We start from the raw sequence: 54,794 nt of genomic DNA, 5'->3' as shown, positions 1-54,794 counted from the left end.
GGTAAAACCGGCGGTTTCGCCTTGCCGATTCTGGAGCGCTTGTTCCCCAACGGTCACCCGGACAAATCCCAGCGTCACGGCCCGCGCCAACCACGCGTCCTGGTCCTGACCCCGACTCGCGAACTGGCCGCCCAGGTGCACGAGAGTTTCAAGGTCTACGCCCGTGACCTGAAATTCGTCAGTGCCTGCATTTTCGGCGGCGTTGGCATGAACCCACAGGTTCAGGCGATGTCCCGCGGTGTCGACGTGCTGGTGGCTTGCCCGGGCCGTTTGCTCGACCTGGCCGGCCAAGGCAGCGTCGATCTGTCCCACGTGGAAATCCTGGTACTGGACGAAGCGGACCGGATGCTCGACATGGGCTTCGTCCATGACGTGAAGAAAGTCCTCGCCCGCCTGCCGGCCAAACGTCAGAACCTGCTGTTCTCGGCAACCTTCTCCAAGGACATCACTGACCTTGCCGGCAAGTTGCTGCACAACCCGGAACGCATCGAAGTCACGCCACCGAACACCACGGTCGAGCGCATCGAGCAACGGGTGTTCCGTCTGGCCGCCAGCCACAAGCGCTCGCTGCTGGCGCACCTGATTACTGCCGGCGCCTGGGAACAGGTTCTGGTGTTCACCCGTACCAAGCACGGCGCCAACCGCCTGGCCGAGTACCTGGACAAACACGGTCTGAGCGCCGTCGCGATCCACGGCAACAAGAGCCAGAACGCCCGCACCAAAGCCCTGGCCGACTTCAAGGCCGGCGAAGTGCGTATCCTGGTGGCCACCGATATCGCTGCCCGCGGCCTGGATATCGACCAACTGCCACACGTGGTCAACTTCGAGCTGCCAAACGTCGACGAAGACTATGTGCACCGTATCGGCCGTACCGGCCGTGCCGGTCGTTCGGGCGAGGCGATCTCGCTGGTTGCTCCGGACGAAGAAAAACTGCTGAAAAGCATCGAGCGCATGACCAAGCAGAAAATCGCCGATGGCGACCTGATGGGCTTTGATTCCAGCGCTGTAGAAGCCGAGAAACCAGAAGTTCGCGAGCGTCCGGACGTGCGTAACCCGCGCAATCCACGCGGCCCACGCGGCGACGGTCCAAACGGCAGCGGCGGTGGCGGCGGTCGTAAAGACAAGGGCAAGGACAAGGGCGGCAAGGAAAAACCGGCTGCCGGCCGTGGCGAACGCCCGGCTCAAAAGCCACGTGAAGGCACCCCGGCCCGCGAACAGCAGCGTCCGGCACCCCGCGCCGCTGCTGACCGCGCACCGGACGAGTTCCTCGACGACGATATCGATAACTTCGGTAACCGCGTCGACTACGTTCCGCAACAGAAGGCCCCTCAAGGCCGTGGCCGCCGTCCGGGTGCTCCGGCACAAGGCGCTGCTGGTGCAGGTGCTCCACGCACCGGCCAGCCACAAGGTCGCCAGAACGGTCCGCGTAATAGCAGCGGCGCCAGCACTGGCACCCCACCTGCCAAGCGCAGTGGTCCACGCAGCGGTGCTCCACGTGACGGCCAGGCCCGTCGCGAGGAGTCGCGCAACCGCCGCCCGGCCCGTGACGACCAGCCGCGTCAGGAACCCGCAGTGCAGAACCCGCGCGGTACCCAGCCGAAGATCATGCACAAGGAGTCCAAGGCTGATCGCTTCCCGACACCTGAGCAGCTCGATCAACTGCCAAGCCGCCCACGCGGCGAGAAACCGGCGTTGCTGACCCGCAACCGCTGATTTCTCCTGCTAACAAAAACGCCCCTGATCTCGCGATCAGGGGCGTTTTTGTGTCAGCAGCGAAAATTATTTCGCTTGAACACCTTCAAACGTGATGTCCAGGTCCAGGGTCTGGGAAGTAGGACCTGGGCCTTTGATGCCGAACTCGCTCAACTGCAGGGTAGTCGTGCCGTTGAAGCCGGCACGGTAGCCACCCCATGGGTCCTTGCCTTCGCCGTTGAAGGTTGCCTTGATCACAACTGGCTTGGTCACGCCGTGCAGGGTCAGGTCGCCGGTCACGTCAGCGGTTTTTTCGCCAGTGGATTTGACACTGGTGGAAACGAACTTGGCTTCAGGGTATTTCGCTGCGTCCAGGAAGTCCGGGGTACGGATGTGCTTGTCACGTTCAGCGTGATTGGTATCAACGCTGGCGGTTTTCAGCACAACGTCGATTTTACTGGCTTCTGGAGCCTTGGCGTCGAAGCTGAACTTACCGTCCCAGTCCTTGAAAGTACCGTGGATGAAGCTGTAGCCCAGGTGGCTGATCTTGAAGTCGACGAAAGCGTGATTGCCTTCCTTGTCGATCTTGTATTCCGCGGCCATCGCTTGCCCTGCCGACAACAGAGCAGTACCGATTGCCAGAGCGGCGAGAGTCTTTTTCAACATGCTTTCTATTCCTTGGAGTCGAGGTTGAACATCAGGCTTTGCGTCCCAGCATTCGCGTCAGGGTCGCATCACGGTCGATAAAGTGGTGCTTCAGTGCTGCCAACGCATGGAGACCGGAAAAAATCACCAGCGTCCACGCCAGATACAGATGAATCGCACCGGCGGTGTCTGCCTGGTCCGGTAGACCGGAAATCAGCGCAGGAATTTCAAACAGACCAAACACCGGAATCCCGACACCGTCTGCGGTGGAAATCAGGTAACCGGCAATCATCACCGCGAACAGGCTGAGATAGAGGAAGGAGTGACCGAGCTTGGCGCCGAGGCGCGTCATGCGGCTATAGCTTTGCAGCGTCGGCGGCGGTGGGCTGATAAAACGCCACAACACCCGCAACGACAAGAACGCGAACAGCGTCAAGCCGATGCTTTTGTGCAAGTCCGGCGCTTCTTTGCGCCAGTTGCTGTAGTAGTCCAGACCGACCATCCACAAGCCCAGAGCAAACAGACCGAAGACCGCCAGCGCCACGCCCCAGTGCAGAAAGATGCTGACCCCGCCATAGCGGGAGGAAGAGTTACGTAGCTGCATTGCCCAAATCCTGTAAGAACTGCGACCAAGACTATCGAGTTATCTATCGATTTAAAGCCGAAAATTTCGCTTTGAAATATCGAGAAATACGATCAAGAGTCTGAAAGGGGTGGGTTAAGGAAAGATTAACCCCCAACGTGCGACCCAAACATCAGACGCTCTAGCGTGCCCTGTCAGCGTATGTGCACGTCAATACAACCACGTAACACACCTGCGTTTCCATGCGCAAACGCCACAATAGGTTGTCCGCTCGCCCGGCATTGCATAGGCTTGCGCGATTGTATGTCCGCGCATCTCACGGACCGCCTCGAGGAGAGTGAAAATGGGCTTGAATAATCAGTGGATGCAGCGCGATCTCGCGGTTCTGTGGCATCCCTGCACCCAGATGAAAGACCACGAACAGCTGCCGCTGATCCCGATCAAGCGCGGCGAAGGCGTATGGCTCGAAGACTTCGAAGGCAAACGCTACCTCGACGCGGTCAGCTCCTGGTGGGTCAACGTGTTCGGCCACGCCAACCCGCGGATCAACCAACGGATCAAGGACCAGGTCGATCAACTGGAACACGTGATCCTCGCCGGCTTCAGCCATCAACCGGTGATCGAGTTGTCCGAACGCCTGGTGAAGATGACGCCGGAAGGCCTGACGCGGTGTTTCTACGCCGATAACGGGTCGTCCTGCATCGAAGTGGCGCTGAAAATGAGCTTTCACTACTGGCTCAACCGCGGTCAGTCGGACAAGAAACGCTTCGTCACGCTGACCAATAGCTACCACGGCGAAACCATGGCCGCGATGTCGGTCGGCGACGTGCCGCTGTTCACTGAGACCTATAAAGCGCTGCTGCTGGACACCATCAAGGTGCCAAGCCCGGACTGCTACCTGCGTCCTGAAGGCATGAGCTGGGAAGAACACTCGCGCAACATGTTCGCGGCGATGGAACAGACCCTCGCCGAAAACCACGAAACCGTTGCTGCAGTGATCGTCGAGCCGCTGATCCAAGGTGCTGGCGGGATGCGTATGTATCACCCGGTGTACCTGAAACTGCTGCGCGAAGCCTGTGACCGTTACGGCGTGCACCTGATCCACGATGAAATCGCCGTCGGCTTCGGCCGCACCGGAACGATGTTCGCCTGCGAACAGGCCGGCATCCGCCCGGACTTCCTGTGCCTGTCCAAAGCCCTGACCGGCGGTTATCTGCCGCTGGCAGCGTGCGTCACCACGGATGAGGTCTACAGCGCTTTCTACGACGACTATCCGACACTGCGCGCCTTCCTGCATTCCCACAGCTACACCGGCAATCCGCTGGCCTGTGCAGCGGCGTTGGCGACGCTGGATATCTTCGAAGAAGACAACGTCATCGAGAATAACAAGGCCCTCGCCCAACGCATGGCCAGCTCGACCGCGCACCTGACTGACCACCCGCATGTTTCGGAAGTACGCCAGACCGGCATGGTGCTGGCCATCGAAATGGTTCAGGACAAGGCGAGCAAAACTGCTTATCCCTGGCAGGAACGCCGTGGGCTGAAAGTGTTCCAGCACGCACTGGAACGTGGCGCGCTGTTGCGGCCGTTGGGCAGCGTGGTGTATTTCCTGCCGCCCTACGTGATCACCCCCGAGCAGATCGACTTCCTTGCCACGGTTGCCAGCGAAGGGATCGATATCGCCACCAGCAACAAGGTCAGCGTGGCGGTGCCGAAGGACTTCCATCCGGGCTTCCGCGATCCGGGCTAGGGTTTACCGAAGATCGATTGTGGCGAGGGAGCTTGCTCCCTCGCCACAGATCATCACCAAGCCGCACATTCAAATTTTACAGAGACCCAGAATGAGACTGTCCCGCTTCTTCATCGACGCCCCCTTGAGCCTCGGCGAGCATGAATTGCCAGAGGCTCAGGCGCACTACATCAGTCGCGTACTGCGCATGGCCGAGGGCGATGCGTTGCAAGTGTTCGACGGTTCAGGCCAGGAATTTCGCGGCACGCTGGCGGAAGTCGGCAAAAAGCGCGTGCGCGTGGCGTTGACGGAAAGCTTCGCCGGGCAAATCGAGTCGCCGTTGCAGATTCATCTGGGCCAGGGCTTGTCTCGCGGCGAGCGGATGGACTGGGCGATTCAGAAAGCTACCGAACTGGGCGTGACTGAAATCACCCCGATCTTCAGTGACCGCTGCGAAGTCCGGCTCAAGGATGAACGCGCCGATAAACGCTTGCAGCACTGGCGTCAGGTCGCTATCAGCGCGTGCGAACAATGCGGTCGTTCGCGAGTGCCGGTGATCCACCCGCCCCTGTTGCTGGCCGACTGGCTCAAACAATCCGAGGCCGAACTGAAGCTGGTGCTGCACCCGGTGGCCGAGCCGCTGGTCAGCCATGCAAAACCTTCGACACTGGCGTTCCTGATCGGCCCGGAAGGCGGGTTGTCGGACGTGGAAGTCGATCAGGCTCAAAGCGCCGGCTTCCATTCCGCCCGCCTCGGCCCACGAGTGCTGCGCACCGAAACCGCGCCGGTGGTGGCATTGGCCGTGGCCCAGCAGTTGTGGGGGGATTTCTAACCGCACTTTTTTTGATTTGCGGTGATTGGAAAAGATCGCAGCCTGCGCCAGCTCCTACGGATGAACGCGATCCCCGTAGGAGCTGGCGCAGCCTGCGATCTTTTTGCCGTTTATTCCACCGGATCACTTACCGGTTTGGCGATAATGGCTTTCAGCTCGCTGGTCATCGGAAACTCCAGGTTCAGCCCTTTAGGCGGGATCGGCTGTTCGAACCAGCGTTGGTAGATGCCGTTGATTTCACCCGAGCTGTACAGGTCCGCCAGGGCTCCGTTGACCAGCGCGAGGAATTGCGGATCATCCTTGCGCACCATGCAGCTGTAGATTTCCCGCGACTGCTCTTCTCCAACTACCACCCACTTGTGCGGATCACGGGCCTTGGCGCGCTCGCCGTAAAGCAGTGCATCGTCCATGTAAAACGCCGCTGCCCGGCCCGATTGCAACATCTGGAAGGCTTCGCCGTGATCCTTGGCACTGATCACGAACATGTCGATCTTGTGGTCGGCGTTGTAGCTTTTGAGAAAGCGCTCGTTAGTGGTGCCGGCGGTGGTCACCACGCTCTTGCCGCGCAGGTCGGCGAAGCTCTTGATGCCGCTGTCGCTGGCCGTGAGTAACTGGCCTTTGACGTAAATAAACCCGTAGGAAAACGCCACCTGTTTTTGCCGCTCGGCGGTCACCCCGGTAGAACCGCATTCAAGGTCTACGGTGCCGTTCTGCACCAGCGGGATCCGCGTCTGCGAGGTCACGAGGTTGTACTTCACCTTGAGCTGCGGCAACGCGAGTTTCTGCTGGATACGCTCGACGATCTTGTTCGCCAGGTCCACCGAGTAACCCATGGGCTGGCCCGACTGATCACCCACATAAGAGAACGGTACCGACGCATCGCGATAGCTCAGCGTGATGCTGTTGGCGCTGGCAATTTTGCTCAAGGTGCCGGTCAGCGGCGCCTCGGCCGCCTGGACTTGAGTCCCGAGCAGCAGGCCCAGGGTGCAGCCGATCAACGTGATTTTTTGCATTGTTATTCTCCGTTGTGGATGGTGTTTATTTAGCGGCGAGCAGCGATAACGGTGATTTCCACCAGCACCTGCGGGCGTGCGAGTTCAGCCTGCAAGGTGGTGCGACTCGGTGCGTGTCCCGGCGACAGCCAGGCCGACCAGACGTCATTCATCGCCGCAAAATCCTGCCCGATGTCCTTCAGGTAAATGGTCGCGCTCAGCAGATGGTCCTTGTCGCTGCCCGCCTCGGCCAGCAACGCGTCGATCTTCTCCAGCACCTCGCGGGTCTGCCCTGAGACATCGGTGCTGTCGCCCGGCACCTGACCGGAGAGAAACACCAACTCGCCAAAGGTCACGGCGCCGGATAAACGACTGTTGCTGTTGATACGAGTGATGGTCATGAGACGTTCCTTTGCATGGATGAGAGGTCAGGCAGCACGATGCGTAAAACCCTGCAGGTCGATGGAAGGGTTGCGTTGGCCGATCAGTTCGCTGAGCACCCGGGCACTGCCGCACGCCAGGGTGAAACCCAACGCGCCATGGCCGAGGTTGAGCCACAGGTTGCGGTAAGCCGTCGCCCCCAACAGCGGCACGCCGCTGGGAGTGGCCGGGCGCATACCAGCCCATTCGACAGCCGCGTCGTAGGTGCCGGCATTCGGAAACGTGTCGCAAGCCTGGCGCTTGATCAGTGCCAGGCGCTTGGGATCCGGCGCCGGATCGAAGCCAACGATGTCGACCATCGCCGCCACCCGCAATTGCTCGCCGATCCGCGCATAGACGATCTTGCGGTCGTAGTCGGTGATGCTCAGGTCCGGGGCACGATGCTCTGCACCAATCGGTACCGTCAGGCTATAACCTTTGAGCGGATACAGCGGCAGGTGCACACCGGGCAGTGCCAGCAACGGGCTACGGTGGCCGGCGGCGATGACCAGTTGTTCGACCGGCAACACCTCATCAGCCAATTCAATGGCGCTTACCGCACCGTCGACATGACGAATCCCGGTCACCGCCCGCCCCAGCCGAAACTCGCATCGGCCCGAGGCTTTCAGCCGCTTCATCAGTTGCTGGCAGAAGGCGTGGCAGTCGCCCACCTCTTCGTCCGGGGTATAAATCGCCCCGACAAACGCAGCATCAGCCAGCGCTGGCTCAAGACGCGCGCTTTCAGCTGGCGACAACACTTGCTGTTGCTGTGGATCGACGAGGCTGTTGCGGGCATGCTCGAAGCTCGCAGCCTGGCGAAAGGTCACCAGTTTGCCGTTGCGCCGCCAATTGAAGCCGTCCAGCGAGTCCTCTTCGCGCCAGCCTTGCAGGGTGGTCTGGCTCAATAGCGCCAGACGTAGCAAATGGGCCGCATTCTGGCGATTCACCGAGGTCCGGCAAGCACCAAGGAAGGACGCCATCCAGCGCCACTGCGCCGGGTCGAAACGCATGCGCAGCTTCAGCGGCGAATCCCCTCGCAGCATCCAGCCGATGGCCTGTAACGGCACGCCGGCATCGGCCAGCGGCGCAACGTAGCGATAGGATAATTGGCCGCCGTTGGCAAAACTGGTTTCGCTGCCCAGCGAGTCACGGGCCTCGACCACCGTCACCTCAAAGCCATCGCGAACCAGCGCGTAAGCCGTTGTCAGGCCAATCACCCCACCGCCGATGATGCAAACTCGCTGAGCCATGTCAGTCCTTAGCCATTGTTGAGACGAGCCTGAGGTTAGAGCCGGGTGACAGGCGCCGAACAATGAATAAAGATGCCTGACCCATAAGCAAAGGTTATGGAATCGCCATGCGCCTTCGACACATCGAGATTTTCCAGGCCATCCGCCAGACCGGTTCGGTCAGCGGCGCCGCGCAATTACTGCACGTCTCGCAGCCTGCGGTGACCAAGGTGTTGCAGCACGCCGAGCAACAACTGGGCTTCCCGCTGTTTTTGCGGGTGCGTGGTAAATTGCAGGCTACGCCTGAAGCACTGGAACTGGAGCGCGAGGTCGACAAGGTCACTGAAAGCCTGCAAGGAGTGCGACGCCTGGCCCAGAGCCTGCGCCGCGAGCCGGGCCACAGCCTGCGGATCGGCGCGACACCGGCGCTGGCCCTGTCGCTACTGCCGCCGGCGGTCAACGAGTGGACCCGGCGTTACCCGGACATCGTCTGCGAACTGTCCAGCGCCCACAGCCGCGAATTGATGCAGAACCTGCTGATGCGTGAAATCGATGTCGCGCTGACCCTGCAACAACCCGACCACCCAGGGCTCAAGGCCCAGGCGTTGGCCTGTGGGGTGCTGGTAGCGTTGGCGCCGAGCGGTTACTGGCCTGAGGCAGACCAAGGCAAGCCACTGCCATTGATGGCCTTGGCCGATGCGCCTTTGATTGGTCTGTCCAGCGCCGATCCGTTGTCCGCCAGGCTCGACAGTTACCTGAAAGCCGTCGAGCCACCGCCACGGGTCAGCATCTCCGTGCAGACCTATTCATTGGCGCGGGCCATGGTCGAATCCGGTGCCGGGCTGGCGGTCATCGACCCGTTCACAGCCCTCGGTGCCTCACCGAGGACTACGACCATCCGGCCATTGGCGCCGCCGTTGCCGATCACTTTGTACGCCGTGACCCGCGTTGACGAGCCACCGCCGCACACCCTGAGCGATTTGCTGACGATCTTCAGCACGCGCGCACAGGAGCAACTGGATCGGTTGGTGGATCGTTGATGAGCACCAGCTAAAAGATCGCAGCCTGCGACAGCTCCTACAGAGCAACGCGTTCGGCGTAGGAGCTGCCGAAGGCTGCGATCTTTTGCTTCACAAGACGTAAAACAGGATCGCCACGAAGTGCAGCAAACTGCCGGCGATGACGAACAGGTGCCAGATGCCGTGGGCGTGGCGCAGTCGGCTGTCTAGGGCGAAGAAGATGATGCCGACGGTATAGAACACCCCGCCCGCCGCCAGCCAGGCAAAACCGACAGTGCCCAACGCCGCCAGCAGCGGCTTGACCGCCACCAGCACGATCCAGCCCATCACCGCGTAGATCACGATCGACAGAATCCGCGCCTCGGAGCGCGGCTTGATCTCTTGCAGCATGCCGATCACCGCCAGCCCCCAGACAATCCCGAACAAGGTCCAGCCCCACGGTCCGCGCAAAGTCACCAGACAAAATGGCGTGTAACTGCCAGCGATCAGCAGGTAGATCGACAGGTGATCGACCTTCTGCATGATCACCTTCGCCCGCCCGCGCACGCTGTGATAAACCGTCGAAACGCTGTACAGCACCAGCAAGGTAAAGCCGTAAATCGCCACGCTGACAATCTTCCAGGGGCTGCCGTCCAAACTGGCAATCACCAACAACCAGACCGCCCCGACACACGCCGCAACCGCCCCGAACAAATGGCTCCAGGCGTTGAATTTTTCTCCGTGATACATGCGTCTCCAACCTCAAAAAATCACTGCTACATCGCACAAGCCTCAGGCTTGTAGCCTGGGTGTGCAATGTTTCAAATCAAATGTCATGGACTAAAGCGGTCCCTTTGTGGGACTTATCGTTCCCCAGAAGGGACCGATCAACTCACTGCGCAACCAACCCCGCCCCCACCAACAACTCTTCCAGCGCCAGCAGGTCCGGGACTTTCGCCACGTGTTCGGCGACCTGGACCGCGGCGTGTTCCAGCGAGCACAGCGGCACGTCGACATAGCTCAACTGGCTGTCGAGCTTGTAGGAGCGTGGAATCCCTTGCACCAGCAAGGCGATGAATTTGAGGTGCGGGCGCCCGCCGAGAGCGTTGAGGACGACGATACGCGCACGGTCGCCGATCACGGTTTTGTTGCCGCAGGCCGATTCGAAACTCAACAGCGGGATTTGCCGCTCGCGCCAGGTCACCAGGCCCAGGTACCAGGGCGGTGAATCGAGGTCAAAGGCGCCGGGCTGATAGTCGATCAACTCGGCGACGGCGACATTGGGCAGGATCAGGTTGCGATCGGCCAAGGGCAGCAGCAGCCCGGTGAGGTTGCTGGTGCGGTGTTCAAGCATGGGTTTTGCTCCATAAAGCGATGCTTTCGAGCAATACCGATTCCTGGTACGGCTTGCCGAGGTAGTCGTTGACGCCGATAGCCATCGCCCGGTCGCGGTGTTTCTGGCCGGTGCGCGAGGTGATCATGATGATCGGCAGGTGCTGCAACCGTGGATCGTTGCGTACCTGCATGGCCACTTCAAAACCATCCATGCGCGGCATTTCAATGTCCAGCAGCATCAGGTCGGGCATGTGCTCTTCGAGCAACAGCATGGCGTCGACGCCGTCCTTGGCGGTTAGCACGTTCATGCCGTGGCGTTCGAGCAGGCGGCTGGTGACCTTGCGCACGGTGACCGAGTCGTCGACCACCAGGACCAGCATCGAACGCTGCGGCTCGGCCTCCGTGGCCGTCTCCTGAATGACCCGCTGCGGTGACACCTGCGTCTGCATGGCGCGGATATGCGTCAGCAGGTCGAGAATCAGCACCACCCGGCCATCGCCAAGAATGGTCGCGCCAGACAACCCCTGCACCGCCGCGAACTGCGGGCCGAGACTTTTCACCACGATTTCCCGGGTACCGGTCGTCGCATCGACCTGCACCGCGATGCGCCGCTCGTTGCACTGCACCAGCAACACCGGCAACGGCAGGCTCTGGCCCAGCAGTTTCGGGCGGACGCTGGTCTTCAGCAGCTCGCCGAGGTAGCACAGTTCATAGCGTTGCCCGGCGTATTCATATAGCGGTGGATCGAGCTGGTAATAGCCCTCCAGCTCAAAGGGCAGCACGCACACGATGCCCTCGATGGTGTTCAGCGGGATCGCGTATTGATCCTCGGCACACTGCACCATCAGCGCACGGTTGACCGACACGGTGAACGGCAGACGAATGCGGAAGTGCACGCCGTGCCCAGGCACAGAGTCGATGACCATCGAGCCACCGAGTTGCCGCACTTCTTCGTGAACCACATCCATACCGACGCCACGCCCGGAGATCTGGGTGATTTTCTCGGCAGTGGAAAACCCTGGCTGCAGAATGAACTGCAACACGTCGCGATCGCTCATGTCACTACCGGGATCGAGCAACCCGCGCTTGATCGCCTTGCGCCGCACGGCATCCAGCGGCACGCCGGCACCGTCGTCGCGGATGTCGAAAATGATGTCGCCGCCCTCACGAGACAAATCCAGGGTGATGCGGCCTTGCTCGGGTTTACCGGCCGCACGGCGGACTTCGGCGGACTCCAGACCGTGGTCGACAGCATTGCGCAGCATGTGCTCAAGCGGCGCCGCCATGCGTTCCAGCACATTGCGGTCCATCTCGCCTTCGGCGTTCCCGACAATGAACTCGACGTCTTTGCCCAACTCGCTGGAAACCTGACGAACGATGCGCTTCAAGCGCGGCAGCATCCGTTCGAACGGTACCATGCGCGAACGCATCAAGCCTTCCTGCAGTTCGGTATTGATCCGACCTTGTTGTTGCAGCAGGTTCTCGGCGTCGTGGTTGCAGCGCTCGAGGGTTTCCTTAAGGTCGAGCAAGTCGGACGCCGACTCGAACAATGCCCGCGACAACTGCTGCAACTGCGAGTGACGGTCCATTTCCAGTGGATCGAACTCTTCGTAGCCCAGGCGCTCGGCCTCAACCTGCTGCCGGCTGAGGATCCGGCCCTGAGTTTCGGTGTCGAGCCGGCGCAACTGATCGCGCATGCGCTCGATGGTGGTTTCCATCTCGCTCAGGGCGACTTGCGCATCGTTGACTTGCTGCTCGATGCGACCGCGAAAGATCGAGGTTTCCCCGGCCAGGTTGACCAGATCGTCCAGCAGTTCGGCCGACACCTTGACCATATCGGCGCCAGCGTCCGGTTGCAGCGCCGCGGCCTCTGGCTTGGCCACCGGTGCCACTTCAACCACCGGAGCCGGTGTCGGGGCCTTGTCAGCTGTCGGGTGAGTGAAGGCCTTGATCGCGTCGATCAGGCTGTCCGCCGGCAGCACCGGCTGGCCGGCGCGGGTCGCATCGAGCATCTGCGCCAACCGGTCATGGCTGCGTTGCAACAGATCGAACAACGCCGGTATGGCGTGCAGCAAGCCGGTCGACAACCCTTCGTAAAGAAATTCCAGCTCATGGGCCAGGTCGCCAATCGGGGCGATTTCGACCATTCGCGCGCCGCCCTTGAGGGTGTGCAGGTCGCGCAGCAGGGTTTCCATTTCCTGACGATTTTGCGGGTCCGCCTGCCAGCGCGACAGCGCCGCACCCGAACTGTCGATGATGTCGAAACCTTCCTCGAGGAAGATCTCCAACAGTTCCGGATCGTGGCTCGCCGCATCATTCGCAGCCGCCGCCTCGACCACTTCAGCCGTACTGCCAGTGCTTTGCCGAAATTGCTGGATCGCCTCGATCAACGTACCCGGATCGCTCAGTGGCTGATGGTTTTGCAACTGTTCGAGCAACATCGCGAGGCGGTCGTGGCTCTGTTGCAATAACACCCCGAGCGCTGGTGAATGACTGAAGCGCCGGTCGACCAAGCCTTCATAAAGGCTTTCAAGCTCGTGGGCCAGATCGCCGACCGGCCCAACCTCGGCCATTCGTGCGCCGCCCTTGAGAGTGTGCAAGTCGCGCTGCAATGACGACAGCGGCGCAGCGCTCTCCGGATCATTGAGCCAACGCTGCAAGGCCTGTCCGGCGCTTTCGAGGATATCCACCGCTTCTTCGAGAAAGATCGAAACGATTTCATCGTCAATCATCAACGCCTGCGCCTGTGCCTGTGCCAGCTCGCTGGTGGCGCTGCCCAGTTCGGTAATGCTCAGCGTGCGACTGCCATCGCTGCGAATCAGCCCCATGGCCGACGGATCAAGGCCCTCATTGAGCAAATCACGCAAGGCCCGCACCCGCGCCGGTTGTGAACCGACTTCCTGGCCGGCGGCCAGTTCATCAAGCATGTTGATCAGCGCTTCGTGAGCACTTTGCGCTTCATGGAAGAACCGCTCGTTGACCGCCAGGCTGCTTTCCTCCACCGCGCCGTAGAGGTCGAGCAAGGCTTCGCACAGCTCGTCCACCGGATGCAGATCGGCCAGGTGCGCGTTCTCGCCCAGGGTCGTCAACTCATCCAGCAGCGCGCTGAGTTCCTGCCGCTCGCCGGGGTGTTGCTGCCAGCGCTGCAAGAGGTTTTCGGCGTCCAGCAGGATATCCATGCCCTGGGCCAGGAATTTGTTGATCAGTTGCGGATCACGCTTGATCCGCAACCCCGTGTTCGGCGCATTGAGGATGGCGTCCAGGCGCTCGGCAAGCAGCGCCTGAGTGCGCCCGATCAAGTCTTCGGCACCCCTGATCGGCATCAGCGGATCACCGCTCAATTGCTTCAGCCCGCGCCGCAACAGTTCACCGGCTTCGAGCAGCAGTTCGACTTCATCCAGGTCCAGCGCAATCTGGTGCGCCTTGTACTCGCGGGCCAGATGATCGAACGGCGCCGCCAGTTCGGCAATCGGCAACACACCGGCCATCGAAGCGCTGCCCTTGAGGGTGTGCAAGGCGCGTTGCAACTCATCGCTGGCCTGCAACGGCACATGCTCAGCGGCCCGGTCGAGAAAACGGTCGAGGCTCTGGAGGTGGGTTTCAGCTTCGTTGCGGAAGATCTCCAGCAACTGCGGATCAAGCATCGCGTCATCCTGCGACGCAGTGTCCGGCAGGGTTTCATCCCCCTTCGCCAGGGCATGGGCGCGAGCGGCCAGGCGGTCGACATCGTCGCGCTGACGCTGGGTGTTGGCGGCGAACTCAGCGATCAGTTCAGGGAGCAGTTGCAGCACTTCATCCAGCAGCTGATAAACCGGCGGACCCGGTTCGACACTGCGTTCCAGCACCCGGTTGAGCAGATTTTCCAGTGCCCACGCCAACTCGCCCAACACCAGTGCGCGGACCATTCGCCCGCTGCCTTTCAACGTATGGAAGGCGCGACGCAACTCGCTCAGGACCGAGGTGCTGTCGGGGCTGGCGACCCAGCGCGGCAAGTATTCGCGCAGGATATCGAGGACTTCATCGGTCTCCTCGAGAAAGACTTCGCGCAGCTCGGCATCCACCGGCTCTTCATCGGCCGGCGGCGGCAGCAGACTGCCCGGCGTGATCAGCGCGGGCGGATTGACGGCACGGGCCGGGCTGGCCAACACCTCGGCCAGCGACTGGGTGATCTGCGGGTTATCCAGTGCCGGCAGATCCGGCAGATCCGGCATCACCAACGCCAAGCCTGGGCTCAGCACGTCTTCGGGCAGCGGCACAGGCACCTCGCCGGGGAAATACCCCAGAGCTGCCAGGCTTTGCTCGGCGACATCAAGGATTTTTTCGCCAGGCGCCTCGGGGTCTTCGCTCAAACGCTCCAGGTAATACTCGATGCTGGTAATGGCGTCGGCCAGGCTGTCGAGTTGTGGCCAATCGGGACGCGTCTGGTCTGCCAGCAGATGTTCGCGAATGAAACCGTTGCAGGCTTCCAGCAGGCTTGCCGCGCGGCTCAGCGGAATCATCGCCAACGCGCCACGCACCTGGGTCAGCACGGCCGGAAGCGGCTGCAAGACCTGTCGATCCCAATCGCTGTCGATGTAGTCGACGATCATGTCCTTGGCCTGTTGCAGGCAGATTCGCGCTTCCTTGATGACGATCTGGTGGATCTGCGTCAGGTCGGTGGTCGGCAACCGGCTCTCTTCGCGGTTTTCCTCAACGGTGCCGACCATTCCGGCCAGGGTCGCCTCGACGTAAAGCAGGGCTCCGGCGACATCCATCAGGATCGCGTCGTTCGGCTCGCGCTGGCCTTGGGCCAGGCTCAGAACCACCGCCAGTTGATCGATGATCACCTTGCGCGGCTGACCGAAGCCGAGCACCGCCAGGGTGTCGGCGATTTGCCGCAGTGGCGCCAGCAGGTTGTCGAGGTCCGAGACATGTTGTCGGTCGCTGCGCACGAACAGGTCGAGGCGCTCCTTGACCCGCACCAGTTCTTCGCAGAGCGCGGCCAGCACCGAGCGCATCGCGTCGCGGTCCGGGCCAGCCAGGCGAGCGCGTTCTTCATCGACCATTGCACTGTCGGGCAACGCGTCGTCCAGGGCATAACGCTCTTTCATGGCTTGCATCTGCGCAGTGGGATGTTGTGCCTTGGCAATGTAGAACAGCAGGCTTTTGAGCAATTCAGGCGGCGCTGGCTGATTGATTTCCGAGATGCCGTGTTCGAGCAGGCGCTTGAGTTCCTTGTCAGCGTCCTTGAACAGGCTGCGCAGCGCCGGACTGTTGGCGACACTGCCGCTGAGCATGCCTTCGACCAGCGCCGAAGCGATCTGCCACAACGGGCTCAATGGCGCGCCGTCGCAGAGCATTTCGAGGCGTGCAAAGACCTTGGCCAGATAGCCGAGATTGGTGGTGTCGTCCTGTTCGCGAAGCAACCCAACCAGTCCCATCTGCAACATTTGCCGCAATTTGCGCAGCACATTCGGCAACTCGGCCGGCTCAAGCATTGCCAGCGTGTCGTCATCCAATTCGGGAAGCGCTTGCCACTGCGGGCTGAACAGGCTGGTTTCCGACAACAGGCTTTCGCCACGGGCGCTGCGCAGGTCGTTGATCAACGGCAAGACCACCAACGGCAAGTCACGGCGGGCACTGTGCACACGGTCGAGGTAAATCGGCAGTTGGCCGAGGGCTTGTTGCAGCAGGCGAATGGCTTCATCGCGGTGGCTGACGCGGTTGTGCTGCAACGCTGCCGCGAGCTGCTCCATCTCTTCGGCGAGCAACGCGGCGCCGTAGAATTCAACCATCTGCAAACTGCCGTGAACCTGATGAATCCCCGCCAGGCACTCCGCGATCGCGTGCGCCGTCAGTGGTTCTTCGAACCGGTTGTCGAGGGCCATGCTTTCAAGGGCAATAAACGCCTGCTTCAACGTTTCGGCAATTTCGCCCTTGACCCATTCGAGGGCCACATAGTCGTGCCGATCACCCATAACCACTCCCATCAAAATGCTGTTCCAGCAGGCATCGTTCAAGCCTTGTCGGCGCTGCGCTCAGGCACCGCCGGCAAGGTGAAACCAGACACCGAACGCCGCAGCTGGCTGGCCATCTTCGCCAGGTTGCCGATGCTCTCGGCAGTGGCCGTGGAGCCCGACGAGGTCTGCGTGGTGATCTGCTGGATCACGTTCATCGTCAAGGATATCTGACCCGCCGAAGACGTCTGTTGCTGCGCCGCGTTGGAAATACTCTGGATCAACGCTGCGAGCGTTTTCGATACGCCTTCGATTTCTTCCAGGGCCACCCCCGCATCCTGCGCCAGTCGCGCGCCGCGCACCACTTCGGTGGTGGTCTGCTCCATGGAAATCACCGCTTCATTGGTGTCAGTCTGGATCGCCCGCACCAGAGTTTCAATTTGTCGGGTAGCCGCCGACGAGCGCTCCGCCAGCCGCTGGACTTCATCGGCAACCACCGCAAAACCACGCCCGGCGTCACCGGCCATGGAGGCCTGGATGGCGGCGTTCAGCGCGAGAATATTGGTCTGGTCGGCAATGTCGTCGATCAGGCTAACGATGTCGCCGATTTCCTGGGACGACTCGCCCAGACGCTTGATCCGCTTGGCCGTGTCCTGAATCTGCTCACGGATATTGTCCATGCCGTGAATGGTGTTGTGCACCACCTCGTTGCCCTTGTTGGCGATCTCCACCGAGCGCTCGGCAACGGCGGACGACTCGGCGGCATTGGCCGAGACCTGATCGATGGACTGGGCCATTTCGTTGATCGCTGTCGAAGCTTCGGAAATCTGCTGGGCCTGATGCTCCGAGGCCTGGGCCAGGTGCATCGCGGTCGCCTGGGTTTCCTGCACTGCGGCAGCGACCTGGCCGGCGGTCAGGTTGATGGTCGCGACCAGATCGCGCAGCTGATCGACCGAGTAATTGATCGAGTCGGCGATGGTCCCGGTGAAGTCTTCGGTGACCGATGCCGTGACCGTCAGGTCGCCATCGGCGAGGTCTTCGATCTCGTCGAGCAAGCGCATGATCGCGTTCTGGTTACGTTCGTTCTTCTCGGCGGTTTCCCGCAACTGGCGATTGGTTTCACGAACCATCACCAGGCCGATCAGGATGATTGACATCAGCGCCAGCAAGCCCAGCACGTAACCGCCGATGGTGTCGGTCGAACGCCCGCCCACCATGTTTTCGAAGCCGTTGGCCAGGTGCGAGGCTTCATCGAGCAAGGTCTGCGACAAGTTGAAGATGTTGCCCGCCGACTCGCGGACCTTGAACAGTTCAGGCGAGGTTTCGAGGATCTCGTCGACCGAGCCCGAAACGAATTCGAACAGCTCGGAAATCTCGGTCAGCCGGGCACGCGCGTCATGGTCTTCGACCTCGCTGATCTTCAGGGACGGATTGCCCTGGAGCATGCCGTTGAGCACCTGGCCGAAACGCGCCGCATCACGGCCAAAGGCGTCGGCAGCCTGTTGGGCACTTTCGTCGCCAACGAGCACCGTGTTGACCGCGCCCAGGATCCGTTCGGCCAGCAACGACTGGCGCTGAGCCATGGCGACCTGAGCAGCAGGTGCGCCGCGCTGGAGCAGGATTTCGACGACTTTTTCGTACTCGACCTGCAACTGCGGCACGGTCTCGGCCAGGGTCGCGGCGACCTGATGCAGCGACAGCACAGTCTGTTCGCTGGAAAGGATCGCGTCGGTATTTTTCAGCAGGCGCTCCCAGTCCAGCTGCACCGCGCGCATTTCCGCGTGTACCGCGTGGGGTGCGGGTGGCAGGCCGGTGGTCGGGTCACCTTTTTTCAAGTAACCCCAGCGTTGGGCGAAGTCGTTACGCGAATCACTCAGCAGCTTGAACGCCGCCGCTTTGCCGGCTGCCGCTTCAGTGGCGTTTTTGGCAATGCGCTGGGACAGCACGCGCAGCTCTCCGGCGTGACCGATGTACTGCTTGTCGTAGGAGGCCTGGGTATTGAGGTAAGCGAAGTTGGCGAACAGCAACACGATGAATACGATCAGCGCCATGAACAGCACAATGATCTGTGCACGACTGCGCGACCCTTCCGTAGCCTTGCCTGTATTTGCTTTTATCATCGATCCTCGCCTAAAAGATCGCGATCCGTAGCAGCTGGCGAAGCCTGCGTCCGGCCGCGAAGCGGTCGTAAATCCTGCCAACCTTTTCAACCTGACACTCTGCGGTGCCTGGTTTTGCGAGTGCTCCGCACTCGAACGCAGCCTTCGGCAGCTGCTACAGGGATAGTGCCAACCCGTCCGTCGTGTTTACAGGGCTACATCCATGAACCGTGGGGACTGCACCAGGGCAAACGGGCTGAAGACCTGCCACCGTTGCTCGCGTTCGAACTGTCCCTTTATGAAAAGTCCCGCCGCACCACCCTGAGCGTCCAGTGATGCCGGCTCGAAACTGGCCTGATTGAAGTGCTGCATGCCGAGCACCTCATCGACCATCAACCCGACGAACAGCTCTTTATACTCAACGACCAGTACGCGCCGCTGTTTGCGCAGCGCAGACAACTCAATCCCGAGGAAACCGCATAGGTCCATGACCGGCAACAGTCGTCCGCGCAGGTTACCCACGCCCCTGACCCACGACTTGACCCCCGGCAACTGAGTCAGACGCGGCTCGTGCAACACCTCGCTGACCTCGCCCATCGGCGCCACGTACCAGCGCTCGCCGAGGCGAAAGCCGATCCCGCTCCAGCCGTGATTGCGGGTTTGCTGCGAAGGCAGGTCCGCCGCCAGCAGGCGGCAGCGCTGATCGATCTGCAGCAGCAGCTCGAAGGCGGTCAGCGACTCGGCCATGGGTCGGCCGTCAGCCTGCCAGCACGTTGTTCAGGGTCTTGATCAGGGTGTCTTCTTCCACCGGCTTGGTGAGGTAGTCCCTGGCGCCCTGGCGGGTGCCCCAGACCTTGTCGGTTTCCTGATCCTTGGTGGTGATGATGATCACCGGGATGTGCCCGGTTTCCGGGTCTTTGGTTAGCTGGCGGGTGGCCTGGAAACCGTTGAGGCCGGGCATGACGATGTCCATCAGCACCGCGTCGGGTTTTTCCTGGCGGGCCAGTGCCACACCGTCTGCACCGTTTTCGGCTTTCAACACTTCGTGACCGTGCTTTTCCAGCATGCCGGTCAGTTTGTACATTTCGGTCGGCGAATCATCGACGATCAGAATACGTGCCATGGTCTTCCCCATTCTTGTAGACGCCGGGCCCGCTGGCCGAGCGTCACTGTGCGTGTCTTACTGCGGCGAAACAACGACAAAGCCCGGTACATGGGCCTGGATCGCACTCAGCAGTTCTTCCTTGCTGAAAGGCTTGGTCAAAAACTGGTCGGAGCCGACGATGCGCCCCTTGGCCTTGTCGAACAACCCGTCCTTGGACGACAGCATAATCACTGGCGTGGACTTGAACGCGCTGTTGTTCTTGATCAACGCGCAGGTCTGATAGCCATCCAGACGCGGCATCATGATGTCGACAAAGATGATGCCGGGATGATTGTCGGCAATCTTGGCCAGGGCATCGAAACCATCGATGGCCGTGATGACCTCACAGCCTACGTTTTTCAACAACGTTTCGGCGGTACGGCGAATCGTTTTCGAGTCGTCGATCACCATGACCTTCAAGGCGCTGGAATGCTGTTCCATATCTGCTCTACCGTCGCCTTTGCGAATCAAATTGTCGTTTGCGGCTTACCGAGGGCCCGAAACCCTTGATGCTCAAGGGCCAGAACGATATGGCAGCCTTTTTAGCACAGTCTCCAAATCCAATCTATCGAGCAACCTTCGAGGTGGTTTTTCCTTGACCGGGAACACACTGGGCGCCACTCTGACGCCACTTTTTCATGTCGCTTCGACCACCCAAATTTCGAGGAAAAACCCATGAGCGTTCGCGTCGGGATTGTCATGGACCCTATCGCCAGCATTTCCTATAAAAAGGATAGCTCGCTGGCCATGCTGTTGGCCGCCCAGGCGCGCGGCTGGACGCTGTTCTATATGGAACAGCGCGATCTGTACCAGGCCGAAGGTGAAGCCCGGGCGCGGATGCGTCCTTTGAAAGTCTTCGCCAATCCGGAAAAATGGTTCGAACTGGAAGCCGAAACCGACGCGCTGCTAAGCGATCTGGACGTGATCCTGATGCGCAAGGATCCGCCGTTCGACATGGAGTTCGTTTACTCCACCTACTTGCTGGAGCAAGCCGAGCGCGCGGGCGTGCTGGTGGTCAACAAGCCGCAGAGCCTGCGCGACTGCAATGAAAAACTGTTCGCCACACTGTTCCCGCAGTGCACGCCGCCGACCGTGGTCAGCCGCCGTCCCGATGTACTGCGCGATTTCGCCGATCATCATGGTGATGTGATTCTCAAGCCGCTGGACGGCATGGGGGGTGCGTCGATCTTCCGTCACACCAAGGGCCATCCGAACCTGTCGGTGATCCTCGAAACCCTGACCCACCACGGCAAACAGCAGATCATGGCGCAGGGTTACCTGCCGGCGATCAAGGACGGCGACAAGCGCATCCTGATGATCGATGGCGAACCGGTGGATTACTGCCTGGCGCGGATTCCCGCCGCTGGCGAAACCCGAGGCAACCTGGCCGCCGGCGGTCGTGGCGAAGCACGCCCGCTGACCGACAAGGACCGCTGGATCGCCGCACAGGTCGGCCCGACCCTGCGTGAAAAGGGCTTGCTGTTCGTCGGCCTCGACGTAATCGGCGAGCACCTGACCGAAATCAACGTCACCAGTCCGACCTGTATTCGCGAGATCGACAACGCTTTTGGCACGAACATCGGCGAAATGCTGATGGCTGCCATCGATCAGAAGCTTAAAGCGCGTTGATATAGAACACCCAAGTTACGACCAACATTGCGTTATCATGCCCGGCCTGTGAAAAACGCGATGTTGGTTTTCTTGTTATGACACTTCCGTCCGATCTGCCTCCCGAACTCGCCCACCGTGGCGTGCGCCCGGCCGATCGCCTCGGTTTTACCCTGTTTCTTGCGGCGCTGATTCACCTGGCCTTGCTGTTGGGCATCGGGTTCACCTTTGTCGAACCCAAGCAGATCAGCAGAACCCTGGAAATCACCCTCGCCACCTTCAAAAGCGAAAAGAAGCCTGCAAAAGCCGATTTCCTCGCCCAGGAAAACCAGCAAGGCAGCGGCACCCTGGATAAAAAAGCGATCCCCAAGACCACCGAGATCGCACCATTCCAGGACAACAAGGTACAAAAAGTCTCGCCCCCGCCATCGGTCAAACCCCAGGTAGAGGAAGCCGCGCCGAAAGCCGCCGTGACCACTATCGCACCCGCGCCAAAGAAAGCCGTGGCCAAGAAACAAGAGATCAAGGCCGAGCCGACGCCCAAGGCCGTGACACCGACATTCGACAGCTCGCAGCTGTCCAGCGACATCGCCAGCCTGGAAGCGGAGCTGGCCAACGAACAACAGTTGTATGCCAAGCGCCCGCGCATCCACCGTCTGAGCGCCGCCTCGACCATGCGCGACAAGGGCGCCTGGTATAAGGACGAATGGCGCAAGAAGGTCGAGCGTATCGGTAATTTGAACTACCCCGAAGAAGCCCGGCGCAAGCAGATCTATGGCAACTTGCGACTGATGGTCTCGATCAACCACGACGGCTCGCTGTATGAAGTGCTGGTGCTGGAATCCTCCGGCCAGCCGCTGCTGGATCAAGCCGCACAGCGCATCGTCCGCCTGGCCGCACCGTTTGCGCCGTTTACCGGCGACCTGTCGGATATCGACCGGCTGGAAATCATTCGCACATGGAAATTTGCGCGCGGAGACAAGCTCTCCAGTAACTGACGCTGGCGCTCATCTGTGGCGAGGGAGCTTGCTCCCGCTGGGCTGCAAAACGGCCCCAAAAGCGGCAACCCCATTCAATCGGGCACAACGCGCCAGCTGGATTGCGACTGCTACGCCCGAGCGCGGACCGGCCGAGCGGGAGCAAGCTCCCTCGCCACAGGGGCCTGCGGTGAATCCAATCAGCATTTCCTGCGCATCCCCAGCTTGTCAGTTTGCCCCTCCAACGCCACACTAGCGCCTATGAAGAACGTCAGCCCGAGCTACCTCAAGCATCACTTCCTGATCGCCATGCCTCACATGGCCGACCCGAACTTTGCGCACACCTTGACCTACATCGTCGAGCACACGGCCAATGGTGCCATGGGGTTGATCATCAACCGCCCACAAGACCTGAGCCTGGCGGACATTCTCGAGCAATTGCGCCCAGACATCGAACCCTCGCCACTGTGCCAGCACGTGCCGATTTTCACTGGCGGCCCGGTACAGACCGATCGCGGTTTTGTCCTGCACCCGATCGGCTCGACGTATCAGGCAACGGTCGAACTGGATGGCCTGGCGCTGTCCACCTCCCAGGACGTGCTGTTTGCCATCGCCGATGGCATTGGCCCGAGCAAAAGCCTGATCGCCCTCGGCTACGCCGGTTGGGAACCCGGGCAGCTGGAAACCGAGCTGGCCGACAATGCCTGGCTGACCTGCCCGTTCGATGCCGACATCCTGTTCAACACCAGCAGCGAATTGCGCCTGGAAGCAGCCGCCAAGCGCCTGGGCATCAACCTCAGCCTGCTGACCAGCCAGGCAGGACACGCCTGATGGCCCTGCGTCTGATTCTGGGTTTTGACTACGGCACCAAACAGATCGGCGTCGCGGTCGGCCAGGTGATTACCGGCCAGGCCCGCGAGCTCTGCACCTTGAAGGCGCAAAACGGCATTCCTGACTGGAATCAGGTCGAAGCCCTGATCAAGGAATGGAAACCCGACGCTGTGGTGGTCGGCCTCCCGCTGAACATGGACGGCACGCCCAGTGACATGTGCTTGCGCGCCGAGAAATTCGCCCGCCGCCTGAATGGCCGCTACAACCTGCCCTTCTATACCCACGATGAACGTCTGACCACCTTTGAGGCCAAAGGTGAACGGCGGGCACAGGGCGGGCAGAAAGGCAGTTACCGCGACAACCCGGTCGACGCCATCGCTGCCGCCCTGCTGCTGCAAGGCTGGCTCGACGAAAACACTGCACTGTTCGAATCCTGAAAGCCGAATCCTGAAGAGGCGCCACAGTGCCTCTCTTCGCTACAACCCGAGCCGCACTGTGCACGCAGCGTGCTCGGGCCCATGAAGGAGCAACCATGAGCCTGCCCAATCCCGCCGAACTGATCAGCCAAATGGCGGTCCGTCTCAAGGCCCATCTTGAACACCGTGGCATCAGCGAACCGCGCTACATCGGCATTCGCACCGGTGGCGTGTGGGTCGCCCAGGCCTTGCTCGAAGAGCTAGGCAGCGACGCGCCACTGGGCACCCTGGACGTTTCCTTCTACCGCGACGACTTCAGCCAGAGCGGCCTGCATCCGCAGGTTCGCCCTTCGGCACTGCCGTTCGAAATCGAAGGCCAGCACCTGGTGCTGATCGACGACGTGCTGATGAGCGGTCGGACGATCCGCGCCGCCATGAACGAACTCTTCGATTACGGCCGTCCGGCCAGCATCACCCTGGTGTGCTTGCTCGACCTGGATGCCGGCGAGCTGCCAATCCGCCCGGACGTGGTGGGCGCCACCCTGTCGCTGGCGGCCCACGAACGGGTCAAGCTGACCGGCCCTGACCCGCTGCAGCTCGAACTGCAAGACCTCGCCCTTTAATTCGCCCTTTTAAAGAGTCCATTGCGATGACGCCTTTAGACACCAAGCGCCCGCTGCAGCTCAATGATCAGGGCCAGCTGCGCCACTTCCTCTCGCTCGACGGTCTGCGCCGCGAGCTGCTGACGGAAATCCTCGACACCGCCGACTCGTTCCTTGAAGTCGGCGCCCGGGCGGTCAAGAAAGTCCCGCTGCTGCGCGGCAAGACCGTGTGCAACGTGTTCTTCGAAAACTCCACCCGCACCCGTACCACCTTCGAACTGGCAGCCCAGCGGCTGTCGGCAGACGTAATCACCCTGAACGTGTCGACGTCGTCGGCGAGCAAGGGCGAAACCCTGCTCGACACCCTGCGCAACCTTGAAGCCATGGCCGCCGACATGTTCGTGGTGCGCCACGGCGACTCTGGCGCCGCGCACTTCATCGCCGAACATGTTTGCCCACAGGTGGCGATCATCAACGGTGGCGACGGCCGTCACGCCCACCCGACCCAGGGCATGCTCGACATGCTGACCATCCGGCGGCACAAAGGCAGCTTTGAAAACCTGTCAGTGGCCATCGTCGGCGACATCCTGCACTCGCGGGTTGCACGCTCGAACATGCTCGCGCTGAAAACCCTCGGCTGCCCGGACATCCGCGTGATCGCGCCGAAAACCCTGCTGCCGATCGGTATCGAACAGTACGGCGTGAAGGTCTACACCGACATGACCGAAGGCCTGAAGGACGTCGACGTGGTAATCATGCTGCGCCTGCAGCGTGAACGCATGACCGGCGGCCTGCTGCCGAGCGAGGGCGAGTTCTATCGCCTGTTCGGCCTGACCACTGCGCGCCTGGCCGGCGCCAAACCGGATGCCATCGTCATGCACCCGGGCCCGATCAACCGGGGCGTGGAGATCGAATCGGCGGTGGCCGACGGTCCGCACTCGGTGATTCTCAATCAGGTGACCTACGGGATCGCCATTCGTATGGCCGTGTTGTCCATGGCCATGAGCGGGCAGACTGCCCAGCGCCAATTCGAGCAGGAGAAGGCCCAGTGAAGCTCAGCATTCTCGGCGCCCGCGTCATCGATCCAAGCAGCGGCCTGGATCAAGTCACCGATATTCACATTGAAGCCTGCAAGATAGTCGCCATTGGCGCCGCTCCAGCCGGTTTCGTCGCTGTCGAGACCATTGAGGCCAAAGGCCTGGTGGTCGCCCCCGGCCTCGTCGACCTGAACGTCGCCCTGCGCGAACCGGGTTACAGCCGCAAAGGCACGATTGCCAGTGAAACCCGCGCCGCTGCGGCCGGCGGCGTCACCAGCCTGTGCTGCCCGCCACGGACCAAACCGGTGCTGGACACCTCCGCCGTGGCTGAGCTGATCCTCGACCGCGCCCGCGAAGCCGGTAATGCCAAAGTGTTCCCGATTGGCGCCCTGAGCAAAGGGCTGGACGGCGAACAGCTGGCGGAACTGATTGCCCTGCGCGATGCTGGCTGCATTGCATTCGGCAATGGCCTCGAGAGTTTCCGCAACACCCGGACCCTGTGCCGGGCACTGGAATACGCGGCAACGTTCGACCTGACGGTGATCTTCCATTCGCAGGATCATGACCTCGCCGAAGGTGGCCTGGCTCACGAAGGCCCGACCGCGAGTTTCCTCGGCTTGCCGGGGATTCCCGAAACCGCTGAAACCGTGGCCCTGGCCCGCGATCTGCTGCTGGTCGAACAAACCGGCGTACGTGCGCACTTCAGCCAGCTCACCAGCGCCCGCGGCGTGGCATTGATTGCCCAGGCTCAGGCCCGTGGCATGAAAGTGACGGCCGATGTGGCGTTGTATCAGCTGATCCTCACTGACGAGGCGCTGATCGACTTCAACAGCCTGTACCACGTCCAGCCGCCGCTACGCACCCGCGCTGACCGCGATGGCCTGCGCGCTGCCGTGAAGTCGGGGGTGGTTCAAGCCATCTCCAGCCATCACCAGCCGCACGAGCGCGACGCCAAGCTGGCACCGTTCGGCGCGACCGAGCCGGGCATCAGCAGCGTTGAACTGCTACTGCCGCTGGCCCTGACGCTGGTAGAAGACGGTTTGCTCGACCTGCCGACGCTGCTGGCACGCCTGAGTGCCGGTCCGGCCGATGCCCTGCGCCTGCCGGTAGGCAAGCTGGCGGTGGGCGCTCCGGCGGATCTGGTGGTGTTCGATCCAGCCGCCTCCACCGTAGCCGGTGAGCACTGGCTGTCGAAAGGCGAAAACTGCCCGTTCCTCGGCCATAGCCTGCCAGGCGTGGTGCGCTACACCCTGGTGGACGGACGGATCAGCCACCAGGCGTAAAACGCGTCACCTGTGGCGAGGGGGCTTGCCCCCTCACCACATATTCAGCGGCTCTGCGCGTTACGCACCGAGATCTGGTCATTCAATGTCCAGAAGTCATACAACACCCCCAGAAAGAACAACCCGCCGGTCACCAGGTACAGCAGGCCCGTCAGCCACTTGCCTTGGTACATGCGGTGCAGACCGAACACGCCCAGGAAGGTCAGCAGGATCCAGGCAACGTTGTACTCGATAGGACCAGCGGTAAAACGCAGGTCCGCTTCACGGTCCATCGCCGGGATCAGGAACAGGTCGATCAGCCAGCCAATGCCCAGCAACCCGAAGGTGAAAAACCAGATCGTACCGGTCACCGGCTTGCCGTAATAGAAACGGTGAGAGCCGGTAAAACCGAAAATCCACAGCAGGTAACCGATCACCTTGCTGTGGGTGTCCTGGTGTGAAACATCCTGACGATAGGTGTTCATGGGTTCCCTCATTTGCCTCGATAGATAAATATTCTTGAATTCTTTGTGACTTTTTTACAGGCGACCGACGTGTGGCAAATGCTACCTTGTCTCCCGTCAAAGCCTTGTAACACCTGACTTCTGTCCGACAATTGAGTCCGTTTGCCGCTTCTTTGCTGCAGTTGACCCCCGGGTTGAATCGACCAACGGCCTCGGAAAGGACAAAAAAGCTGTTATAAAGTTGCGCGCTTACCTACATAGAGCCTTGCCTAATGCGTCCATTTTTCAAGACATGGCTAACCATTTGCCTATTAATGCCACTGGCCGCCCACGCCACCAATCGTGAGCAACGTCTTCCAAACGTTAATGGTTACACCCCAAAATCTCATGTTTCTGCCGTCACCAGCAAAAACAAACACGCTGTAAAAGGTCTGACTCACCTGAGCAAGGCCGACAGCAAACCGGTCCCGCCAATGGGAGCCAAACAAAGCAGCAATGTACTGAGCCGTGCAGTAAACGTGCTTGGCACTCCTTATCGTTGGGGCGGCAGTAGCCCAAGTAAAGGCTTCGATTGCAGCGGGCTGGTGAAATACGCCTTCAATGGCGTGGGTGCGGCTGATCTGCCACGCACTTCCAACGCCATGGCCGCCGGTCACGGACAGAAAGTCGATCGCAAGGACTTGAAGCCGGGCGACCTGATTTTCTTCAATATCAAGAGCCGAAAGGTCAACCACGTCGCCATTTACCTGGGCAACGACCGCTTCATCCACGCACCGCGTCGTGGCAAGTCGGTGACCATCGACACCCTGAAGAAACCGTACTGGGAAAGCCATTACGTGGTTGCCAAGCGGGTTGAAACGAAAGAATCGAAAGCCCTGCGCATCGCTCAGCGCTGATTCGAAGCAAGATCATTGTGGTGAGGGGGCAAGCCCCCTCACCACAGACCTGCACTCCCCCCTCAGAAATTATCCGGTGACCGCGCCCTCTCCCGCGCATGCTCGCGAGTGATCAGGCCTTTGCTCACAAGATCCTTCAAGCTCATATCCAGCGTCTGCATTCCCAACGAACCCCCGGTCTGAATCGACGAGTACATCTGCGCAATCTTGTCTTCGCGGATCAGGTTACGGATTGCCGAGGTGCCAAGCATGATTTCGTGGGCCGCCACCCGGCCACCACCGATTTTCTTGATCAGCGCTTGGGAAATCACCGCCTGCAACGACTCCGAGAGCATCGAACGCACCATCGACTTCTCATCGCCTGGAAACACGTCCACCACCCGGTCAATGGTTTTCGCCGCCGAGTTGGTGTGCAAGGTGCCGAAGACCAGATGCCCGGTCTCGGCCGCCGTCAGCGCCAGGCGGATAGTCTCCAGATCACGCATTTCCCCTACCAGAATCACATCCGGGTCCTCGCGCAATGCCGAACGCAACGCCGTAGCGAAACTACGCGTATCGCGGTGCACTTCACGCTGATTGATCAGGCATTTGCGTGATTCATGGAGGAACTCGATAGGGTCTTCGATGGTGAGGATATGGTGATGCCGGTGGTTATTCAGGTAATCGATCATTGCCGCCTGGGTGGTCGACTTACCGGAACCTGTCGGCCCGGTGACCAGCACCAGCCCGCGCGAGACCTCGGCAATACGGCGAAACACATTCCCCATGCCCAGATCTTCCATGCTCTGGATTTTCGACGGGATGGTCCGGAACACCGCGCCCGGGCCGCGGTACTGATTGAACGCATTGACCCGAAAGCGCGCCACACCCGGCGCCTCGAAGGAAAAGTCGGTCTCCAGCGCCTGCTCGAACTCCACCCGCTGCTTGTCGTTCATGATCGCGTAGATCAGCTCGCGCACCTGCTTGTCATCCAGCGCCGGCAGGTTGATCCGCCGCACATCGCCATCGACCCGGATCATCGGCGGCAGCCCCGCCGACAGGTGCAAGTCGGAAGCCCCTTGTTTGGCGCTGAATGCCAGCAGTTCAGTGATATCCATAGCACTCCCCAATTCCAGTAGAATGCCGCGAACCTCAGACTGCCGGCGTCCCTTGAATGTCCACGATAGCAGACAACATAGCGCAGGTAGCTGCGCGTATCCGCGCAGCGGAGCAAGCCGCGCAACGTGCCGAGCACAGCGTCCGCCTGCTGGCCGTGAGCAAGACCAAGCCCAGCGATGCCGTGCGTGAAGCCTATGCCGCCGGCGTGCACGACTTTGGCGAGAACTATCTGCAGGAGGCCCTGGGCAAACAGCTCGAGTTGGCCGACCTGCCCTTGATCTGGCACTTCATCGGCCCCATTCAATCGAACAAGACGCGTGCTATCGCCGAGAACTTCGCCTGGGTGCATTCCGTGGATCGCTTGAAAATCGCACAACGCCTGTCCGAACAGCGTCCGGCCGAGCTGCCACCCTTGAACATCTGCATTCAGGTCAATGTCAGCGGTGAAGCCAGTAAATCCGGTTGCACCCCGGCCGATCTGCCGGCACTGGCCAGCGCTATCAGCACGCTGCCGCGGTTGAAACTACGCGGTTTGATGGCAATTCCCGAGCCGACTGAAGATCGCGCAGCTCAGGACGCAGCCTTTGCAGCCGTACGTGACTTGAACAAAAGCCTGCAAGCCAGCCTGAATCTGCCACTCGACACACTTTCCATGGGCATGAGCCACGACCTGGAGTCGGCCATTGCCATGGGCGCCACCTGGGTTCGTATCGGTACGGCCCTGTTTGGTGCCCGCGACTACGGTCAGCCGTAACGTGGCTGACTTACCTCTCTATAAGGACCTGACATGAGCAAGACACGAATTGCCTTTATCGGTGCCGGAAACATGGCCGCCAGCCTGATCGGCGGCCTGCGTGCCAAAGGCCTGGACGCTGCACAGATCCGCGCCAGCGACCCGGGCGCTGAAACTCGCGCACGGGTAACCGCCGAACACGGCATCGAAACGTTCGCCAACAACGCCGACGCCATTCAAGGCGCAGACGTGGTCGTGCTGGCGGTCAAACCCCAGGCCATGAAAGCCGTGTGTGAAGCACTGCGCCCAAGCCTGGCGCCGAATCAACTGGTGGTGTCGATTGCCGCCGGGATCACCTGCGCCAGCATGAACAACTGGCTTGGCGCTCAGCCGATCGTGCGTTGCATGCCCAACACCCCGGCGCTGCTGCGTCAGGGCGTGAGCGGTTTGTACGCCACGGCCCAAGTGACTGCCGAACAGCGTCAGCAGGCCCAAGAGTTGCTGTCTGCCGTTGGCATCGCCCTGTGGCTGAACGAAGAGCAGCAACTGGATGCGGTCACCGCCGTTTCCGGTTCGGGCCCTGCGTACTTCTTCCTGCTGATCGAAGCCATGACCGCTGCGGGCGAGAAGCTTGGCCTGCCACGGGACATCGCTGCCCAGCTGACCCTGCAAACCGCGCTGGGCGCCGCGCACATGGCCGTTGCCAGTGACGTCGACGCTGCGGAGCTACGCCGTCGCGTGACCTCGCCAGCAGGCACCACCGAAGCCGCGATCAAGACCTTCCAGGCCGGCGGCTTTGAAGCCCTGGTCGAAAAAGCACTCGGCGCCGCAGCCCACCGTTCAGCCGAGATGGCCGAGCAACTGGGTCGCTAATCAGCTCTTACAAAGGAATCAATAATGCTCGGACTCAATGACGCTGCCATTTTCATCATTAAAACCCTGGGCAGCCTGTACCTGCTGATCGTGCTGCTGCGTTTTATCCTGCAATTGGTTCGGGCGAACTTTTACAACCCGCTCTGCCAGTTCATCGTGAAAGCCACTCAGCCGCTGCTCAAGCCTCTGCGCCGGGTAATCCCAAGCATGTTCGGGCTGGACATGTCGTCTCTTGTACTGGCGCTGATCGTGCAGATGCTGCTGATAGCCGTCATCCTGGCGCTCAAAGGCTTCCTGGTCGACTCGCTGCTGTTGGTGCCTTGGGCACTGATCGCCATCTTCTCACTGTTTTTGAATATTCTGTTCTACGCGATGATCATCAGCGTGATTCTGTCCTGGGTAGCCCCGGGGAGCCACAATCCGGGCGCAGAGCTGGTCGCTCAGATTACTGAACCGGTACTCGCCCCATTCCGCCGTATCGTGCCGAACCTGGGCGGCCTCGATATCTCGCCGATCTTCGCGTTTATCGTGATCCAGTTGCTGCAAGGCTGGCTGATCCCACACCTTGCGAACTATGCCTACATGCCGCAGGGGCTGCTCGGGCTCATCTGATGAGCTACTTTCGCTGGGACGGGGATGACCTGATCCTCGACTGTCACCTGCAACCGGCGGCCCGCAGCGATGATTTCTGCGGGCTGCATGGCGATCGGCTGAAGATCCGCCTGACCGCCCCGCCGGTCGAAGGCAAGGCCAATGCCTACTTGATGGCGTTTCTGGCCAAGGCGTTTGGCGTGTCCAAGAGCCAGGTAAGCCTGATCAGCGGCGAGCTGAACCGGCAGAAGCGGGTTCGGATCAGCTCGCCGAAGAAGCTGCCGGAATTGCCGGGGTTGCTGCGTCCAGCAGGCTGACCGCGTCATCGTTCATCGCGAGCAAGCTTTGCTCCTACGGGTCATGGGTTGTACGCAAATCCGCGACCGACACAAACGTTGTAGGAGCAAGGCTTGCCCGCGATGGCAGCACCTCGGTAGAACTGAATGAAATCAGGCCCGGCCTTTGCTTGCCGCTGGGGGCCCTGCTCATTAGACTTACGCCTCATTTCAACGAGAGCAGGGTCGATGCCAACTGCCTTTCCCGCCGATTCTGTTGGTCTGGTGACGCCGCAAGTGGCGCACTTCAGCGAGCCCCTGGCCCTTGCCTGCGGCCGCTCCTTGCCAGCCTATGACCTGATCTATGAAACCTACGGCACGCTGAACGCCACAGCGAGCAACGCCGTGCTGATTTGCCATGCCTTGTCGGGTCACCATCACGCTGCCGGTTATCACAGTACCGAAGACCGTAAACCCGGTTGGTGGGACAGCTGTATCGGCCCGGGCAAACCGATCGACACCAACAAGTTCTTCGTGGTCAGCCTGAACAACCTCGGCGGCTGCAACGGCTCCACCGGCCCGAGCAGCACCAACCCGGACACCGGCAAACCGTTTGGTGCCGACTTCCCGGTGCTGACCGTGGAAGACTGGGTGCACAGTCAGGCGCGTCTGGCGGACCGGATCGGCATCAAGCAGTGGGCCGCGGTGATCGGTGGCAGCCTGGGTGGCATGCAGGCGATACAGTGGAGCATTACCTACCCTGATCGTATCCGTCACTGCCTGGCCATTGCCTCGGCGCCGAAACTGTCGGCGCAGAACATCGCCTTCAACGAAGTGGCGCGTCAGGCGATCCTCACCGATCCGGATTTCCATGGTGGCTCGTTCCAGGAAGCGGGCGTGATCCCCAAGCGTGGGCTGATGCTCGCGCGGATGGTCGGGCACATCACCTACCTGTCGGACGATTCCATGGGCGAGAAATTCGGCCGTGGCCTGAAGAGTGAAAAGCTCAACTACGACTTCCACAGCGTCGAGTTCCAGGTCGAAAGCTACCTGCGTTATCAGGGTGAGGAGTTCTCCGGGCGTTTTGATGCCAACACCTACCTGCTGATGACCAAAGCGCTGGACTACTTCGATCCGGCAGCGAACTTCGACGATAACCTGGCGAAAACCTTCGCCGGTGCCAAGGCCAAGTTCTGTGTGATGTCCTTCACCACCGACTGGCGCTTCTCCCCGGCCCGCTCGCGGGAACTGGTTGATGCGTTGATGGCGGCCAAGAAAGACGTTTGCTACCTGGAGATCGATGCTCCGCAAGGCCACGACGCCTTCCTGATTCCGATCCCGCGCTATTTACAGGCGTTTCGCAATTACATGAACCGAATTTCGCTTTGAGGAAGTCATGAGAGCCGATCTGGAAATCATCCAGGAATGGATCCCCGCCGGCAGCCGCGTGCTCGACCTCGGTTGCGGCGACGGCGAGCTGCTGACCTGGCTGCGCGATAACAAGCAAGTGACCGGCTATGGGCTGGAAAACGACGCGGACAACATCGCCGAATGCGTGGCCAAGGGCATCAACGTCATCGAGCAGGACCTGGACAAGGGCCTGGGCAACTTTGCCAGCAACAGTTTCGACATCGTGGTGATGACCCAGGCCCTGCAAGCCGTGCATTACCCGGACAAGATCCTCGACGAAATGCTGCGGGTCGGTCGCCAGTGCATCATCACCTTCCCCAACTTCGGTCACTGGCGCTGCCGCTGGTACTTGGCAAGCAAGGGCCGGATGCCGGTTTCGGAGTTTTTGCCATACACCTGGTACAACACGCCGAACATCCACTTCTGCACCTTTGCAGACTTTGAGGCGCTATGCCGCGAACGTGAAGCCAAGGTCATCGACCGACTTGCTGTCGATCAACAACACCGACACGGGTGGGCCAGTAAGCTATGGCCTAATCTATTAGGTGAGATTGGCATCTACCGCGTCAGCAGTCCTGGCCTGCAGGATCACCAGGTAGCGGTTTAACGAGGTTTTTCGAGGAGAGCGATCATGGGTCGTCTAGCCCTGTTTCTGTTAACAGCCTGCCTGAGCGCCAGCGCCATGGCCGCCGAACCGATCAAAGGCGAACGTCAGGAAACCTTTGGTGACGTGACGGTGCACTACAACACCTTCAATTCCACCTACCTGACGCCGGATATTGCCAAAAACGCCGAACTGGTCCGCAGCAAGAATCAGGGCGTGATCAATGTGTCGGTGATCAAGGCCAACAAACCGGTGATCGCCCAGGTCAGTGGCACGGTGAAAGACCTGACCAGTAAAAGCGTCCCGCTGAAGTTCAAACAGATCACCGAAACCGGGGCCGTCTACTACATCGCCCAGTTCCCGGTGGATCAGCAGGAAGTCCGCACTTTCGAAATCAACGTGCAAACCGGCGACAAAATCAACACCATCAATTTCAACCAAGAGCTCTTCCCCGGCGAATGATCAATTTCACGCAACTCGTGTTGGCCAGCCATAACGCCGGCAAACTCAAAGAACTCCAGGCCATGCTCGGCGCCTCGGTGCGCCTGCGCTCAATTGGCGAATTCAGCAGCGTCGAGCCTGAAGAAACCGGCCTGTCGTTCGTCGAAAACGCCATCCTCAAGGCCCGCAATGCCGCGCGCATTTCCGGTTTGCCGGCACTGGCCGATGATTCGGGGCTGGCGGTGGACTTCCTCGGCGGTGCGCCGGGTATCTACTCGGCGCGCTATGCCGACGGCCAGGGCGATGCGGCGAACAATGCCAAGCTGCTCGACGTACTGAAAGACGTACCCGAAGCCGAACGCGGTGCGCAGTTTGTCTGCGTGCTGGCGCTGGTACGCCACGCCGATGATCCGCTGCCGATTCTCTGCGAAGGCCTGTGGCATGGGCGCATCCTGACCGAAGCCAGCGGCGAACACGGTTTTGGCTACGATCCGCTGTTCTGGGTGCCGGAGCGCGATTGCTCCAGTGCAGAATTGAGCCCGGCCGAGAAAAACCAGCTCAGCCACCGCGCCCGTGCAATGGATTTGCTGCGCCAACGCCTGAGCCTGAAATGACCCACGACTCGTCCGCGTCGCCGCTGATATACGGCGGCGCGCAATCGCCTCGGGCGGCCCTGCCAGTGCTGCCGCCCCTGGCGTTGTACATCCATATTCCGTGGTGCGTACGCAAATGCCCTTATTGCGACTTCAACTCCCACACCGCAAGCCCCGTGCTGCCGGAAGAAGAGTACGTGGACGCCCTGCTGGCTGACCTCGATCAAGACTTGCATGCGGTTTACGGCCGCGAGCTGAGCTCGATCTTCTTCGGCGGCGGCACACCGAGCCTGTTCAGCGCGCAAGCGTTGGGCCGTTTGCTCAAAGGTGTGGAGCAACGAATCCCGTTTGCCAGCGATATCGAAATCACCCTGGAAGCCAACCCCGGGACCTTCGAACAGGAAAAGTTCGTCGCTTACCGCGCCTTGGGCATCAATCGCCTGTCGATCGGTATCCAGAGCTTCCAGCAAGAGAAACTCAAGGCCCTGGGCCGGATCCACAACGGCGATGAAGCGATTCGCGCGGCTGGCATGGCCCGTCAGGCCGGGTTCGATAACTTCAACCTGGACCTGATGCATGGCTTACCCGATCAGTCCCTGGACGATGCGCTGGACGACCTGCGTCAGGCCATCGCGCTGAAACCGACTCATCTGTCCTGGTATCAGCTGACGCTGGAACCGAACACGGTGTTCTGGAATCAGCCGCCAACCCTGCCGGAAGATGACACCTTGTGGGACATTCAGGAGGCTGGCCAGGCGCTGTTGGCCGAACACGGTTACGCCCAATATGAAGTGTCGGCCTATGCTCAGCCTGGTCGCCCGGCGCGGCATAACCTCAATTACTGGAGCTTCGGCGACTTCATCGGCATCGGCGCCGGGGCTCACGGCAAGCTCAGCCATCCGGACGGACGCATTGTCCGCACCTGGAAGACTCGCCTGCCGAAGGACTACCTCAACCCGGCAAAAAGCTTTCAGGCGGGCGAGAAAGCCCTGACCAACGAAGAGCTGCCGTTCGAGTTCCTGATGAATGCCCTGCGCCTGACCGAGGGTGTCGAGGCGCGCCTGTATCCGGAGCGCACCGGCCTGACGCTGGAAAGCCTTGCCGAAGGCCGTCGCGAGGCCGAACAAAGTGGCTTGTTGCAGGTCGAACCGTCACGTCTGGCGGCGACGATGCGCGGACAACTATTTCTCAATGACTTGCTGCAGAATTTTCTGACTTAAGGAAATCGAATGGATTTGGTACTCGATCTGCTTGCCACCGTGTCCCGCTGGAGCCGTAGCAACCTGTCGGAAATCGCCCTGGCACTGGTGGGCTGCCTGCTGGTGCTGTTTGGCGCCGATATCAAAGGCTGGATCGATCAACGCCTGGGCAGCATCGCCGGCGCATTGCGCGTCCCGTTGATGGCCCTGGTGTGCATGATCGGCAGCGGCGCTGCACTGATCTACGCCACACCATGGATCGTTCGCGGCCTGAGCCAGTTCAACAACTACAGCCTGGCGCCGGTGTTGTTGGTGGTGCTGGTGTTGATCGGCGTCGTCGCCGACCGCCGCTGACTTTCGGATACACCACATTGGATTGCGATCGATGCTTTTTTTGCCGGTCGTCAGGGAAGATCATGAGTAAGAAACTGCTGGACGATACAAGCAAATTTCTCAGCTACGTGTTGCGTCACGAGCCGCAGGCCATTGGTCTGGTACTGGATACCGACGGTTGGGCAGCCATCGACGCGCTGATAAGCGGCGCGGCACGCGACGGTAGAACCCTGGATCGGCAATTGATCCAGCAGGTTGTCGACAGCAGCGACAAGAAACGCTTTTCGATCTCCGCAGACGGCCAACGCATCCGCGCCGTACAGGGTCATTCGACAAAAACCGTCGACCTGCAATTCGAAGAGAAGCGCCCTCCCGCGACGCTGTACCACGGCACTGCGACCCGGTTCATGGCATCGATCAACGAGAAAGGCCTGATCCCGGGCTCACGTCATCACGTGCACCTTTCCCAGGAAATAGAAACGGCCAGCACCGTGGGACAACGCTATGGAACGGTAGTGATTCTGAAGGTCGCAGCCCTGGAGATGCTGGAGCAAGGCTTCAAGTTCTATCAGGCCGAGAACGGAGTCTGGCTGACGGAACAGGTGCCGGTGAAGTTCATCGCTCCCTTGTAGGACAAGCCTCTCCCTCTACAGAGCGCGGCTGGTCACTCCCACCGCTATTTGGACGCTTGAGCGCCAAACTCCTTTTCGTAATAGTCCTTGAGCTTCATGGAGTCTTTGCAACCCAACGCCAGAGCCTGATTCAGATAGGCCAGGTTCTGACTGTCCGGCTGACCTTTTTCATTCAGCCGCGTGGCCGCCAGTATGTAATAGGCCTCCGCCCGATATTGATCGTAGGTCAGCACCATGGCCTTGCTACGCGCCTGAATAGCGGCCAACGTTCTTTCAGCCGTCAACTCTGCCCGCAAATCCTGGAAACATGACGACCGCTTGGTTGGCAGTGGGTAGTAGTCACGATTGCCATCTACTCGCTGAAGCATCTGCTTCAAATCTTCCAGGTACTTCAAGTGACCTGGGCTCCTGAAGTCAAACCGCATGTACGCGATATCACACTGAAAGTGATAAGCCACGGCGGACGCCAGCAAGCCTTGACCCATTGCCTTCTGCAAAGGCTCACAGAACTGTTTGCGCTCCTCGTCGGTCGGGCCAAACTTGCTTTCGATATTGGCCAACAGATACGTCGCAACAACGTGACCACCCTCGGACGCCATCTTCAGATCATGTTTGAATGCCAAGAACGTCGCTTCAGCGTCCTTCATCGCCTCGGGTGCATTTTGGGGGTCAAACTTTCCGCTGGCTTCCAGCTTTACCAATTCATCGGAAATATGCCTGAATTGCTCCGACTTCTGCCGGGCTCGCTCAAAGTATTCGTCCGCCGATATCGAGGGCAAGCTGGCAGTAGTGGTTGCGAAGGCTGTCGAAGACAACAGGCTCAACAACAATGCAGTGGCGAGGATCAATTTCAAACCTTGTCTTCCTTTACAAGTGGGGACGTAGAGCTTTCGGCGGATAAACGCAGATCTTGAACACCACACAAAACAACTGTGGGAGCGAGCTTGCTCGCGATGACGGCCTGACAGTCAACTTGGATGTTGAATGTTATGGCCTCATCGCGAGCAAGCTCGCTCCCACATTGTGTATTGCGTAGGGCTTAGGATTGTTTCTCGAACTTCAAATCCCACACGCCGTGCCCAAGACGTTCGCCGCGGCGTTCGAACTTGGTGATCGGGCGCTCGGCCGGGCGTGGCACGCACTTGCCGTCTTCGGCGAGGTTGAGGTAGCCCGGCGCGACATTCATCACTTCCAGCATGTACTCGGCGTAAGGTTCCCAGTCGGTGGCCATGTGCAGCACACCGCCGACTTTCAACTTGCTGCGTACCAGCTCAGCGAACGACGCCTGAACGATACGACGCTTGTGGTGACGGCTCTTGTGCCACGGGTCCGGGAAAAACAGCATCAGGCGATCGAGGCTGTTATCGGCCACGCAACGGTTGAGCACTTCGATCGCATCGCAATCGTAGACCCGCAGGTTGGTCAGGCCTTGAGTCAGCACGCCATTGAGCAACGCGCCGACACCTGGACGGTGTACTTCAACGCCAATGAAATCCTGATCCGGCGAAGCCGCGGCCATTTCCAGCAGCGAATGGCCCATGCCGAAACCGATTTCCAGCGAGCGCGGTGCCGAGCGACCGAACACCTGGTCAAAATCCACCGGCGCGTCGGCCAACGGCAGGACGAACAGCGGCGTGCCCTGGTCCAGGCCGCGCTGTTGGCCTTCGGTCATGCGCCCGGCGCGCATCACGAAACTCTTGATGCGGCGGTGTTGGCGCTCTTCGCCTGCTTCCGTCTGGATAGGCGTGTCGTTCGATTCAGTCATCAATGGCTCTTACTTGATCAGACCATCCAGCGGCGAGGAAGCGCTGGCATAGAGTTTTTTCGGCATGCGCCCGGCGAGGTACGCCAGACGACCTGCAACAATGGCGTGTTTCATGGCTTCAGCCATCATGATTGGCTGTTGGGCGTGGGCGATGGCCGAGTTCATCAGCACCGCTTCGCAACCCAGTTCCATGGCAATGGTCGCGTCGGATGCAGTACCGACACCCGCATCCACCAGCACCGGGATCTTGGCCTCTTCGAGGATGATCTGCAGGTTGTAAGGGTTGCAGATCCCCAGACCCGTGCCGATCAGACCGGCAAGTGGCATGACGGCGATGCAGCCGATTTCCGCCAGTTGACGGGCAATGATCGGGTCATCGCTGGTGTAGACCATCACGTCGAAACCTTCCTTGACCAGCACTTCGGCGGCCTTGAGGGTTTCGATCACGTTGGGAAACAGGGTTTTCTGGTCCGCCAATACTTCCAGCTTCACCAGGTTGTGGCCGCCGAGTAGCTCACGGGCCAGGCGGCAGGTGCGCACAGCCTCGGTAGCGTCGAAGCACCCGGCGGTGTTCGGCAGGAAGGTGTAGCGATCCGGCGACAGGACTTCGAGCAGGTTCGGTTCGCCCGGGTTCTGGCCGAGGTTGGTGCGGCGCACGGCGAAGGTGACGATCTCGGCACCCGAGGCTTCGATGGCCAGGCGGGTTTCTTCCATGTCGCGGTACTTGCCGGTACCTACCAGCAAACGCGACTGGTAAGTACGACCGGCCAGGACGAAAGGCTTGTCGCTGCGAACGTTGCTCATCGGAAATCCTCTGTTGGGGTGAGGCTCTTGCAGAATGCGTGTGGGGCTCGGGATTCGCCTGCTGGCTACTAGCCGCCGCCGATGGCGTGAACGACTTCGACCGAGTCACCGTCGTTCAGCGTTGTTTCAGCATGCTGGCTGCGCGGGACAATATCCAGATTGAGTTCGACCGCCACCCGGCGTCCGGTCAGTTCCAGTCGGGTCAGCAGGGCCGCAACGGTTTCGCCGTCGGGCAGTTCAAGGGATTCGCCGTTCAACTGAATGCGCATGCCGGATGCCGCCATCATTTTTAGGGGCCAGCATTCTAGCCCGATCAGTCAGGTCGACCCAAGCCATTCGTCTTGAAACGGACTCTTAAGTCAGCTAAGGCGCCAGGCGGCTATCCCAAGGCACAGCCAGCCCACGAGGAATGCCAATCCGCCGAACGGTGTCACGATGCCCAGCTTGCTGACGCCGGTCAGGGTCAGCAGGTACAGGCTGCCGGAAAACAACAGGATGCCGAGGGCAAATGATACACCGGCCCAGGTGATCAAACGCCCGGGAATCTGCACGGCCAGCAGTGCTACGCCCAACAGCGCCAGGGTGTGCACCAGTTGGTAGGTGACGCCGGTGTGGAAAATCGCCAGGTATTCGGCACTCAGGCGGTCTTTCAGGCCATGGGCGGCAAACGCGCCCAGGCCCACGCCGGTGAATCCGAAAAAAGCGGCCAGCATCAGAAAGCCACGCAGCATGAGGAACTCCAGTCAGAATCATCGGGCAGGGTCTGTATAATGGCCCGCTCGACGGGTTCGGCCAAGCCATCTCTATGCTGCGTTTATTGTTCCGCCGTTTCACAAAAGCCCTGCTCTGGTTCGCCGGTGGCAGCGTGTTGCTGGTGCTGTTGTTTCGCGTCGTTCCGCCTCCAGGGACGGCGCTGATGGTCGAGCGCAAGATCGAATCCTGGGTCGATGGCGAGCCTATCGACGTGCAGCGCAACTGGCAGCCGTGGGAAAACATTTCCGATGACCTGAAGGTCGCGGTGATGGCCGGCGAAGACCAGAAATTCCCCGAGCACTGGGGTTTTGACTTCGGTGCGATCCAGGCCGCGCTGGCCCACAACGAACTCGGCGGCTCGATCCGCGGCGCCAGCACCTTGAGCCAGCAAGTCTCGAAGAACCTGTTCCTCTGGTCCGGCCGCAGCTGGCTGCGCAAAGGACTGGAAGCCTGGTTTACCGGTCTGATCGAAGTGTTCTGGCCCAAGCAGCGGATTCTTGAGGTGTACCTCAACAGCGTGGAATGGGATGACGGCGTGTTTGGCGCCGAAGCGGCTGCAAGGCATCACTTTGGCGTGAGTGCCCGGTCGCTGAGCCGTCAGCAAGCCAGTTTGCTGGCCGCCGTACTGCCAAACCCGCGAGCCTGGAGCGCCGGCCATCCGAGCCCATACGTATTGCGCCGCGCGAGCTGGATTCGGCAGCAGATGAGCCAGTTGGGCGGCGATAGCTACCTGACCGGACTCAACGCTTCGCGCCGGGCACCGTGGGCCCAGTGATTCAACACCAAACCCTGTAGGAGCAAGGCTTGTCCGCGATGAACGATAACGCGGTCGGCCAGTGACTCCGCGTCACACCTATCGCGGGCAAGCCTTGCTCCTACGAAAGCAGGCACAAACAAAAACGCCCCGATCAATGATCGGGGCGTTTTATATTGCGTTACCGCTTAAGCAGCAATCGACAGCTTGAGCTTGTTCATCGCGCTCTTCTCGAGCTGACGAATACGCTCAGCCGACACGTTGTACTTCTGCGCCAGGTCGTGCAGCGTGGCTTTTTCTTCTGCCAGCCAGCGCTGATAGAGGATGTCGCGGCTGCGGTCGTCCAGCACTTCCAGCGCTTCGTGCAGGTTGTGGGTGGAGTTGTCGGTCCAGTCGGCATCTTCCAGTTGACGGGCCGGGTCGTACCGGTGGTCTTCCAGATAGTTGGCCGGCGACTGGAAAGCGCTGTCGTCGTCCGCTTCGGCGGCCGGGTCGAAGGCCATGTCATGGCCGGTCAGGCGGCTTTCCATCTCGCGAACTTCCCGCGGCTCTACACCGAGGCTTTCAGCTACGCGATGGACTTCCTCGTTGTTCAGCCATGCCAGACGCTTCTTCTGGCTGCGCAGGTTGAAGAACAGTTTGCGCTGGGCCTTGGTCGTGGCGACCTTGACGATGCGCCAGTTGCGCAGGATGAATTCGTGGATTTCAGCCTTGATCCAGTGCACCGCAAAGGACACCAGACGCACGCCCATTTCCGGGTTGAAACGCTTGACCGCTTTCATCAGGCCAACGTTGCCTTCCTGAATCAGGTCAGCCTGGGCCAGGCCGTAGCCGGAATAGCTACGGGCAATATGTACAACAAAACGCAGGTGGGCGAGCACCATCTGCCGAGCCGCCCCCAAATCCTGCTCATAGTAGAGACTCTCGGCCAGTTCACGCTCCTGCTCCGGTGTCAGCAATGGAATGCTGTTCACCGTGTGCACATAAGCCTCCAGGTTCGCGCCTGGGACCAGAGCATACGCAGGTTGCAAAGAAGTGGTCATACGAAAAAACCTCCGACTCACATAACTCGTGCAGTTCAGCACTGCGAAAAGTTGACCGGGAACCGAAGGACAAGTTCCCCTATACGCTGAAAGGTCATACAAGCAATAAGACTCTACTTCGGTGCGAGCTCTCTCAAATGGCGCGCTACCGCAATCCATGCACCGATATACCCCAACAGCACTGCGCCTAGCAAGAGTGACAGACCATCGGCAACCGGTACCCCGGACAACGCGAAATTACTGCCATACAAGCCGGCCAGCCCAACTACTGCGTCGTTCAGCCAATTCAGGCCAAACGCCAGAACACCCCAGGAAAGAATCCCCGCACCGAAGCCATATAGCGCACCCATGTACAGAAAGGGCCTACGCACATAGCTGTCAGTGCCGCCGACGAGTTTAATCACTTCTATCTCTGTGCGGCGGTTTTCAATATGAAGACGAATGGTATTGCCTATCACCAAAAGTAATGCAGAAACCAGCAACACGGTCAGGCCGAAGACAAACCGCTCGCCCAGCTTGAGGATGGCCGCCAAACGCTCGACCCAGACTAGATCAAGTTGCGCCTGTTGTACCTTCGGCAACTCGGAAAGTTTTTGTCTTAATGCTTCAAGGGTCGCCTTGTCGACTTCATTCGGAGTAACCAGCACCACGCCAGGCAACGGGTTCTGCGGCAGCTCCTTGAGTGCCTCGCCCAGACCGGACTGCTGCTGGAACTCTTCCAGCGCCTGCTCGCGACTGATGTATTCAGCATCAGCTACACCCGGCATGCCCTTGATCTGCTCGCGCAGTTGCTCGCCTTCGTTGGCGCTGGCATCGATCTGCAAGTAAAGCGAGATCTGCGCCGCACGCTGCCAGGAACCACCCAGACGTTCGACGTTGTTCAGCAGCAACGACAAGCCCATCGGCAAACTCAGGGCAACCGCCATCACCAGACAGGTGAAGAAGCTGCCGATGGGCTGCTTGCCCAGACGCCGCAGGCTGTCCAGCAAACTGGCGCGGTGACTTTCGATCCAGGCGCGCAGCAAGGTGCTGAAGTCCGGACCATCGTCTTCATCGCGCTTTTTCTTCTGTGGTTGCGGATCGGCGGCCTTCGGGGCCACGCGCTCGGAAACCTTCGGACTGCGTGTTGCACTCATACCCCGGCCTCCCCGTCGCCGATCAATCGGCCACGTTGCAAGGTCAGCATGCGATGGCGCATGCGGGCGATCAGCGCCAAATCGTGACTGGCGATCAGCACACTGGTACCCAGACGGTTGATGTCTTCGAAGACGCCCATGATTTCTGCCGCCAGGCGCGGATCGAGGTTACCGGTCGGTTCGTCCGCCAGCAGCAAGGCCGGGCGATGGACGATGGCGCGGGCAATGCCGACGCGCTGCTGCTGACCGGTGGACAGATCACCCGGATAGAGGTCGGTCTTGTCCGAGAGTGCAACGCGCTCCAGGGCCGAATCCACGCGCTTGGCGATTTCAGCCTTGGACAAGCCGAGAATCTGCAACGGCAAGGCGACGTTGTTGAACACCGTACGGTCGAACAACAACTGGTGGTTCTGGAACACCACGCCGATCTGCCGGCGCAGGTACGGGATCTGCGCGTTGCTGATGGTCGCCAGGTCCTGCCCGGCCAGCAGCAGTTTGCCAGTGGTCGGACGCTCCATCGCGAGTAACAGCCGCAGCAGGGTACTTTTACCGGCGCCGGAGTGGCCGGTGACAAACAAGAACTCGCCCCGACGGACTCGAAAGCTCAGCTCATGCAAGCCGACGTGACCGTTCGGATAGCGCTTACCGACCTGTTCGAAACGAATCATGAACGCTCCCGCTCGGCAAATAGTGCCTGGACAAAGGGTTCTGCTTCAAAGGTACGCAAGTCATCGATGCCTTCGCCGACACCGATGTAGCGAATCGGCAGGCCAAACTGCTTGGCCAGGGCGAAAATCACCCCGCCCTTGGCCGTGCCATCGAGTTTGGTCAAGGCCAGGCCGGTCAGTTCGACTGTCTGGTTGAATTGTTTGGCCTGACTAATGGCGTTCTGGCCAGTACCAGCGTCGAGCACCAGCAGCACCTCATGCGGCGCATCGGCGTCGAGTTTACTGATCACCCGGCGAACCTTTTTCAGTTCTTCCATCAGGTTGTCTTTGGTGTGCAGGCGACCGGCGGTATCGGCGATCAGCACATCAATGCCACGGGCCTTGGCGGCCTGTACCGCATCGAAGATAACCGAAGCCGAGTCGGCGCCGGTGTGCTGGGCGATCACCGGGATCTTGTTGCGTTCGCCCCAAACCTGCAATTGCTCGACCGCCGCGGCACGGAAGGTATCACCGGCTGCGAGCATGACTTTCTTGCCTTCAAGCTGCAGCTTCTTCGCCAACTTACCGATGGTGGTGGTTTTGCCGGCGCCGTTGACGCCGACCACCAGAATCACGAACGGCTTGTTCTGCGAGGTAATTTTCAGCGGCTGCTCGACAGGCTTGAGCATGTTGGCAAGCTCGGCCTGCAAGGATTTGTACAGTGCATCGGCGTCGGCCAACTGCTTGCGCGCGACCTTCTGGGTCAGGCTCTGGATGATCACCGATGTCGCTTCGACACCCACGTCAGCGGTCAGCAGGCGGGTTTCGATGTCTTCGAGCAGTTCGTCATCGATGATCTTCTTGCCGAGGAACAGGCTGGCCATGCCCTCGCCGATGCTCGCGCTGGTTTTCGACAGGCCTTGCTTGAGGCGGGCAAAGAAGCCGGCTTTGGTTTCTTCGGTGCGTACCGGTTCGGCCGCGACCGGAGTCGGAGCCGCAACCGGTGCAACCGGCGCTGGCGCTGTTACCGGTGCCGCGACAACGGGTGCCGGCACTGGGGCGGGTACAGGTTCTGGAGCACGTTCTGGTGCCACGAATGCGGCAATCACCGGCTGAGGCAGATCAGGCTCATCAACTATCAGTTGTTCAGCCGTCGGATCGATGACCGGGACCGGTTCAACCACCAGCAGCTCCACCGCTTGCTGGACTACTGTCGGCGCAGGAATCGGTGGCGTGATATGCGGCGCCAGCTCGTTTTCGACCAGGGCCACCGGCTCTTCAGCCACCGGCAACGTCAACCACGGCTTGTGTACAACTTCCGGCGCGCGCGGTACTTCAGCCACTGGCGCAGGCGCAGGCTCGACAACCGGCTGCACTACCGGCTCGGCTATCGGCAATACGGCAGCAGCCGGTGCTTGCGCAACGGGCGCTGCTTCTATTACCGGCTCAGGCGCAACCTCTGGAAGTGGCTGTGGCTGTTCGACGGCGGGTGCCTGCGGCTTTTTGCGCAGCCATCCGAACAGGCTTTTCTTCTCGCCAGCCGCAGCTGGGGTCTTCTTGTCGTCGTTGGAACCAAACATGGAGGACGGCTATCTCACGGTAGCGACGCGCCAATGGCGCCTCGGCAAATAAATATTCGATGCAGAACAGACTGCGTTTCACCCAGCTTGTTCACGCGCAACATTTTGTCGAAGTGCTCAACAGCACCTCAAGGATCGATTTTACGAAGGACTGAACTGGCAAAATCGGCGAAAAAGCGGAGTTTAGCTGATAAACAGAGGCTTTCCGCCGTGAACCCATACAGCCTGATCAAGCACAAAAGCCTGATAGGCGTGGCCGCCAGTAAAACGGATCAGTATCCTAGCACCCTCTAGCCCGCTGACGCTAAGACCTAGCGGGCAGCCCAACAGGTTTAAAAACGAATGAATGCTCTAGCCCGCCGCGCTGCAGGCCTGCTGCTCAGCACAGTTTGTCTGCCCCTTTCAGCTTTGGCTGCCGCCCCCCAACCGACCCACGAATTCACCCTCGACAACGGCCTCAAGGTCGTCGTGCGCGAGGATCATCGTGCCCCCGTCGTCGTTTCCCAGATCTGGTACAAGGTTGGCTCCAGCTACGAAACCCCGGGCCAGACCGGTTTGTCCCACGCCCTGGAACACATGATGTTCAAGGGCAGCGAGAAAGTCGGCCCCGGCGAAGCGTCGTTGATCCTGCGCGACCTCGGTGCCGAAGAGAACGCCTTCACCAGCGACGACTACACCGCGTATTACCAGGTGCTGGCGCGTGATCGCCTGGGCGTGGCCTTTGAACTGGAAGCCGACCGCATGGCCAACCTGCGCCTGCCGGCCGACGAGTTCAGCCGCGAGATCGAAGTGATCAAGGAAGAGCGCCGCATGCGCACCGACGACAAGCCGATGGCCAAGGCTTACGAGCGCTTCAAGGCCATGGCCTACCCGGCCAGCGGCTACCACACGCCGACCATCGGCTGGATGGCTGACCTGGATCGCATGAAGGTCGAAGAACTGCGCCACTGGTATAAATCCTGGTACGTGCCGAACAACGCCACGCTGGTGGTGGTCGGTGATGTAACCCCGGACGAAGTCAAAGCCCTGGCCCAGCGCTACTTCGGACCGATCCCGAAGCGCGACGTGCCGCCAGCGAAGATTCCGCTGGAACTGGCCGAGCCCGGCGAGCGCCAGATCACCCTGCACGTACAGACACAATTGCCGAGCCTGATGCTGGCCTTCAACGTGCCGAGCATCGCCACTGCGCAAGACAAGCGCTCGGTCAATGCCCTGCGGTTGATCGCGGCATTGCTTGATGGCGGCTACAGCGCGCGCATCTCGGCGCAACTGGAGCGCGGCGAAGAACTGGTCTCCGGTGGTTCATCGAGCTACGACGCCTACACCCGCGGTGACAGCCTGTTTACTTTGTCAGCCACGCCGAACACCCAGAAACACAAAACCATGGCCCAAGTCGAAGCCGGCCTGTGGAAACTGCTCGAACAGCTGAAAACCACCGCGCCTTCAGTTGATGAAGTTGAACGTGTACGCGCACAAGTGATCGCCGGCCTGGTCTACGAGCGTGACTCGATCACCAGCCAGGCCACTGCCATTGGTCAGCTGGAAACCGTCGGTCTGTCGTGGAAGTTGATGGACACCGAACTCGCCGAGCTGCAAAGCGTGACACCGGAAGACATCCAGAAAGCCGCCCGCACCTATTTCACTCGCGAACGTCTCAGCGTTGCGCATGTACTGCCACTGCCCGAGGAAACCGCTCATGAGTGAGAGTAAAAAACCACGTCTGGCCCTGATCGGCCTGTTACTCGTCGCACTGGTCGCCGCGTTCGGTTTCTACCTCAGCCGTTCGACCGAGACCAATGCCAGCGAAGCCCTCGACCAGGCCAAGGCCAGCAAAAAGCTGCAATCACTGGCCGAACTCGACAGTAAAGCGCCGAGCCACCGCACGCTGGACGTGCAAACCTGGAAAACCGCTGAAGGCTCCAAGGTGCTGTTCGTTGCAGCCCCGGAACTGCCGATGTTCGACATGCGCCTGATCTTCGCTGCCGGCAGCAGTCAGGACGGTGATAAACCAGGTCTGGCGGTGCTGACCAATGCCATGCTCAACGAAGGTATCGCCGGTAAAGATGTCGGCAAGATCGCTGAAGGCTTCGAAGGCCTTGGCGCAAACTTTGGCAACGGCGCCTACAAAGACATGGCCGTCGCCACATTGCGCAGCCTGAGTGCTGTGGATAAACGCGAGCCGGCGCTGAAACTGTTCGCTGAAGTGGTCGGCAAACCGACGTTCCCGACCGACTCATTGGAGCGCATCAAGAACCAGTTGCTCGCCGGCTTCGAATACCAGAAGCAGAACCCCGGCAAACTGGCGAGCCTTGAGCTGATGAAGCGCCTGTATGGCAACCACCCTTACGCACACTCAAGCGACGGCAATGCGCAAAGTGTGCCGCCGATTACCGTGGCGCAATTGCGGGCCTTCCACGAGAAAGCCTATGCCGCGGGCAACGTGGTGATTGCACTGGTGGGCGACTTGTCGCGCAGCGAAGCCGAAGCGATTGCCGAACAGATTTCCGTCGCACTGCCAAAAGGCCCGGCGCTGGCGAAAATCGAACAACCGGCCGAACCACAAGCCAGCATCGGGCACATCGAGTTTCCGTCCAAGCAAACCAACCTGATGCTCGCGCAACTGGGCATCGACCGTGACGATCCGGACTACGCGGCCGTCTCCTTGGGCAACCAGATTCTCGGTGGCGGCGGCTTTGGCACCCGGCTGATGAGCGAAGTACGTGAAAAACGCGGCCTGACCTACGGCGTTTATTCCGGTTTCACCCCGATGCAGGTCCGTGGCCCGTTCATGATCAACCTGCAAACCCGCGCCGAAATGAGCGAAGGCACGCTCAAACTGGTGCAGGACGTGCTCGCCGACTACTTGAAAACCGGCCCGACCCAGAAAGAACTCGACGACGCCAAACGTGAACTGGCCGGCAGCTTCCCGCTGTCCAACGCCAGCAACGCCGATATCGTCGGCCAACTGGGCGCCATGGGCTTTTATAACTTGCCGCTGAGTTACCTTGAAGACTTCATGCGGCAGTCGCAAAGCCTGACGGTCGAGCAGGTCACCGCGGCAATGAACAAACACCTGAGCACGGACAAAATGGTCATCGTTTCTGCTGGTCCGACCGTGCCGCAAAAGCCGTTACCGGCCCCAACTGACAAACCATCCGAGCAGCCGCTCGGGGTTCCGGAGCATTAATGGCCAGTCCATCGCGTCCTAAAAAACCTGTTCATAACGTGCATAACGGCGTGAACCAATTGCGCATCATCGGTGGCGAATGGCGCAGCCGTCGCCTGAGTTTCCCGGACGCGCCAGGCTTGCGCCCGACGCCCGACCGCGTGCGTGAAACCCTGTTCAACTGGCTCGCACCGTACGTTGCCGGGGCCAAGGTTCTCGATCCGTTTGCCGGCAGCGGCGCGCTGTTTCTCGAAGCGCTGTCCCGTGGCGCCGCCATGGGCCAGGCGCTGGACGCCAGCAGCCTGGCGGTTTCCAGCCTGAAAGAACATTTGGGAACGCTGCGTTGCACCGTCGGCCAGGTACAAACCGCCGATGCCTTGCGTTACCTGGAAACCCAGCCCGCGATCGCCTACGACCTGGTGTTCCTCGATCCACCGTTCAACCAGAACCTGTTGCCCGCCGTTTGCACATTACTTGAAGAACGCCAATGGCTCGCCGACGACGCGTGGATCTACACTGAAAGTGAGACCGCGCCATCGACCCTCGGTCTGCCAGGGGGCTGGCGCCTGCACCGGGAGCAAAAGTCCGGGCGGGTCTACTACGCGTTGTGGCACCGTCTGGCAGAGATCGCCGGTTAATCCACCGGCCTGAACAAGGCGCGTGCCTGGGGTTAACAATCTCTGGCACGCGCCGCTGCATCGAGAACAACCGTGCCTACACCGCCTGATCGTTTCATCCCGGCCTTCGGCCTCGGCAACCCGCATTTGCAAACCTTGTGGGGACCGTTGTGGCGCAAAACCACTCATCTGGATCGACAACGCGAACGTCTGTGGCTCGACGATGGCGACTTCCTCGATCTCGACTGGCACGGGCCGCACAGCGCCAATGCACCTCTGGTGCTGGTGTTGCATGGATTGACCGGTTCTTCGAACTCACCGTATGTCGCCGGCCTGCAAAAAGCCCTGTTCGCCCAAGGCTGGGCCAGCGTGGCGCTGAACTGGCGCGGCTGTTCGGGCGAACCGAATCTGTTGCCGCGCAGCTATCATTCCGGCGCCAGCGAAGACCTCGCGGCGGCGATCAACCACCTGCGCGCCACCCGCCCGTCGGCGCCGCTGTACGCGGTCGGCTATTCGCTGGGCGGCAATGTGCTGCTCAAGCACCTGGGTGAAACCGGCAGTGGCAGTCAGTTGCAGGGCGCGGTGGCGGTCTCGGTACCCTTTCGCCTGGACCAATGCGCCGACCGCATCGGTCAGGGATTTTCGCGGATCTATCAAGCGCACTTCATGCGCGAAATGCTCGCCTACATCAAGACCAAGCAACAGAAGTTCCTGCACGACGGCCACCACGAGGGCCTGGAGACCCTGGCCAGACTCGGCTCACTGGAGAACCTGCGCACGTTCTGGGATTTCGATGGCCGGGTGACTGCGCCACTGAACGGCTTCAAGGACGCGCATGACTATTATCGCCGCGCCTCCAGCCGTTATTTTCTCGGCGAGATCCGCACGCCGACCCTGATCATTCAAGCGGCCGACGATCCTTTCGTATTTCTCCACAGCTTGCCGCACGCCAGCGAGTTATCGGACTGCACGCAGTTCGAGTTGCAGGCCAAGGGCGGGCATGTCGGCTTTGTCGACGGCACATTCCGCAACCCCGGCTACTACCTGGAACGGCGTATCCCGCACTGGCTGACCAACACAGGTCGCGAGTAAGGTCATGGAGGCCAATCCGGGCGAGTCGATCCACTTCTGGCAAACGGCACCGTTGGCCGGCGTCGAGCTGTTGTCCGCGCGCTACATCGAACAGCGCTTCGTCCCTCACGTACACGACGGCTTCGTCATCGGCATCATCATGGCCGGCGCTCAACGCTACCGCTATCGCGGCGCCGAACATCTGGCTGGCAGCGGGACGTTGGTGGTGATCAATCCAGACGAATTGCACACTGGCCACAAAGGCACGGACAACGGTTGGTTGTACCGGGCGTTCTATCCCGACAATCAGCAAATCCTTTCGTTGCTGGGCGAACTTGAGCTGCCTGACCACGATTTGCCGGCCTTTGGTGCGACGCTGTATCGCGACCCGGATCTGGTGAGTGGCCTCTGCCAACTGCACCGTTTGCTGGAGAGCCCTGCCAGTGCGCTGCAACAGCAGACCGCATGGCGGGAAATGATGCTGTCGTTGCTGCAACGTCACGCCGCAGTAGCAACGCCCGGTCAACCTGGACAGGAACATCGGGCCATCGCCCGAGCCAAGGAACTGCTGCACGCGCAGCTCGCGGCACCACCCTCCCTGGAAGAACTGGCCGCTGCGGTGAACCTTTCACCCTTCCACTTCGCCCGAGTGTTTCGCTACGCCACCGGTATGCCGCCGCACGCCTGGCTGATGCAGCAGCGTATCGCCCAGGCTCGTGCGTTATTACAGGAAGGCTGCCTGCCACTGGAGGTTGCCACCCGGCTCGGCTTTGCCGACCAGAGTCATCTGAGCCGGCAGTTCAAGAAGGTTTATGGCGTGGGACCGGGGGCTTATCGCAGCGCCCGACTGCTTTGAGTCTCAAAGCCCCCCAATACCCACAGGGGATTGGCGATTAGTCGCCAGTAGCGACGCCCCGCGCCGGATCGGTGATCCACTCGCTCCACGACCCGGCATACAGCGAACCCAACGGATAACCGGCCAGGCACAACGCAAACAGGTTATGGCACGCCGTCACGCCCGAGCCGCAATACGCCACCAGTTCGGTCGGCGAACGATCACCCAGTTTCGCCGCAAAGCGCTGCTTGAGCTGATCGGCGGGAAGGAAACGCCCGTCGGCATCCAGGTTGTCGGTAAAGGCCGCGCATTGCGCGCCGGGAATGTGCCCGGCGACCGGGTCAATCGGCTCGACCTCACCACGAAAACGCGGCAGGCCCCGGGCGTCGAGCAAGGTCAGGGTCGGCTGACCGAGGCGCTGTTGCAGTTTTTCGGCACTCACTAACAAGGTGTGGTCCGGCGCGCCGGTGAAGGAGCCACGGCTGATTGCCGGAGGATCCAGGCTCAGCGGTAAACCCGCCGCGTGCCAGGCCTTGAGGCCACCGTCGAGAATGAACACGCCGTCGCGCTTGCCCAGCCACGCCAGCAACCACCAGGCCCGGGCGGCATACATGCCGGGGCCGTCGTCATACAAAACGATTTCGCTGTCGTTATTGATACCCCAATCCTGCAAACGCTGAATCAAGTGATGGGGCGTCGGCAATGGATGGCGACCGGTGACACCCTTGACCACGGGTCCGCTGAGGTCACGTTCGAGGTCCGCAAACGAGGCCCCCTCGATATGCCCCAGAGCATAGCTGCGCTGGCCGTAATCCGGGTCTTCGAGGGCAAAACGACAATCCAGAATCACCAACCCGGCCTGAGCCTTTTTCTGGTCCAGGGCATTCGGGCTGATCAGTTGCGCAATGGGCATAGCGGGCTCCTGTGATTAAGTCTTTGATCGATCCTACTGCACTTCTTCCAGAGCCTGGGCCAACGGCACGTAAAACTCCTCGAACAAGGCATTGACCGCCTCGCGCGCTTGCTCCGTGACAAATCCTGCTTCCAGCACCAGTACCTGATACACGCCACGTTTAATGGCTTGCTCGCTGAGGTGGTTGGAATTTTCCCGTGTGGTGCACAGAAAGCGCACCCAGGACGTGAGGATGATCCAGGCGTTGAGCGTCAGGGACTCGATCTGGACCTTGTCCATGCACAGGATGCCGGCGTCGACAAAGCCTGCATAAATTGCCGTGCCCTGGATCAGGCAACGTTGCGAAAAACGCCGGTAGCGGGCAGCCAGTTCCACATCGTTGTCGAGCAAGTGCTCGAGGTCACGGTGCAAAAACCGGTAGCGCCACATGGCGGACAGCAGTTCCTGCAAGTAGAAACGCTTGTCTTCAACGGTCGCGGCGCGGCCCTGAGGTGGGCGCAGGAAGCTCTCTACCAGGGCTTCGTACTCACTGAACAACACGGCGATGATCGCCTGCTTGTTGGGGAAGTGGTAGTACAGGTTGCCCGGAGAAATCTCCATATGCGCAGCGATATGGTTGGTACTGATGCTGCGTTCACCCTGTTGATTGAACAGCTCCAGGCTGTTCTGCACGATGCGCTCGCTGGTTTTTATTCGTGGGGCCATGGCTTGAGCTTTAATTCTTCTGTGCGTTGCCGGGCATCTTACGACCTATCCGCTGGCGGATAAATCATCGCTTCCCGAGGATGTCATTTGACTTTTTAGAGCATAGACTCTAAAAACTTCCTCATTCTAAAAAAAACCGGAGCTACGATGCCCGCCGACATTGCCTACCTGCAAAACTCTCAACAGCCATTGAGTGAGCTACACGCTCTGTTTGCCGCCCAGCGCCAGGCCTACGCGGCCCACCCGATGCCGCCGGCCGCGCAACGCCAGCAATGGCTCAAGGCATTGCGTAATCTGTTGAGTGACGAGCGTCAGGCCTTGATCGACGCGATCAGCCAGGATTTCAGCAACCGTAGCGCCGATGAAACCCTACTCGCCGAGCTGATGCCGAGCCTGCACGGTATTCAATACGCCAGCAAACACCTCAAAGGCTGGATGAAAGCGTCCCCGCGCAAGGTCGGAATCGCCTTTCAGCCGGCGGCGGCCAAGGTGGTTTATCAGCCGCTGGGCGTAGTCGGAGTCATCGTGCCGTGGAACTACCCGCTGTACCTGGCCATCGGCCCATTGGTCGGCGCGTTGTCGGCGGGCAACCGAGTGATGCTCAAACTCAGCGAGTCCACCCCGGCCACCGGGCAACTGCTGAAAACGTTGCTGGCCAAAGTGTTCCCCGAAGACCTGGTGTGTGTGGTGTTGGGCGAAGCCGAGGTCGGCATGGCCTTTTCCAGGCTGCCCTTCGATCATCTGTTGTTCACCGGTGCCACCAGTATCGGCAAACATGTGATGCGCGCGGCGGCGGAGAACCTGACACCGGTGACACTGGAATTAGGCGGCAAGTCTCCGGCGATCGTTTCCCACGATGTACCGCTCAAGGATGCCGCCGAACGCATTGCCTTCGGTAAAACCCTGAATGCCGGACAAACCTGTGTCGCGCCGGACTACGTGCTGGTCCCGGAAGAACGGGTCGGTTCCTTCGTCGAAGCCTATCGTCAGGCGGTTCGCGGGTTTTACCCGACACTCGCGGACAACCCGGACTACACCGCGATCATCAATGAGCGCCAATTGGCCCGGCTGCGCAGCTACCTCAGCGATGCCACCAGCAAGGGCGCGCTGCTGATTCCGATGTTCGAGCAGGATCAGGACCGACGCATGAGCCATAGCCTGCTGCTGAATGTCAGCGACGAGATGATCGTGATGCAGGACGAAATCTTCGGCCCGGTGCTGCCTATCGTGCCTTACAAGAATCTGGACCAGGCGTTTGCCTACATCAATCAGCGGCCACGTCCGCTGGCGCTGTATTTCTTCGGCTACAACAAGGCCGAACAAAATCGCGTCCTCAACGAAACCCATTCCGGCGGCGTGTGCCTGAACGACACCTTGCTGCACGTCGCGCAAGACGACATGCCGTTTGGCGGTATCGGCGCTTCAGGCATGGGCCATTACCACGGCCATGAAGGCTTCCTGACGTTCAGCAAAGCCAAAGGCGTGCTGATCAAGCAGCGCTTTAACGCGGCGAAGCTGATTTATCCGCCTTACGGCAAGTCGATCCAGAAACTGATCCAGAAGCTGTTCATCCGCTGACGCCTCATGACCGGGTAATAACAATAATGAACCCAAGCCTTTCCGAATCCCCCGCGCTGACACGGCGCGGCCTGCTCAAATTCAGTCTCTGCGCCACGGCCTTCCTGACCACGGCCGGCCTTGGCGCCAGCCTCAGTGGTTGCTCGGCCAGCAGCCCGGCCAGCGGTTTCGCCATGTTGCGCAGCAGTGATCTGCCGTTCTTGCGCGCGCTGATCCCGGTGATGCTCGACGGCGCCGTGGCCGTCGAAAAACTCCCGGCCGCCGCCGAAGGCACCCTGCAATCGCTCGACCACGACCTCAATCACCTGTCGCCGGAAATGCTCAAGCTGACCCAGCAACTGTTCGACGTGCTCGGCATGACTATCACTCGCGGGCCACTGACCGGCATCTGGGGCCACTGGGAGAACGCCAGCAGCGACGACATCCGCCAATTCCTGCAGCGCTGGCAAAACAGCTCGCTGAGCCTGTTGCGCATGGGCCACAGCTCGATCCTGCAACTGGTGATGATGGCCTGGTACAAGCGCGCCGAGTCCTGGGCACATTGCGGATATCCGGGGCCGCCCGTCGTTTGAGACCGAGGTGTCCCTATCGCGAGCCGCATCACCACCGAATCCAAAACAATAAGAGAGCCCAAAGATGCCCGTACCCGATCCGTTCCGCGAAGGCCTGGCCCGTGGCTGGAAAACCTACAACGGCTCGCAACTGGCCAATGATCTGACGCTGGAAGCCGACATTGCGATCATCGGCAGCGGCGCTGGCGGCGGCACCACCGCCGAAATCCTCAGCGCTGCCGGCTACAAAGTGCTGTTGATCGAAGAAGGCCCGCTCAAGACCAGCAGCGACTTCAAGATGCTCGAAGACCAGGCCTATTCCAGCCTTTATCAGGAAGGCATCGGCCGCATGAGCAAGGACGGCGCG

General features: G+C 60.5%; 57 protein-coding genes (2 of these 57 cut by a window edge). 32 read left to right on the top strand and 25 right to left on the bottom strand.

From position 1 onward, the window contains the following. Positions 1-1,713: the 3' portion of an RNA helicase RhlE2 gene (gene rhlE2, locus AC1RJ3_RS06860; protein ID WP_054594437.1), read on the top strand. The gene continues 147 nt to the left of window position 1, outside the view; the window shows 1,713 of its 1,860 coding nt (coding positions 148-1,860); the start codon falls outside the window, past its left edge; the stop codon is at positions 1,711-1,713. A 66-nt stretch (positions 1,714-1,779) separates the two neighbouring features. Here the strand turns inward: rhlE2 and AC1RJ3_RS06855 are convergent, their stop codons facing one another. Then, entirely contained in the window at positions 1,780-2,358 is a 579-nt protein-coding gene (locus AC1RJ3_RS06855) for a YceI family protein (protein WP_054594438.1), read from the bottom strand. Positions 2,359-2,389: 31 nt separating this feature from the next. Beyond that, the gene (locus AC1RJ3_RS06850) at positions 2,390-2,941 is read right to left on the bottom strand and encodes a cytochrome b (RefSeq protein ID WP_054594439.1); all 552 of its coding nucleotides are present in this window, start codon (positions 2,939-2,941) and stop codon (positions 2,390-2,392) included. A 322-nt stretch (positions 2,942-3,263) separates the two neighbouring features. Here AC1RJ3_RS06850 and AC1RJ3_RS06845 point away from each other — a divergent pair, with 322 nt between their 5' ends. Then, positions 3,264-4,670: an adenosylmethionine--8-amino-7-oxononanoate transaminase gene (locus tag AC1RJ3_RS06845; RefSeq protein ID WP_493078096.1), complete on the top strand. Its 1,407-nt coding sequence runs from the start codon at positions 3,264-3,266 to the stop codon at positions 4,668-4,670. Between the two features lie 91 nt (positions 4,671-4,761). After that, the gene (locus AC1RJ3_RS06840; RefSeq protein ID WP_054594441.1) at positions 4,762-5,481 is read left to right on the top strand and encodes a 16S rRNA (uracil(1498)-N(3))-methyltransferase; all 720 of its coding nucleotides are present in this window, start codon (positions 4,762-4,764) and stop codon (positions 5,479-5,481) included. Between the two features lie 110 nt (positions 5,482-5,591). Here the strand turns inward: AC1RJ3_RS06840 and AC1RJ3_RS06835 are convergent, their stop codons facing one another. The 3 genes from AC1RJ3_RS06835 to AC1RJ3_RS06825 are packed head-to-tail and all read right to left on the bottom strand — an operon-like array spanning position 5,592 to position 8,143. Continuing rightward, positions 5,592-6,494 (bottom strand): transporter substrate-binding domain-containing protein, encoded by a 903-nt coding sequence (locus AC1RJ3_RS06835; RefSeq protein ID WP_493078094.1) that lies wholly within the window; start codon positions 6,492-6,494, stop codon positions 5,592-5,594. A gap of 29 nt (positions 6,495-6,523) precedes the next feature. Next, entirely contained in the window at positions 6,524-6,874 is a 351-nt protein-coding gene (locus tag AC1RJ3_RS06830; RefSeq protein WP_103316745.1) for a RidA family protein, read from the bottom strand. A 27-nt stretch (positions 6,875-6,901) separates the two neighbouring features. Continuing rightward, the gene (locus AC1RJ3_RS06825) at positions 6,902-8,143 is read right to left on the bottom strand and encodes a D-amino acid dehydrogenase (RefSeq protein ID WP_429538894.1); all 1,242 of its coding nucleotides are present in this window, start codon (positions 8,141-8,143) and stop codon (positions 6,902-6,904) included. A 107-nt stretch (positions 8,144-8,250) separates the two neighbouring features. On the opposite strand from AC1RJ3_RS06825, the gene AC1RJ3_RS06820 reads away from it, so the two are divergent. Next, positions 8,251-9,162 carry a LysR family transcriptional regulator gene (locus tag AC1RJ3_RS06820; protein WP_054594445.1) on the top strand — a complete coding sequence of 304 codons (912 nt, stop codon included), beginning with the start codon at positions 8,251-8,253 and terminating at the stop codon, positions 9,160-9,162. Positions 9,163-9,252: 90 nt separating this feature from the next. On the opposite strand, the gene trhA is transcribed toward AC1RJ3_RS06820, so the two are convergent. The 7 genes from trhA to pilG all read right to left on the bottom strand — a co-directional run bounded on the left by trhA (position 9,253) and on the right by pilG (position 20,075). After that, positions 9,253-9,870, bottom strand: coding sequence for a PAQR family membrane homeostasis protein TrhA (gene trhA, locus AC1RJ3_RS06815; protein WP_054594446.1), 618 nt, complete (start codon positions 9,868-9,870; stop codon positions 9,253-9,255). 142 nt (positions 9,871-10,012) lie between these two features. Continuing rightward, positions 10,013-10,474, bottom strand: a complete 462-nt coding sequence (locus AC1RJ3_RS06810; RefSeq protein ID WP_054594447.1) for a chemotaxis protein CheW — start codon at positions 10,472-10,474, stop codon at positions 10,013-10,015. Continuing rightward, positions 10,467-16,412, bottom strand: a complete 5,946-nt coding sequence (locus AC1RJ3_RS06805; RefSeq protein ID WP_493078090.1) for a hybrid sensor histidine kinase/response regulator — start codon at positions 16,410-16,412, stop codon at positions 10,467-10,469. Before AC1RJ3_RS06805 ends, AC1RJ3_RS06810 begins: the two co-directional genes overlap by 8 nt. A gap of 38 nt (positions 16,413-16,450) precedes the next feature. Beyond that, on the bottom strand, positions 16,451-18,511 hold the full coding sequence (locus AC1RJ3_RS06800) for a methyl-accepting chemotaxis protein (RefSeq protein ID WP_493078088.1): 2,061 nt from the start codon (positions 18,509-18,511) through the stop codon (positions 16,451-16,453). Positions 18,512-18,697: 186 nt separating this feature from the next. After that, entirely contained in the window at positions 18,698-19,237 is a 540-nt protein-coding gene (locus tag AC1RJ3_RS06795) for a chemotaxis protein CheW (protein ID WP_054594450.1), read from the bottom strand. A 10-nt stretch (positions 19,238-19,247) separates the two neighbouring features. Next, complete coding sequence (gene pilH / locus AC1RJ3_RS06790; protein WP_019694067.1) at positions 19,248-19,613, bottom strand: twitching motility response regulator PilH; 366 nt, start codon at positions 19,611-19,613, stop codon at positions 19,248-19,250. A gap of 57 nt (positions 19,614-19,670) precedes the next feature. Next, positions 19,671-20,075 (bottom strand): twitching motility response regulator PilG, encoded by a 405-nt coding sequence (gene pilG / locus AC1RJ3_RS06785; RefSeq protein ID WP_054594451.1) that lies wholly within the window; start codon positions 20,073-20,075, stop codon positions 19,671-19,673. A 234-nt stretch (positions 20,076-20,309) separates the two neighbouring features. On the opposite strand from pilG, the gene gshB reads away from it, so the two are divergent. The 7 genes from gshB (at position 20,310) to AC1RJ3_RS06750 (ending at position 26,388) form a co-directional block, all read left to right on the top strand. Then, on the top strand, positions 20,310-21,263 hold the full coding sequence (gshB, locus tag AC1RJ3_RS06780) for a glutathione synthase (protein WP_493078085.1): 954 nt from the start codon (positions 20,310-20,312) through the stop codon (positions 21,261-21,263). Between the two features lie 77 nt (positions 21,264-21,340). Further along, complete coding sequence (locus tag AC1RJ3_RS06775; protein ID WP_347928226.1) at positions 21,341-22,240, top strand: energy transducer TonB; 900 nt, start codon at positions 21,341-21,343, stop codon at positions 22,238-22,240. 240 nt (positions 22,241-22,480) lie between these two features. Beyond that, positions 22,481-23,050: a YqgE/AlgH family protein gene (locus tag AC1RJ3_RS06770; protein WP_054594454.1), complete on the top strand. Its 570-nt coding sequence runs from the start codon at positions 22,481-22,483 to the stop codon at positions 23,048-23,050. Continuing rightward, positions 23,050-23,487 (top strand): Holliday junction resolvase RuvX, encoded by a 438-nt coding sequence (gene ruvX / locus AC1RJ3_RS06765; RefSeq protein ID WP_054594455.1) that lies wholly within the window; start codon positions 23,050-23,052, stop codon positions 23,485-23,487. The genes AC1RJ3_RS06770 and ruvX overlap by 1 nt, the downstream gene beginning before the upstream one ends. A gap of 95 nt (positions 23,488-23,582) precedes the next feature. Further along, the gene (gene pyrR / locus AC1RJ3_RS06760; protein ID WP_054594456.1) at positions 23,583-24,089 is read left to right on the top strand and encodes a bifunctional pyr operon transcriptional regulator/uracil phosphoribosyltransferase PyrR; all 507 of its coding nucleotides are present in this window, start codon (positions 23,583-23,585) and stop codon (positions 24,087-24,089) included. 26 nt (positions 24,090-24,115) lie between these two features. After that, the gene (locus AC1RJ3_RS06755; RefSeq protein WP_019694074.1) at positions 24,116-25,120 is read left to right on the top strand and encodes an aspartate carbamoyltransferase catalytic subunit; all 1,005 of its coding nucleotides are present in this window, start codon (positions 24,116-24,118) and stop codon (positions 25,118-25,120) included. Continuing rightward, positions 25,117-26,388 (top strand): dihydroorotase, encoded by a 1,272-nt coding sequence (locus tag AC1RJ3_RS06750; RefSeq protein WP_493078081.1) that lies wholly within the window; start codon positions 25,117-25,119, stop codon positions 26,386-26,388. The genes AC1RJ3_RS06755 and AC1RJ3_RS06750 overlap by 4 nt, the downstream gene beginning before the upstream one ends. Positions 26,389-26,432: 44 nt before the next feature. Here AC1RJ3_RS06750 and AC1RJ3_RS06745 read toward each other — a convergent pair whose 3' ends face one another. Further along, positions 26,433-26,852 (bottom strand): NINE protein, encoded by a 420-nt coding sequence (locus AC1RJ3_RS06745; protein ID WP_019694078.1) that lies wholly within the window; start codon positions 26,850-26,852, stop codon positions 26,433-26,435. Between the two features lie 251 nt (positions 26,853-27,103). Here AC1RJ3_RS06745 and AC1RJ3_RS06740 point away from each other — a divergent pair, with 251 nt between their 5' ends. Next, positions 27,104-27,727, top strand: coding sequence for a C40 family peptidase (locus AC1RJ3_RS06740; RefSeq protein WP_216744029.1), 624 nt, complete (start codon positions 27,104-27,106; stop codon positions 27,725-27,727). Positions 27,728-27,789: 62 nt separating this feature from the next. Here the strand turns inward: AC1RJ3_RS06740 and AC1RJ3_RS06735 are convergent, their stop codons facing one another. Next, positions 27,790-28,824: a type IV pilus twitching motility protein PilT gene (locus AC1RJ3_RS06735; protein WP_493078078.1), complete on the bottom strand. Its 1,035-nt coding sequence runs from the start codon at positions 28,822-28,824 to the stop codon at positions 27,790-27,792. 56 nt (positions 28,825-28,880) lie between these two features. Between AC1RJ3_RS06735 and AC1RJ3_RS06730 the strand changes: the two genes are divergently transcribed. From AC1RJ3_RS06730 to AC1RJ3_RS06680, 11 genes are all read left to right on the top strand, one after another. Then, the gene (locus AC1RJ3_RS06730; protein WP_493078076.1) at positions 28,881-29,579 is read left to right on the top strand and encodes a YggS family pyridoxal phosphate-dependent enzyme; all 699 of its coding nucleotides are present in this window, start codon (positions 28,881-28,883) and stop codon (positions 29,577-29,579) included. A 33-nt stretch (positions 29,580-29,612) separates the two neighbouring features. Further along, the gene (gene proC, locus AC1RJ3_RS06725) at positions 29,613-30,431 is read left to right on the top strand and encodes a pyrroline-5-carboxylate reductase (RefSeq protein ID WP_054594461.1); all 819 of its coding nucleotides are present in this window, start codon (positions 29,613-29,615) and stop codon (positions 30,429-30,431) included. A gap of 24 nt (positions 30,432-30,455) precedes the next feature. After that, complete coding sequence (locus AC1RJ3_RS06720) at positions 30,456-31,043, top strand: YggT family protein (protein ID WP_347928231.1); 588 nt, start codon at positions 30,456-30,458, stop codon at positions 31,041-31,043. Then, positions 31,043-31,339: a DUF167 domain-containing protein gene (locus AC1RJ3_RS06715; RefSeq protein WP_347928232.1), complete on the top strand. Its 297-nt coding sequence runs from the start codon at positions 31,043-31,045 to the stop codon at positions 31,337-31,339. Before AC1RJ3_RS06720 ends, AC1RJ3_RS06715 begins: the two co-directional genes overlap by 1 nt. A gap of 207 nt (positions 31,340-31,546) precedes the next feature. Further along, positions 31,547-32,686 (top strand): homoserine O-succinyltransferase MetX, encoded by a 1,140-nt coding sequence (gene metX / locus AC1RJ3_RS06710; RefSeq protein WP_489110740.1) that lies wholly within the window; start codon positions 31,547-31,549, stop codon positions 32,684-32,686. A 7-nt stretch (positions 32,687-32,693) separates the two neighbouring features. Beyond that, positions 32,694-33,314, top strand: a complete 621-nt coding sequence (gene metW / locus AC1RJ3_RS06705; RefSeq protein WP_054594465.1) for a methionine biosynthesis protein MetW — start codon at positions 32,694-32,696, stop codon at positions 33,312-33,314. A 24-nt stretch (positions 33,315-33,338) separates the two neighbouring features. Then, a complete protein-coding gene (locus AC1RJ3_RS06700) occupies positions 33,339-33,773 on the top strand; it encodes a DUF4426 domain-containing protein (RefSeq protein WP_347928233.1) in 435 nt (144 codons plus the stop codon). Next, positions 33,770-34,366, top strand: coding sequence for an RdgB/HAM1 family non-canonical purine NTP pyrophosphatase (gene rdgB, locus AC1RJ3_RS06695; protein ID WP_493078072.1), 597 nt, complete (start codon positions 33,770-33,772; stop codon positions 34,364-34,366). Before AC1RJ3_RS06700 ends, rdgB begins: the two co-directional genes overlap by 4 nt. Then, the gene (hemW, locus tag AC1RJ3_RS06690) at positions 34,363-35,565 is read left to right on the top strand and encodes a radical SAM family heme chaperone HemW (RefSeq protein WP_493078070.1); all 1,203 of its coding nucleotides are present in this window, start codon (positions 34,363-34,365) and stop codon (positions 35,563-35,565) included. Before rdgB ends, hemW begins: the two co-directional genes overlap by 4 nt. Positions 35,566-35,574: 9 nt before the next feature. Continuing rightward, positions 35,575-35,898: a DUF3392 domain-containing protein gene (locus AC1RJ3_RS06685; protein ID WP_054594469.1), complete on the top strand. Its 324-nt coding sequence runs from the start codon at positions 35,575-35,577 to the stop codon at positions 35,896-35,898. Between the two features lie 62 nt (positions 35,899-35,960). Further along, positions 35,961-36,509, top strand: coding sequence for an RNA 2'-phosphotransferase (locus AC1RJ3_RS06680; RefSeq protein ID WP_347928236.1), 549 nt, complete (start codon positions 35,961-35,963; stop codon positions 36,507-36,509). Between the two features lie 44 nt (positions 36,510-36,553). On the opposite strand, the gene AC1RJ3_RS06675 is transcribed toward AC1RJ3_RS06680, so the two are convergent. From AC1RJ3_RS06675 to AC1RJ3_RS06655, 5 genes are all read right to left on the bottom strand, one after another. Next, a complete protein-coding gene (locus AC1RJ3_RS06675) occupies positions 36,554-37,363 on the bottom strand; it encodes a hypothetical protein (protein WP_347928237.1) in 810 nt (269 codons plus the stop codon). A gap of 185 nt (positions 37,364-37,548) precedes the next feature. Then, a complete protein-coding gene (gene trmB / locus AC1RJ3_RS06670; RefSeq protein WP_347928238.1) occupies positions 37,549-38,274 on the bottom strand; it encodes a tRNA (guanosine(46)-N7)-methyltransferase TrmB in 726 nt (241 codons plus the stop codon). Between the two features lie 9 nt (positions 38,275-38,283). Next, complete coding sequence (locus tag AC1RJ3_RS06665; protein WP_019694092.1) at positions 38,284-39,078, bottom strand: thiazole synthase; 795 nt, start codon at positions 39,076-39,078, stop codon at positions 38,284-38,286. Between the two features lie 68 nt (positions 39,079-39,146). Continuing rightward, a complete protein-coding gene (gene thiS, locus AC1RJ3_RS06660) occupies positions 39,147-39,347 on the bottom strand; it encodes a sulfur carrier protein ThiS (protein ID WP_007897898.1) in 201 nt (66 codons plus the stop codon). A 90-nt stretch (positions 39,348-39,437) separates the two neighbouring features. Continuing rightward, on the bottom strand, positions 39,438-39,809 hold the full coding sequence (locus AC1RJ3_RS06655; RefSeq protein ID WP_347928239.1) for a DUF423 domain-containing protein: 372 nt from the start codon (positions 39,807-39,809) through the stop codon (positions 39,438-39,440). Positions 39,810-39,883: 74 nt separating this feature from the next. On the opposite strand from AC1RJ3_RS06655, the gene mtgA reads away from it, so the two are divergent. Beyond that, positions 39,884-40,606 carry a monofunctional biosynthetic peptidoglycan transglycosylase gene (mtgA, locus tag AC1RJ3_RS06650; protein WP_054594472.1) on the top strand — a complete coding sequence of 241 codons (723 nt, stop codon included), beginning with the start codon at positions 39,884-39,886 and terminating at the stop codon, positions 40,604-40,606. Positions 40,607-40,773: 167 nt separating this feature from the next. On the opposite strand, the gene rpoH is transcribed toward mtgA, so the two are convergent. From rpoH to ftsY, 4 genes are all read right to left on the bottom strand, one after another. Then, positions 40,774-41,628: an RNA polymerase sigma factor RpoH gene (rpoH, locus tag AC1RJ3_RS06645; RefSeq protein WP_019694095.1), complete on the bottom strand. Its 855-nt coding sequence runs from the start codon at positions 41,626-41,628 to the stop codon at positions 40,774-40,776. 113 nt (positions 41,629-41,741) lie between these two features. Continuing rightward, positions 41,742-42,764 (bottom strand): permease-like cell division protein FtsX, encoded by a 1,023-nt coding sequence (gene ftsX / locus AC1RJ3_RS06640; protein ID WP_054594473.1) that lies wholly within the window; start codon positions 42,762-42,764, stop codon positions 41,742-41,744. Next, complete coding sequence (gene ftsE / locus AC1RJ3_RS06635; RefSeq protein ID WP_019694097.1) at positions 42,761-43,432, bottom strand: cell division ATP-binding protein FtsE; 672 nt, start codon at positions 43,430-43,432, stop codon at positions 42,761-42,763. The genes ftsX and ftsE overlap by 4 nt, the downstream gene beginning before the upstream one ends. Continuing rightward, positions 43,429-44,991, bottom strand: a complete 1,563-nt coding sequence (ftsY, locus tag AC1RJ3_RS06630) for a signal recognition particle-docking protein FtsY (protein WP_493078065.1) — start codon at positions 44,989-44,991, stop codon at positions 43,429-43,431. The genes ftsE and ftsY overlap by 4 nt, the downstream gene beginning before the upstream one ends. Before the next feature lie 342 nt (positions 44,992-45,333). On the opposite strand from ftsY, the gene AC1RJ3_RS06625 reads away from it, so the two are divergent. The 5 genes from AC1RJ3_RS06625 to AC1RJ3_RS06605 all read left to right on the top strand — a co-directional run bounded on the left by AC1RJ3_RS06625 (position 45,334) and on the right by AC1RJ3_RS06605 (position 50,701). Next, on the top strand, positions 45,334-46,695 hold the full coding sequence (locus AC1RJ3_RS06625; protein ID WP_054594475.1) for a M16 family metallopeptidase: 1,362 nt from the start codon (positions 45,334-45,336) through the stop codon (positions 46,693-46,695). After that, complete coding sequence (locus AC1RJ3_RS06620) at positions 46,688-48,178, top strand: M16 family metallopeptidase (RefSeq protein WP_493078063.1); 1,491 nt, start codon at positions 46,688-46,690, stop codon at positions 48,176-48,178. The genes AC1RJ3_RS06625 and AC1RJ3_RS06620 overlap by 8 nt, the downstream gene beginning before the upstream one ends. Further along, positions 48,178-48,795 carry a 16S rRNA (guanine(966)-N(2))-methyltransferase RsmD gene (gene rsmD, locus AC1RJ3_RS06615; RefSeq protein ID WP_347928244.1) on the top strand — a complete coding sequence of 206 codons (618 nt, stop codon included), beginning with the start codon at positions 48,178-48,180 and terminating at the stop codon, positions 48,793-48,795. The genes AC1RJ3_RS06620 and rsmD overlap by 1 nt, the downstream gene beginning before the upstream one ends. Before the next feature lie 72 nt (positions 48,796-48,867). Beyond that, positions 48,868-49,866, top strand: a complete 999-nt coding sequence (locus tag AC1RJ3_RS06610; RefSeq protein WP_347928245.1) for a hydrolase — start codon at positions 48,868-48,870, stop codon at positions 49,864-49,866. Positions 49,867-49,870: 4 nt separating this feature from the next. After that, entirely contained in the window at positions 49,871-50,701 is an 831-nt protein-coding gene (locus AC1RJ3_RS06605; protein WP_347928246.1) for an AraC family transcriptional regulator, read from the top strand. Between the two features lie 37 nt (positions 50,702-50,738). On the opposite strand, the gene AC1RJ3_RS06600 is transcribed toward AC1RJ3_RS06605, so the two are convergent. Continuing rightward, positions 50,739-51,593 carry a sulfurtransferase gene (locus tag AC1RJ3_RS06600; protein ID WP_489110744.1) on the bottom strand — a complete coding sequence of 285 codons (855 nt, stop codon included), beginning with the start codon at positions 51,591-51,593 and terminating at the stop codon, positions 50,739-50,741. Positions 51,594-51,626: 33 nt separating this feature from the next. After that, entirely contained in the window at positions 51,627-52,298 is a 672-nt protein-coding gene (locus AC1RJ3_RS06595; RefSeq protein WP_054594481.1) for a TetR/AcrR family transcriptional regulator, read from the bottom strand. 147 nt (positions 52,299-52,445) lie between these two features. Here AC1RJ3_RS06595 and AC1RJ3_RS06590 point away from each other — a divergent pair, with 147 nt between their 5' ends. The 3 genes from AC1RJ3_RS06590 to AC1RJ3_RS06580 all read left to right on the top strand — a co-directional run. Further along, complete coding sequence (locus tag AC1RJ3_RS06590; protein WP_493078059.1) at positions 52,446-53,876, top strand: coniferyl aldehyde dehydrogenase; 1,431 nt, start codon at positions 52,446-52,448, stop codon at positions 53,874-53,876. A 26-nt stretch (positions 53,877-53,902) separates the two neighbouring features. Further along, on the top strand, positions 53,903-54,448 hold the full coding sequence (locus tag AC1RJ3_RS06585) for a twin-arginine translocation pathway signal protein (RefSeq protein ID WP_493078057.1): 546 nt from the start codon (positions 53,903-53,905) through the stop codon (positions 54,446-54,448). 64 nt (positions 54,449-54,512) lie between these two features. Continuing rightward, positions 54,513-54,794, top strand: the start of a protein-coding gene (locus AC1RJ3_RS06580) for a GMC family oxidoreductase (RefSeq protein WP_493078055.1). Its footprint extends 1,314 nt past the window's final position; 282 of the gene's 1,596 nt are visible here — the first part of the coding sequence; its start codon is at positions 54,513-54,515; its stop codon lies off the right edge, out of view.

The sequence above is a fragment of the Pseudomonas sp. GW822-FHT04C11 genome, assembly GCF_058800905.1.
The sequence above is the reverse complement of the archived record's forward strand: the minus strand, read 5'-3'. Positions and strand labels throughout refer to the sequence as shown.

Bases quoted from the DNA above. Each gene is read 5' to 3' on its own strand.
- metW (WP_054594465.1), top strand. From the start codon at position 32,694: ATGAGAGCCGATCTGGAAATCATCCAGGAATGGATCCCCGCCGGCAGC.
- proC (WP_054594461.1), top strand. From the start codon at position 29,613: ATGAGCAAGACACGAATTGCCTTTATCGGTGCCGGAAACATGGCCGCC.
- AC1RJ3_RS06605 (WP_347928246.1), top strand. From the start codon at position 49,871: ATGGAGGCCAATCCGGGCGAGTCGATCCACTTCTGGCAAACGGCACCG.
- AC1RJ3_RS06595 (WP_054594481.1), bottom strand. From the start codon at position 52,298: ATGGCCCCACGAATAAAAACCAGCGAGCGCATCGTGCAGAACAGCCTG.
- AC1RJ3_RS06845 (WP_493078096.1), top strand. From the start codon at position 3,264: ATGGGCTTGAATAATCAGTGGATGCAGCGCGATCTCGCGGTTCTGTGG.
- AC1RJ3_RS06740 (WP_216744029.1), top strand. From the start codon at position 27,104: ATGCGTCCATTTTTCAAGACATGGCTAACCATTTGCCTATTAATGCCA.
- AC1RJ3_RS06855 (WP_054594438.1), bottom strand. From the start codon at position 2,358: ATGTTGAAAAAGACTCTCGCCGCTCTGGCAATCGGTACTGCTCTGTTG.
- AC1RJ3_RS06770 (WP_054594454.1), top strand. From the start codon at position 22,481: ATGAAGAACGTCAGCCCGAGCTACCTCAAGCATCACTTCCTGATCGCC.
- ruvX (WP_054594455.1), top strand. From the start codon at position 23,050: ATGGCCCTGCGTCTGATTCTGGGTTTTGACTACGGCACCAAACAGATC.
- AC1RJ3_RS06775 (WP_347928226.1), top strand. From the start codon at position 21,341: ATGACACTTCCGTCCGATCTGCCTCCCGAACTCGCCCACCGTGGCGTG.
- rsmD (WP_347928244.1), top strand. From the start codon at position 48,178: ATGGCCAGTCCATCGCGTCCTAAAAAACCTGTTCATAACGTGCATAAC.
- ftsX (WP_054594473.1), bottom strand. From the start codon at position 42,764: ATGAGTGCAACACGCAGTCCGAAGGTTTCCGAGCGCGTGGCCCCGAAG.
- AC1RJ3_RS06730 (WP_493078076.1), top strand. From the start codon at position 28,881: ATGTCCACGATAGCAGACAACATAGCGCAGGTAGCTGCGCGTATCCGC.
- rpoH (WP_019694095.1), bottom strand. From the start codon at position 41,628: ATGACCACTTCTTTGCAACCTGCGTATGCTCTGGTCCCAGGCGCGAAC.
- AC1RJ3_RS06700 (WP_347928233.1), top strand. From the start codon at position 33,339: ATGGGTCGTCTAGCCCTGTTTCTGTTAACAGCCTGCCTGAGCGCCAGC.
- AC1RJ3_RS06805 (WP_493078090.1), bottom strand. From the start codon at position 16,412: ATGGGTGATCGGCACGACTATGTGGCCCTCGAATGGGTCAAGGGCGAA.
- gshB (WP_493078085.1), top strand. From the start codon at position 20,310: ATGAGCGTTCGCGTCGGGATTGTCATGGACCCTATCGCCAGCATTTCC.
- pilG (WP_054594451.1), bottom strand. From the start codon at position 20,075: ATGGAACAGCATTCCAGCGCCTTGAAGGTCATGGTGATCGACGACTCG.
- AC1RJ3_RS06655 (WP_347928239.1), bottom strand. From the start codon at position 39,809: ATGCTGCGTGGCTTTCTGATGCTGGCCGCTTTTTTCGGATTCACCGGC.
- mtgA (WP_054594472.1), top strand. From the start codon at position 39,884: ATGCTGCGTTTATTGTTCCGCCGTTTCACAAAAGCCCTGCTCTGGTTC.
- metX (WP_489110740.1), top strand. From the start codon at position 31,547: ATGCCAACTGCCTTTCCCGCCGATTCTGTTGGTCTGGTGACGCCGCAA.
- pilH (WP_019694067.1), bottom strand. From the start codon at position 19,613: ATGGCACGTATTCTGATCGTCGATGATTCGCCGACCGAAATGTACAAA.
- AC1RJ3_RS06795 (WP_054594450.1), bottom strand. From the start codon at position 19,237: ATGGCCGAGTCGCTGACCGCCTTCGAGCTGCTGCTGCAGATCGATCAG.
- trmB (WP_347928238.1), bottom strand. From the start codon at position 38,274: ATGACTGAATCGAACGACACGCCTATCCAGACGGAAGCAGGCGAAGAG.
- ftsE (WP_019694097.1), bottom strand. From the start codon at position 43,432: ATGATTCGTTTCGAACAGGTCGGTAAGCGCTATCCGAACGGTCACGTC.
- AC1RJ3_RS06810 (WP_054594447.1), bottom strand. From the start codon at position 10,474: ATGCTTGAACACCGCACCAGCAACCTCACCGGGCTGCTGCTGCCCTTG.
- AC1RJ3_RS06715 (WP_347928232.1), top strand. From the start codon at position 31,043: ATGAGCTACTTTCGCTGGGACGGGGATGACCTGATCCTCGACTGTCAC.
- AC1RJ3_RS06600 (WP_489110744.1), bottom strand. From the start codon at position 51,593: ATGCCCATTGCGCAACTGATCAGCCCGAATGCCCTGGACCAGAAAAAG.
- rdgB (WP_493078072.1), top strand. From the start codon at position 33,770: ATGATCAATTTCACGCAACTCGTGTTGGCCAGCCATAACGCCGGCAAA.
- trhA (WP_054594446.1), bottom strand. From the start codon at position 9,870: ATGTATCACGGAGAAAAATTCAACGCCTGGAGCCATTTGTTCGGGGCG.
- AC1RJ3_RS06680 (WP_347928236.1), top strand. From the start codon at position 35,961: ATGAGTAAGAAACTGCTGGACGATACAAGCAAATTTCTCAGCTACGTG.
- ftsY (WP_493078065.1), bottom strand. From the start codon at position 44,991: ATGTTTGGTTCCAACGACGACAAGAAGACCCCAGCTGCGGCTGGCGAG.
- AC1RJ3_RS06745 (WP_019694078.1), bottom strand. From the start codon at position 26,852: ATGAACACCTATCGTCAGGATGTTTCACACCAGGACACCCACAGCAAG.
- AC1RJ3_RS06665 (WP_019694092.1), bottom strand. From the start codon at position 39,078: ATGAGCAACGTTCGCAGCGACAAGCCTTTCGTCCTGGCCGGTCGTACT.
- AC1RJ3_RS06800 (WP_493078088.1), bottom strand. From the start codon at position 18,511: ATGATAAAAGCAAATACAGGCAAGGCTACGGAAGGGTCGCGCAGTCGT.
- AC1RJ3_RS06625 (WP_054594475.1), top strand. From the start codon at position 45,334: ATGAATGCTCTAGCCCGCCGCGCTGCAGGCCTGCTGCTCAGCACAGTT.
- thiS (WP_007897898.1), bottom strand. From the start codon at position 39,347: ATGCGCATTCAGTTGAACGGCGAATCCCTTGAACTGCCCGACGGCGAA.
- pyrR (WP_054594456.1), top strand. From the start codon at position 23,583: ATGAGCCTGCCCAATCCCGCCGAACTGATCAGCCAAATGGCGGTCCGT.
- AC1RJ3_RS06755 (WP_019694074.1), top strand. From the start codon at position 24,116: ATGACGCCTTTAGACACCAAGCGCCCGCTGCAGCTCAATGATCAGGGC.
- AC1RJ3_RS06585 (WP_493078057.1), top strand. From the start codon at position 53,903: ATGAACCCAAGCCTTTCCGAATCCCCCGCGCTGACACGGCGCGGCCTG.
- AC1RJ3_RS06720 (WP_347928231.1), top strand. From the start codon at position 30,456: ATGCTCGGACTCAATGACGCTGCCATTTTCATCATTAAAACCCTGGGC.
- AC1RJ3_RS06830 (WP_103316745.1), bottom strand. From the start codon at position 6,874: ATGACCATCACTCGTATCAACAGCAACAGTCGTTTATCCGGCGCCGTG.
- AC1RJ3_RS06840 (WP_054594441.1), top strand. From the start codon at position 4,762: ATGAGACTGTCCCGCTTCTTCATCGACGCCCCCTTGAGCCTCGGCGAG.
- AC1RJ3_RS06835 (WP_493078094.1), bottom strand. From the start codon at position 6,494: ATGCAAAAAATCACGTTGATCGGCTGCACCCTGGGCCTGCTGCTCGGG.
- AC1RJ3_RS06590 (WP_493078059.1), top strand. From the start codon at position 52,446: ATGCCCGCCGACATTGCCTACCTGCAAAACTCTCAACAGCCATTGAGT.
- AC1RJ3_RS06820 (WP_054594445.1), top strand. From the start codon at position 8,251: ATGCGCCTTCGACACATCGAGATTTTCCAGGCCATCCGCCAGACCGGT.
- AC1RJ3_RS06825 (WP_429538894.1), bottom strand. From the start codon at position 8,143: ATGGCTCAGCGAGTTTGCATCATCGGCGGTGGGGTGATTGGCCTGACA.
- AC1RJ3_RS06685 (WP_054594469.1), top strand. From the start codon at position 35,575: ATGGATTTGGTACTCGATCTGCTTGCCACCGTGTCCCGCTGGAGCCGT.
- AC1RJ3_RS06735 (WP_493078078.1), bottom strand. From the start codon at position 28,824: ATGGATATCACTGAACTGCTGGCATTCAGCGCCAAACAAGGGGCTTCC.
- AC1RJ3_RS06850 (WP_054594439.1), bottom strand. From the start codon at position 2,941: ATGCAGCTACGTAACTCTTCCTCCCGCTATGGCGGGGTCAGCATCTTT.
- AC1RJ3_RS06620 (WP_493078063.1), top strand. From the start codon at position 46,688: ATGAGTGAGAGTAAAAAACCACGTCTGGCCCTGATCGGCCTGTTACTC.
- hemW (WP_493078070.1), top strand. From the start codon at position 34,363: ATGACCCACGACTCGTCCGCGTCGCCGCTGATATACGGCGGCGCGCAA.